We start from the raw sequence: 56456 nt of genomic DNA, 5'->3' as shown, positions 1-56456 counted from the left end.
CTGCGACGGTGGTCGCGAACACGGCGACCGCCCAGGTCAGCAGCCGCCTCGTGTCCAGAGGCGCCGGCCCGTGCGAGGGCGCGACGGTCAGCATGGCGGCGCACACGCCTGCCCGGAGCGCGCCCATTCCGACGTCGGCCACCGCCCAGGACGCGCCGTACTCGGGGAACGCGCCCGCGTGCTGCTGGAGCGTGATCAACGTGGTGAGCACGGTCCAGGCCCACGCGCAGGCCACGGCGGCGCGCCTCCGCCTGAGGCAGACCAGCAACACGATCAGGCCGTACGGCAGAGCGAACGGAAGCGTTTGCAGTGCGGCGTCGAAACTGAGCCGCCAGGCGTAGCCCGCCGGCCGGATCAGGCCGGCGAGGAAGAGCGCGACCGGTGCGATGAGCGCCGCCATGCCGACGGCGTCATGCCAGTGCCCGCGCGAACCGGGCGCGACGGCGCGGCGCAGCCGGATCGACAGGCCTCCTCGCAGCAGGTCGAAGGTCTCGCGGAAGGTCGGCCGGTCCTGCCCGGGAGCCGCCCCCGCCAGGAGGACCGTGATCATCTCCGCCTCGTGCCGGGCGCGGTGTTCCTTCGGGTACCACGCCATCAGCTTCCGGTAACCCTGCTCCAACGCGGTCACGTGAGCTCCTGCATCGATTGAATCATGCGATCGATATATACCGATAGATTGACTAACGTGCAAGCCGTACCTTGCGAAGATTTCGGGTCCCGGGCGGAACCGTGCGGTGTGAAGGGTCTAGCGGTTGGCGTCGCGGTTGAAGGTGGACCGCGCCCACGCATAGCCGGCCAGGCTGAGCCCGACGCACCAGGCCAGAGCGATGATCGCGCTGTTGCCGATCGGCGTGCCGAGCAGCAGGCCCCGCAGCGTCTCGATGATCGGCGTGAACGGCTGGTACTCCGCGAACCAGCGCATCCCGGCGGGCATGGACTCCGTGGGGACGATGGCGCTGCCGACGAAGGGGAGGAACTGCAGCGGAAGGGGGATGTTGCTGGCGGACTCGGGGCTCTTGGCCACCAGCCCGATTCCCGCCGCCAGCCAGGTGAGCGCCAGGGTGAGCAGGGTGAGGACGCCGATGGCGGCGACCCACTCGAGGGGTGTGGCGGTGGGCCTGAATCCCATGAGCAGGGCGACGCCGATGACGAGCACGATGCTGGCCATCGTCTGGATCACACTCCCCACCACATACCCGGTCAGGAAGGACGCGCGGGAGATCGCCATCGTGCGGAACCGGTTGACGATGCCTTCCGTCACGTCGACGCAGACGCTGACCGCGGTGACCAGGGCGCCGGCGGTGGCGGTCAGGAGGATCATCCCGGGGGCGATGTAGTCGATGTACTCTCCGCCGCCGGAGGACATGCCGCCGATCCCGGTGGCCAGGGCTCCGCCGAAGACGTAGTTGAACAGAAGAAGGATCACGACGGGCGTCCCGGCCACCGACAGTGTCAGCCCCGGGTAGCGCCGGGCGTGCTTCAGGTTGCGCCGCAACATCGTCATCGAGTCGCTGACGGCGTAGGACATGCTGGTCATCGGGCGTTCTCCTTCGAGGAGCCGGCGTCGTCGCCGGAACGGGGCCGGCCGGTGAGGGTGAGGAACACGTCGTCGAGGTCGGGGGTGTGCACCGTGAGCGCCTCGGCCTCGATCGACGCGCGGTCGAGGGCGCCGAGGACGGCGCGCAGGGCGGGGATGTCACCGTCGCCGGGGATGTTCAGAGCGAGAGCCTCGTCGTCACGGGTCACGGAGCCGAACAGGGCGGCGGCCGACTCGAGGGAGCCGACGTCGGCGAACTGGAGGCGGATGTGGCCGCCGGGGATGCGGCGCTTCAGCTCCTCGGGCGTGCCTTCGGCGACCAGCTTCCCGTGGTCGAGGACGGCGATGCGGTCGGCCAGATGGTCGGCCTCGTCGAGGTACTGCGTCGTCAGGAAGATCGTGACGCCGTCGGCGGCGAGCGCCCGGATGATCTGCCACATGGTACGGCGGCTGCGCGGGTCGAGCCCGGTGGTCGGCTCGTCGAGGAAGATGATGCGCGGATCGCCCATCAGCGTCATCGCGAGGTCGAGCTTGCGCCGCATCCCGCCGGAGAGGGTGACGACGGGCTTGGCGGCCGCATCGGTCAGCTCGAAGCGGCGCAGCAGGTCGGCGGCGCGCCGGCGGCCTTCGGCACGGGGCAGATGGTTGAGGTCCGCCATGAGGCTCAGGTTCTCCTCGGCGGTGAGCAGGTTGTCCACCGCCGAGAACTGTCCGGTCACGCCGATCGCGGCGCGCACGGCGCCGGGCTCGCGGGTCACGTCGTGGCCCGCGACGTACGCCGTGCCGGCGTTGGCGGAGATGAGGGTGGAGAGGATCTGCACGGTGGTCGTCTTGCCCGCGCCGTTAGGCCCGAGCAGAGCGAAGATCATGCCTTCGGGGATGCGCAGGTCGATGCCGTCGAGCACCACCTTGTCGCCGAAGGACTTCGACAACCCGGAGGTGGTGATCGCCTCTGCGACGACGGTCGCCGTGGATGCGGTCATGGGGATCGTGTCCCTTTCTGCGTGCGAGCGGGTCAGGCGCGGCGGATCACGATGTCGCCGAGCTCGGTGCGGGCGCGGATCTCGACGGTCTCGTCGGAGACCTCGGGCCCTTCCGCGGGGCCGAGGGAGTTGCGCACCCGGCCGAGGCGGGTGTTCACGTCGAGCCAGGCGGCGGTGGACTCGCGGATGCCGACCTCGACGTCGCCGAGGGCGGTCTGCAACATGACCTGGCCGCGCGCCACCTCGCCGACCCGGATACCGCCGTTCGCGGCTCTGGCCTCGACTCCGGCGCGTGCGACGCCGACATTGATCCGGCCGTTGGACGAGGTCGCCTTCAGGTCGCCGGCGACTTCTCCGACCGTGGTCTCGCCGTTGGAGTTCTTGATCGTCGCTCTGCCGCCGACGCCGCCGACGTCGATCCGGCCCACCCCGGCGATCTCGGCGTCGCCCGCCACGCGGTCCACGCGGATCTCGCCGTGGTCGGTCTTCAGGTGTACGGTCTCCGCCTGGCCGACCTGGATGTCGCCGACCGAGCTCTTGATCCTGCAGTCCCCGAGACGGCCGTCGCAGACGAAGTCCGCCAGCGGGGAGGTGCCCTGCACGTCCGAGCCCGCGGGCACCTCGACGCTGATGTCGAGCGACCCGCTCATGCCGAACAGTGAGCGCTTCCTCGGCCCCTTGACCAGCAGGGTGCCGCCCGAGCAGGTGACCTTGGTCTGCTGCGCGGCCCGCACGTCGGCGTCGTCGGCGCCGTCGGTCGGCAGCACCTCGACGACCGTGTCGGTGCGGTCGCCGGCCACGATCCGGGCGGACCCGATGTCGAACTCGAGGATGACGGAGATCGGTTCGGGGGTGTCGAAAATAGGCATGGCTGTGCCGTCCTCATGACGATGGTGTGCGTTCCCGCTGGTGGAGCGGGTGGATGACTAGTGGTGCCGAGCACTGGTCCCGGGCTAGCGGACCCAGCCCGTGTAGCCCTGTTGTCCTCTGCGGCTCCGCCCGGACACGCGCCCGCCCTCACCGGGCTCCAGCGCGGTGGCGACGGCCCGCACCAGCCAGGCGTTGACCGAGAGCCCTTCCCGCCCTGCGGCGTCCTCGACCCGGGTCTTGAGATGAGTGGGAAGGCGGAAGTTGATCCGGGCGGCCGTGCCGTCATCGCCGTCCGAAGGAGCGGGAGGCATGGCCGTCCGCGCGCTGCTCGGCGGGTTGTCGTACTCCTGGGATTCCTTGTACGGCTCCTGCGACGGCGGCTGTGTCACCACGAACTCGGGGTCGAGACCACGGAGCCGTACGTCGACCGAGCCCGGCGCCAGATCGCGGGTCACCTCGTCCATGGCGGCGGTCAGGGCGCCCAGCAAGGTGAGCCGGGCGGCGGACTCCAGGGGTGCGGTGAGCCGCTCGGCCAGGGCGCGGGCTTCGTCGCCGCCCGCGGCCGCAGCGACCGCGAGCTCATGCTGGAGATTGTCGACGTAGGGCGTGAGGTCCATGACATCACAATGACACACCGGTGGCACCATAGCTAGACCTATTGGCATCATTCTGACGCCACCATGGCGCCGGAGTGGGGGTGGGGTGGGTGGGAGTGGGGATAGGGGGTGATCACGCACAGGCTCGTGATCAAGCTGTACATGATCACCAACTAGTTGCTGAGGTGGCAACAATTTTTGTCAGTTGCCTTCGCTTGGGCTGAGTATTCGGCCAACGAACGGAGGTACAACCCATGACTGCAGAAGAAGGACAGACGGCGGGTGCCGTCCGAACCGGTACGCGGCGCCGTCATGACGTCGTGGTCGTCGGCGGGGGAGCGGCCGGCCTCAGCGGGGCCCTGATCCTGGCGCGGGCACGTCGCTCGGTGCTGGTGATCGACGACGGACGGCCGCGCAACGCCCCCGCCGCCGAGGTGCACGGCTACCTGTCGAGCGACGGGATGCCGCCCTCGCAGTTGCTGGCCACGGGCCGCGCCGAGGTGATCGGCTACGGCGGCGAGATCGTGACGGGCCGCGTGGTGACGGCCGGACGCCGGGACGCCGGAGGCTTTCTGATCACGCTCGGCGACGGATCCACGGTGACGGCGGACCGGCTGCTGGTGACGACCGGCCTGGTCGACGAACTGCCCGACGTGCCCGGGCTCGCGGAGCGGTGGGGGCGCGAGGTGCTGCACTGTCCGTACTGCCACGGCTGGGAGGTGCGCGACCAGCCGATCGGCGTCCTCGGCACCGGTCCGATGGCGGTCCACCAGGCGCTGCTGTGGCGGCAGTGGAGCAGGGACGTGACCCTCTTCCTGCACACGGCGCCCGCCCCCACCGGCGACCAGCGGGAGCAACTTGCCGCCCGCGACATCGTCGTGGTGGACGGAAAGGTGACCGGACTCGAGGTCGCTGACGACAGGCTCGTCGGCGTACGACTGGCGGACGGCAGGGTGGTTGCCCGCAGCGCCTTGACGACGACCCCGTGCTTCACCGCCAGGGCGGAGATCCTCAGCGGGCTGGGCCTCAAGCCGACCGACCAGGAGGTGGGCGGTCATGTGATCGGCAGCTACATCGCGGCCGATCCGTCAGGGGCGACCGACGTGCCGGGCGTGTGGGTGGCGGGCAACGTGGCCAACCTGATGGATCAGGTCATCGGCGCCGCCGCCGCGGGTGTGCGCGCCGGTGCGGCGATCAACGCCGACCTGGTCGCCGAGGACACGCGCCGGGCCGTCGAGGCTCGCAGGTCCCCCTTCTCCGCGGCGATGGAACGGGAGGTCTGCGAGACCGTGCTCGGCGACCGCCGGCACGGCCTCTGACGAGACCGGGGCACGCGTAGATTTCCCGGCCGCCCGCCCACACACCGACCGCGACGCCGGGAACGCCGAACTCGGTGGCCGTCGCCTACGAACTCGGACATTGCGCTATCTGACATGTCAGTTCCCCTTCCGCTTCACTTCGCGTGCTACGCCGGACTCTCGGACTCGATGTGCCTTGCGTCCGGCCTGCACACGACGATGTCCGCATCCGCTGACAGCGGTCTGACATCGCGCAGACGAGGACCCGCGACGCCTGTCAGACGGATCGGCGGCACCGCTCCGGAGACGCGCCCTGGGTTCAGGAGGCTGCGGAAAGCAAGGTGAGTGCGGCTTGGCGGGCATACTCGCCCGCGCCGGCGCCGTCGTGATGCGCGGCGACGGCGGTCGCACCCTCGACCAGCATGAGCAGCTGCCGCCCCAGGACCTGGGGAGCGGCGGCTCCGGCGCGCTCGGCGATGCCGGTCAGCAACTCGAGGTAGTGGTCGAGATGACGCGCGGTGATGGCGCGTACGGTCTCGACGTGATGCTGGGCGGCCGCGTTCAGCATCGCGCAGCCGCGGAAGACCGGATCGTCGTACCACTGCTGGAGCGCGTCGAACACGGCGGCGAGCTGGTCGCGGGGGTCGTCGCCGGCGGCGTCCGCGGCCGCGGCCAGCCATCGCGTGACCCGCTCACTGCGCTGCCAGAGCATGGACTGCACCTCGTACGGAGTGACGGTGTCGAGGCCGGTGCCGATCAGGAGCACGGGACATCACGAACCGGTCGTCACCGCATACGAGGCGGAGCCCGTGGAGCACCTCGAACACCACCTCTTCCCGACCGACCACGCGTTGTCGGACCCTCCCGGTGGCAAAAGGAAGTAGGAAGCCGAGCAGCGACGAGGCGGTCAAGGGAGAAGAGAAAGATGCCTGATCAGACCGCGAATGCGGCCCGGAGGGATGCCCGCAGGGCAGTCTGGTCAAGGATCTTGGCGGCCCTTGACCGGTGAGGAGTGCCGGATACCGTACGACGCCACCGGGAGGGGAGAGAGGGCTGCTCGCGGGCCCGGCGTGCCGGGCTCCGCTTGGTAGTGTCCCTGCGGCCGCGAGTGTCCCGAACCGGTCCGCGAGCCGCAGGGGTCACGCTGGCAGGCCCGGGGTGCCGCTCGGGTCGAGCGGCGGGTGTGGGTGGACCTGCCAGGGCTGCGGGGCGCGTCGGCTTCCAGCTCGGCCGCGAGCTCGTCGCGCGGGACGCGGCGCAGGGCGGCGTAGTCGGCGGAACAGGCTTTACACCCGGACGATCGCGCATGTATCGCGGACGGTCGTGAGTGGTTATCGGCGTGCGCTGGTACCTAGGATTCGAACTCCTGGGCGCGCCGGGGCCGTTCCGAATATCACATGAAACCTTGGAGCACTGTTCATGACTACCGTCATGCTCGTCCACGGCGCCTGGCACCGGCCGAACGCCTGGGCGAAGCTCGAGACCGAGTTGCACGCACTCGGCTATGGCACGCATGCGCCGGCCCTACCGAGCGCAGGCGAACATCCCACCGCAGGCATGCATGACGACGCCGCCGTGCTGGCTGGCGAGCTGGCGTCGATCGCAGGACCGGTCGTGCTGCTCGGCCACTCCTACGGGGGCATCCCGATCACCGAGGCCGCCGCCGGGGCGGGCAATGTCGAGCGGCTGATCTACCTTGCCGCATACATGCCGGAGAAGGGACAGTCGATGTACGCCATCCACGGCCTCCCCGATCCCGAAGACATGAGCGGCCTGTTCCCGCTCATCAACGAACCGCGTACCTCGCTGTATGGCGATCTGCCCGAAGACGAGGCCGAGCAGGCGGTGAGCACGTTGGTCAATCAGACCGTCCGATCGTTCGCGGAGAAGGTCGACGCGGCCGCCTGGCTGGAGATCCCGTCCACCTACATCGTCGCCGAGCAGGACAAGGCCATCCCTCCGGCGCTGCAGGAGAAGATGGCAGCCCAGGCCGCCGAGATCCGCCGGCTGACCAGCAGTCATTCTCCGTTCTTGTCCCAGCCGGCCCAGCTGGCCGCCCTCATCGACGAAATCGTGCGGTCGGCTTAAGGACCTGGTTGGTGTACCGGACGCATACGCCGGGGAAGGCGTCCCCGGCGTATGCGTCCGGCCGTCGACGCGGCACCGCACGGCGGGCGATGGACGTGCTCCGGGCGCGGCGGCCTGGCGGGGCTTCCTCGGCGGGGTGGCCACGCGCTCCTCAAAGGGGCGGGTCGTCGTGCTCGGCGATGGCGTGTCTCACCGAGTTCCCATGCGACCTACCTACCCTCAGGGGGTGGGGACGTGCGCGGGGACGTGCTGGTCGATAAGGATGCGCGCGGCGCCATGCTCGGACTGCACTGACCCGAAGGAAAGTGTCAGCCCACGTAGCTAATCTGCGGCTGGTCGGCCACAGCTACGGCGGAATGGTGATCACGGGCGTCGCCGACCGCGTGCCCGGCCGTGTGGCCGCTCTGGTGTACCTGGACGCCATGGTGCCGGGCGACGGCGACTCGTGCTGGAACCTGGTCTCCGAGCGGGAGCGGCAGTGGTACACGGACGTGGTGGAGACGGGGTACGCGGTGCGTCCTCTGCCGTTCTTCGACCCCCGGGCCACACCCCACCCGATCGCCTCGCTGCTCGAGCCGCTGCGCCTCACCCGCGATCCGGCGCGGGTCCGGCGCCGTGTCTACGCGTACGCGGCGGGCTGGGACGGTGAGTCCCCCTTCACGAATGTCTACGAGCGGCTGCGCGAGGACCCCGCGTGGGCGACGTACGCGCTGGACGGCGGGCACAACCTCATGCGGGAGCCCCGGAGGACCTGCTGAAGATCCTTCTCGAGGCCGCGGAACCCCGGCTCGGCTCACCGTGAGGTCGGTGTGCCCCTTCTTCCCAATTGCAAAGCGCTCGCAGTATCCCTAATATCCGGAATGTCCTAAGGGGGGCTCGGATGGGAAGTCCGGCGGCCGCGGTACGGCGCCGAATGTCGGGGATGTCGCGCGAGGAGTGGCTCCGGGTGGCGGGGATGGCGGCATTCGTGATCGCCCTGCACATCGCCGGTTGGTTCTCCCTGCTCGCCCTGGTCGCTCCGCGGCATTATCAGCTCGGGACGTCCGGCGCCTTCACCGTGGGCCTGGGCGTCACCGCGTACACACTGGGCATGCGGCACGCCTTCGACGCCGACCACATCGCCGCGATCGACAACACGACGCGGAAGCTGATGGCCGACGGACAGCGCCCCCTCTCTGTGGGGTTCTGGTTCTCCCTGGGCCACTCTTCGATAGTTTTCGGCCTGTGTCTGCTCCTCAGCCTGGGCGTGCGGACCCTGGCGGGACAGGTCGAGAGCGAGTCGTCCACCCTGCAGAACGTGACCGGGCTCATCGGAACGCTCGTGTCGGGCATCTTCCTCGTGATCATCGCGTTGATCAACATGGTCGTGCTGTGGGGGATCCTCAAGGTGTTCCGTGAGATGCGCCGGGGCTCCTTCGACGAGGCCGCGCTGGAGGAACAGCTCAACAACCGCGGCTTCATGAACCGGATCCTGTCGGGCGCCACCAAGGCCGTCCGCAGGCCCTGGCACATGTATCCGATCGGCCTGCTGTTCGGCCTGGGATTCGACACGGCCACCGAGGTGTCCCTGCTGGTCCTGGCGGGCGGTGCGGCCGTGTTCAACCTGCCCTGGTACGCCGTGCTCACCCTGCCCGTGCTGTTCGCCGCCGGGATGAGCCTGCTCGACTCCATCGACGGCTGCTTCATGAACTTCGCGTACGGCTGGGCCTTCTCCAAGCCGGTCCGCAAGGTCTACTACAACATCACGATCACGGCGCTGTCGGTCGCCGTGGCGGTCATCGTCGGAGCCGTCGAACTGCTGGGACTGCTGGCGAACAGGCTCGGGATCGAGACCGGCCCGCTGGCGGCGATCGCCGGTCTCGACCTGAACTACGTGGGCTACGCAATCGTCGCGCTGTTCGTGCTCACCTGGGTCGTGGCGCTGGCCGTCTGGCGCTTCGGCCGGATCGAGCAGCGCTGGTCGGCGTCGGTGCGGCCGGCCGACGCCGACGCCTGACCCCCGACGTACGGCGACGCCTGACCCGACTCGCGCTGACCCCACTGGAGGCCGGCGCCCGGCCGCGGCGCCGGCCCGGTCACACGGGGGAGACGTCGCCTCACGCGGGGGAGAAGTCGCGGGCGTGCTCGCGGGCCCATTCGCCGAACGTGCGGGCCGGGACGCCCGTGACCTGTTCCACCGTGTGCGTCACCGGTTCCGGCCGGTCGGCGAGCGTGGCCCAGTAACCCAGCGCGCCGTCGACGAAGGCGGCATCGCCCCAGGAGGCCAGCAACTGCTCCCGCGCCCGCTCCGGAGGCAACTCCTCCCAGCGCACGGGCCGGCCGATCGCCTCGCCGATGAGGCGCACCTGATCCGCCTGGGTGACCGCCTCAGGTCCGGTGAGGACGTACTTCGCGCCGGCATGGCCGTCGTCGAGAAGGGCCCGCGCCGCCACGGCCGCGACGTCCCGTTCGTGGATCAGCGACCGGGCCGCCGCGCCGTACGGCCATCGCACGACGCCTTCAGTACGGATCTGGTCGGCCCATCCGAGCGTGTTGGCCGCGAGGCCGCCGACCCGAAGGAAGGTCCAGTCGAGCGCCGACCGCTCGATGAGGTGCTCGATCTCGCCCCAGAATCCGTTCTCCTCCGGCTTCAGATCGTCGCGGACCGACATCGCGGACAGGTAGACGACGTGGCGGGCGTTCCTGGCGAGCGCGTCCACGACCGCGGGTGCCGCCTCGGCGGACAGGAAGGGCCAGAGCAGGAAGACCTTCGTCACACCGTCCAGGGCGGCGTCGAGCGTGCGCGGGTCGGCGAGGTCGCCCTGGACGGCGTGGACACCATCGGGCAGAGCGCCGGCCGCCGGCCTCCGGGCCAGGGCCCGGACGTCGCCCCCGCCGTCCCGCAGACGGGCGACGACGTGCCGCCCGACGTTGCCGGTCGCACCGATCACCAGAAAACCAGACATGAGCATCCCCTCAAGGTCGCGGACCGCCGGCCCCGCGTGGCCGGCGCGAGGAACCCGGGCGGGAACCTCAGAGAAGAGGCTCGGACTTAAACAATGGTGTAAGTCAAGCTAGGGTGATCGCGTGTCACCGAGAGAGGTCGACGAGCTCACGATCGGCGAGCTGTCCCTGCACAGCGGCGTACCGGCGACGGCGCTGCGGTTCTACGAGCGGCAGGGACTGCTCCGCAGCCGCCGCACTCCCGGGAACCAGCGCAGGTACGGCCGCGCGGCGGTGGGAAAGATCGCGTTCATCCGGGCCTCGCGGAACGCGGGTGTGCCCCTCGCGATGATCGGGGAGGTCCTCGGGATCCTTCCCGAGGACGCCGCTCCGACCAGGGAGTTCTGGATCAGGGCCGCCCGGTGCTGGAGCACGCATCTCGACGACCGGATCTCCAGGCTGGAGCGCGCCCGCGAGGTGTTCGGAGGTTGCGCGAGCTGCGGCTGCCTGGCGTTCGACCGGTGCGCCCTGATGAATCCGGGCACGAGCGAACCGGCCGGCGAGGCCGTCGACGACGAGATGTGACGGGGCCCCGGATCAGCCCGCCGCCGACTTGCTCACCGCGGACATGATGCGGACGAACGCGTCGAGGTCGGCCGGGTCGATGTGGTCCATGACGTGCCGGCGAGCGCTCGCGAGATGAGTCGGGTAGGCGTTCTCGAGGCGACGGAGACCGGCATCGGTGAGCACCGCGAACGACCCTCTGCCGTCCGCTGCGCACTTGCGGCGCTCGACGAATCCCTGGGCGACGAGCCGGTCGACGATGCGCGTCATGCCGGCGGGGGTGAAACTGCTCATCATCGCCAGTTCGCTCATCCTGAGCTGCCGGTCGGGCGCCTCGGAGAGCTGGACCAGTACGCCGTACTCGCTGAGGCTCATGCCGTGACCGGCGATGAGGTCGGCGTCCAGGGCGCGCGGAAGAAGGACGAGCGCGTGAGCCAGAGCTCGCCAGGCGGTCTCTTCGCCGGCTGACAGGGGTTGGACGTCTGTGGCTGCCACACCGAGCAGTCTACTTCCTTGCTATTTACTTGACGAAGCAACAACCGTGCTACTGTTTATTTAGCTCAGCAACTAGTTTGGGAGTGCCGCCCTGAGCTGCCCTTTTGTTTCCCCGGGCGGGCGAGCGCAAGTCCCGATCTCAAAGAAAGTGCATGTTTCCCGTGACCAAAATCGCGATCATTCTCGGAAGCACCCGGCCCGGCCGCAACGGCGAGGCCGTTGCCAAGTGGGTCCTCGAGCAGGCGAGCAAGCGCACCGACGCCCAGTTCGAGCTTGTCGATCTGAAGGACTACAACCTGCCCCACCTGGACGAGGCCATCCCCCCGTCGCTGGGCCAGTACTCCCAGCCGCACACCCACGAATGGGCCGCGAAGATCGCCCAGTTCGACGGCTACATCTTCGTGACGCCGGAGTACAACCACTCCACGTCCGGTGCGCTGAAGAACGCCATCGACTTCCTGTACGGCGAGTGGAACAACAAGGCGGCGGGCTTCGTCAGCTACGGCTCCGTCGGCGGCGCCCGGGCGGTGGAGCACCTTCGCCTGATCATGGGCGAGTTGCAGATCGCGGACGTGCGTGCGCAGGTGGCGTTGTCGCTGGCGACGGACTTTGAGAACTACCACATCTTCACCCCCGCGGCCTACCACGAGGACAACCTCACGACCCTGTTCGACCAGCTCGTCGCCTGGAGCCGTGCCCTCGCGCCGCTCCGCGCGTCGGCCGCCTGAGAGATGTCCGGAGCCGGCACGCCGCGTCGCGGTGACGCCGGTGAAGCCGTCCCCCGCGGTCGACCCGCCACAGTCGACCGGCCACGGGGGACGGCTTCGCGGTCTCCGTCCAGGCCCGCGGGTCCGTCAGCCTCCTGCGCCGTCGGCGGAAGCGGTCCGCGCCAGCCGGTCGGCGAGGCTCTCGGCGTCGAGGACGAACCACGTCTGCGCGCCCCTGTTGCTCTCGTACACGAAGTCGCGGAGGGCGGAGCTCCCGGCCGTGTGCCGTGACACGTCACCGAGGACGGCGAGGCCCAGCCGGTAGTTGACGAACTTCTGGATGATGTCGCCGGCGACGCGCGTGCGCAGCTGGAAGAACTCCTCGCCGAGCCGGCTCGCCGGGACCGCGACCCATTCGGCGCCCGCGCCGAACGCCTCCCCGATGAGGTCGAGCGCCTCACGCTCGCCGCGCAGGACCGGCCCCTCCGGCTCGCACACGAGGACGGGGACGCCGCCGAGGTGCCGAAGTGAGTCAGCCATGGTCGCGGTTCCTCTCCGTCGCCCGCAGGAACCCGAGGATCCGCGAGGTCTGCCCTTGCAGGAGGTGCCCGGCGTCCTCAAGGAGGTCGACCGTCGCGTGCGGCACGTTCCGCGCGATCCGCCGGCGGGTGCCGTACGAGTCGAGCAGGGCGTCCCTGCCGCCGGCGATCACCAGGACGGGCATCGTCAGCCGCCGGAGCGTGTCGTCGGCGAAGACGGGGAGCCGATCCCTCCTCGGCCTGAAATGCCTGTCGATGAGCATCACGAAGTCCGCGAACGACCGGTCCCGCTCCGGATCCGCGCTCTGTTCCGCGGACGGGCGGACACCGAGGACGAGCCGCATGAGGGTCCGCCGCCCACGCCGCCCGAACAGCGCCAGCGGTACGGCGGCGAGCAGCACGCCGTACTTCTGCCGGCCGATGCCGCCGGGGCACAGCAGCGCCATACGGTCGATCCGCTCCGGGCGCCGGGTCGCGTAGTCGACGGCCAGCCATCCGCCGAGCGAGACTCCCACCAGTGACGCGCGCTCGACGTGCAGCTCCTCCAGCACGTCGTCGAGCCACAACGCGTAGGCGTCCGACCTGAGCGCGGGCCGTGAAGGCGCGCTGAGACCCGGTTCGCCGATCATGTCGACGGCGTGGACGCGGAAGTGGGCGGACCAGACGGCGGCGTCCGCCGCCCACATCGCCGCGTTCGCCCTCGACCCGTGCAGCAGCACGAGAGGCGGGGCGTCCCGCGGCCCGCAGGACATGACGAACGTCTCGCCCTCCCGGGTCGGGACGCGCGACTGCTCGCCGGGCACCGGCCAGTCGTCCAGGTATTCGCGGTATCGCCGCTCCACGGCTCGTGCGCCGTCGGCCGAGGTGTAGAGGGAGCTCATGGCCGCTCGTCCGCGATCACATTGATGATTTTGAGCAGGTCGGCGGTGGTGTCCAGGCCGCCTACGATGATGATCTTCATGCCGGCCCTCTCCTCGTCGTAGACGATCTCGATGTGCAGGCGTTCGCCGTCGTGGGGATGGGCGACGGCAGCCGTGATCATGGTGCTCAGGCGGTTCATCGTGGTCGGATCGACGGCGTCGATCTGCACGATTCCGGTCACCTCGGTGCGCCGGTGGCGCGGCGCGTCCTCCCGCGCCGGCGTGGCCACCGGATGTCCGGTGAACGCCTCGAGGTCGTCGCGGGCGATCCGGTACTGCCGGCCGCCGATGCGGACCGCCTTCAACCGGCCGTCGCGCACGTAGCCGCGAACGGTCTTCACGTGGAGGCCCAGGAGGTCGGCCACCTGGTCCACCGAATAGAGCTGATCGGACACCGCAACACCCTCTTGTCGCTTAACTTCCCTAAGATGATGACATGAATGGGAGTGTTAGGGAAGTTAAGGGGATCACCTCACCGTGCGGGCCGATTTCATGGACGGATCTGGCCGTAAATCGGTTGACTCTTCCCGTGCCGGAGGATCCAGACTTGGCAGGGCCGGCCGGCCCTCGCCCACACCAGGCGCCGGCCATCGCCCATCCACCCCCTCCGCGTCAGTGACGGCTGACGGCGCGAGGGCTCTGAGAACGGAGAGGAAGACGTGATCATCGAAGCGCACGGGTTGCGCAAGACGTTCACCGCCAAACGGGGACGCGGCAAGACCGAGCAGGTCGAGGCGGTCAGGGGTGTCGATCTGGAGGTCGAGGAGGGCCAGATCTTCGCCGTGCTCGGCCCGAACGGTGCGGGCAAGACCACCACGATCAGGATGCTCGCCACCCTCATCCCGCCCACGTCGGGGACCGCCGTCGTCGCGGGCCACGATGTGACCAGGGAGCCCGGCAAGGTGCGGGAGAACATCGGCTACGTCGGCCAGGCCGGCGGAGTGGACGAGAACTCTCCGGGACGCGACGGCATCGTCCTCGCCGCGCGGCTCGGCGGCATGTCACGCAAGCAGGCGGAGGCCCGCAGCGAGGAGCTGCTCACCGCGTTCAGCCTGACCGAGTTCGCCGATCGGCCGATCAAGACGCTCTCCGGGGGCCAGAAGCGGCGGTTCGCGCTCGCCATCGGGCTCGTGAACCGGCCGCCGCTGTTCTTCCTCGACGAGCCGACCACCGGTCTCGACCCGCAGAACCGGGCCAACCTCTGGGACGAGGTCCGCGCGCTGCGCAAGCAGGGGACCAGCGTGTTGCTGACGACGCACTACCTGGAGGAGGCCGACGCGCTCTGCGACCGGCTGGTCATCATCGACCACGGCCTGGTGGTCGCCGAGGGCACGCCCGACGACCTGAAGAAGGAGATCGCGGGCGACGTCGTCACCCTGAGGCTGGGGGAGGCCGCGAACGAGCCCGCACAGGCGCTCCTCACCGCGGAGCCGTACGTTAAGGACGTGCGCACCGAGGACGAGACGCTGCGCGTCTACGTCGACGACGGCGAGCACAACCTTCCCCACCTGCTGCGCGCCCTGGAGGCCGGCGGGCTCGGCATCCAGTCCATCTCACTCGACCGGGCGACGCTCGACGACGTCTTCCTGCGTCACACCGGTCGATCGCTCCGCGACGCCGACTGAGACTCCAGGACCCCGACGAGAACCGATTGGACCCCCGATGTTCCGACACACGATGTTGTTCCTCGGCTACGAGCTCAGGCTCACCCTGCGCAATCCGGTGTGGCCGTTGTTCGGCATCCTCCAGCCCGTGCTCTACCTGTTGTTGTTCGCGCCGCTCGTGGCCAACACCACCGTCGGCGGCACGATGGGCGACACGCTCCGGCTGTTCACGCCCGGCGTGCTGATGATGATCGCCCTCTTCGGATCGTTGTTCGTGGGCTTCGGCATGATCAACGAGATCCGCAACGGCTACCTCGAGCGGCTGGCGGTCAGCCCGGCGTGGCGGCCGGCGATCGTGCTCGGCCGCACCATGCGCGACATGATCGTGCTGGTCCTGCAGGCGCTCCTCGTGATCGGCCTGGCCTGGCTGATGGGCATGCGGGCCAGCGCTCCCGGCGTGCTCGTGATGCTCGTGCTCATGGCGGCGACCGGCCTGCTCGCGTCCGGGCTCTCGTACGGCCTGGCGCTCGCGCTGCGGGACGAGAACGGGATGAGCCAGATCATGCAGTTCTTCGCGCTGCCGCTGATCCTGCTCACCGGCATCATGTTGCCGATGTCGTTGGCGCCGCAGTGGATGCAGACGGTCGCACACTTCAACCCGCTCTACCACGCGGTCGAGGCGGGCCGTTCGCTGTTCGACGGCGACTTCACCGACGGCTCGATCCCGCTCGCCTTCGGTCTCACCCTGGCGCTCGGCGCTCTGACGCTGACCTGGTCGGTCTCGTCGATGAAGAAGCTCGCGGGCTAGCCAGGCGAGACCGTCGCCGCCGCGTGGCCCGCGCCGAACCCTTCGGCGCGGGCGACGACGCGGCCCGACTCGACGCGGACGGCGGTCTCGGTCGCGTCGCTGACCGCCGGTACGCCCGCCGCCTCGGCGAGGGCGCCCGTCTCGTCGCACACCACCTGCAGGCGCGGCCACGCCGCCATCGGGAACGCCTGGTGGAGGCACACGCACAGGTCGGCGACGACCAGCCGTGCCAGGGGCGCCAACTCGCCCGGCGAACTCGTGACGAGGACGGCGGTGACGTCGGCGCCCGCCGCCGCGGCGCGGACCGCGTCCTCGGCGGCGGCGGCGCGGTGCAGCCCCAGGATCGTCACCACGCCGTCTCTCGTGAGCCGTGCGGCTTCACCGCGTACCAGGTCGACCGCGGGCGGCGGCGCCCAGGGCTCGTCCGCGGCCCGGGTCGGAGGGATCATCGGCGGGGGCGGCCACCGGTCGCCCAGGTCGAGGTCCGCGAGTCGCTCACACGCGCTGACGATGTTGAAGGGCTCGACGAAACCGGGTGCGGCGGCGGCCATCTGGCCTGCGCCGTGCAGGGTCGTGAGCGCGACCTCCGCGGTGCGCACCAGGCGGGCATCGGGCGTCCTTCGCGGGCCGAGCTGTTCGAGGGCGAGGCCGAGCAGGATCGCGTCGAGCTTCATGAGCTGCGCGAACGGACGCCGGACACGTTCGTCGGCGAGGACCTCGGGCATCAGGTCCCTGCCCAGCGCGGCCATGCCGTGCCGGTCGTCCGTGGCGAGGGGGAACCGGGTCACCCAGGCGCGGGCGAACGCCCCGAGCGCGTCCCGGGGCGTGCGGCCGGGCTCGGGATGCGACGGCTCGGGCGTCCGTTCGGCCAGGTCGGCCAGCACGGCGAAGTAGAGGGCCCGCTTGCCGGGGAAGTTGGAGTACACCGCGCCGCGGGTGAGCTCGGCCCGTTCGGCGATGCCGTCGATCTTGGCGTCCCGGAAGCCCCGTTCGGTGAACTCGGCTCTCGCGGCGGCCAGCACCTTGGCGCGGTTGCGCTCCTGGGTCTCCGCTCTGGTGAGCCGGCTCATGGTCCCCCTCTTCCGGCGTTGCCGTCCGTTCTCCCGGCATTGCCGTACGTCCCGGAGCAAGATACCGTTGCCATTCACATGATGAGATCATCTGATCACACCATTCGGAAACTGGAGCGTCCATGGCCGGTGTCAGCCGGGAAGTGAGCGGGGTCCCGGAGATCGATCTGTCGGACGCCGAGGTGATGCGCGACCCCTTCGCCGTGTACGACGAGGCCAGGGAGCACTCGCCCGTCGCGCGGCTGACCGCCCCGGGATTCGGCGGGATGTGGGCCGTCACGCGGCACGAGGACGCCCGGACGCTGCTGGCCGACCCGCGGTTCGAGCTGAACGCGAGCAGTTTCATCCGCCCCGACGTGCCCGAGGACTGCCTGCCGTACATGCGGTCGATGGCCGAGATGAACGGGCACGAACATCTGCGTCTGCGCAGGCTGGTCGCGCCGGCGTTCACCGCGCGCCGGGCCGCGGACTTCCGGCCCCGGATCGAGCCGGTCGTCGGCGCCCTGCTCGACGGCCTGCCCGGCGACGCCGATGACGGCGAGGTGGACCTGCTGCGGCATTTCGCGCGGCCGTTGCCGATGGAGGTCATCTGCGAACTGGTCGGCATACCCGAGCCCGACCGGCCCCGCTGGCGCGAGTACGGCGCCACGATCATGGCGGGCTCCGGCCAGGGGTTCGCGTCGGCCGTCCCCGGCATCGTGGAGGACGCCAAGGCGGCGATCGCACGCCGCTGCGAAGAGCCCGCCGACGACCTGTTGTCGGACCTCATCCGCGCGCACGCCGAGGACGGCGACCGGCTCAGCGAGACCGAGATGGTGACGCTCGTCTGGAACCTGGTCCTGGCCGGTCAGACCCCGGCCAACCTCATCGCCAACGCCGTGCACGCCCTGCTCGGGCACCCCGGGCAGCTCGCCGCGCTGCGCGAGGACCCCGCGCTCATGCCGCGCGCCGTCGAGGAGCTCATGCGCTGGTGCGGCCCGACGTTGCTGGCCATCCCGCGCTTCGCGACGCAGGACGTCGAACTGCACGGCACGCTGATACACAAGGGCGACGCCGTGACCGCCGCGGTCGCCTCCGCCAACCGCGATCCGCGCGCGTACGCCCACCCGGACCGACTCGACGTCAGGCGGCCGGCGGGGACAGCCGGCCACCTGGGCTTCTCCCACGGCCCGCACTTCTGTCTCGGGGCGTCCATCGCCCGGGTGCAGACGGAGGTCGCGCTGACCTCACTGCTGAGCCGGTTCCCCGGCCTGGCGCCGGGGAGCGCCTTCGGCGACGTCCGCGCCCTCGACCCGGGGACGTGGCGGCTGACGTCGCTTCCCGTCACCCTCTGAACCCGTCCGCACGATCCCTGAGGAGACCTCCTCCCGTGGCACGCACCGATCACGACCCGCTGAAGTGCGCCTTCTGCGGAAAAGGCCATTCACAGGTCAGGAAGCTCATCGCGGGCCCCGGCCGGATCTGCATCTGCGACGAATGCGTCGGCCTGTGCACCGAGCTCATCGAGGAGGAACTCGGGGAACGCGCCGCCGACGAGCCACGGGACCTGCCGAAGCCGCGGGAGATCCACGCGTTCCTCGACCAGTACGTCATCGGCCAGGACGACGCCAAGAAGGCCCTTTCCGTGGCGGTCTACAACCACTACAAACGGATCCGTCCCGGGGCCGGGGGGAGTGAGCAGGTCGAGCTGGGCAAGTCCAACATCCTGCTGATCGGCCCGACCGGATGCGGCAAGACCCTGCTGGCCCAGACCCTCGCCCGGATGCTCGACGTCCCGTTCGCCGTCGCCGACGCCACGGCCCTGACCGAGGCCGGCTACGTGGGGGAGGACGTCGAGAACATCCTGCTCAGGCTCGTTCAGGCCGCCGACCACGACATCGCCAGGGCCGAGGCCGGCATCGTCTACATCGACGAGATCGACAAGATCGCCAGGAAGGGTGAGAACCCGTCGATCACCCGTGACGTCTCCGGCGAGGGGGTGCAGCAGGCGCTGCTGAAGATCCTGGAGGGCACGACGGCGAACGTCGCCCCGCAGGGCGGTCGCAAGCACCCGCACCAGGAGTTCCTCCAGATCGACACGGCCAACGTGCTGTTCATCGTCGGCGGCGCGTTCGCGGGCCTTGAGCCGATCGTCGAGCGGCGGACGGCCCGTGACGGCGCGGGGTTCGGCGCGGTGCTTCGCGGCCCCGAGGAGCGGGACGTCCTCGCCGAGGTCATGCCCCAGGACCTGCTGGCGTTCGGGCTGATCCCCGAGCTCGTCGGGCGCCTTCCCGTGGTCTCCACGTTCCGTCCGCTGGACCGGACGGCGCTGGCGCGGATCCTCACCGAGCCGCGCAACGCGCTGATCAAGCAGTATCAGAGGCTCTTCGAACTCGACGGCGTCGAACTCGAGTTCACCGAAGACGCCGTCGCCGCGATCGCCGACCAGGCGCTGCTCCGCCGTACGGGCGCGCGGGCGGCCCGCGCGATCCTCGAGGAGATCCTGCTGAACGTGATGTACGAGGTGCCGAGCAGGGACGACGTGGCCCGGGTCGTCATCGACCGCGACACCGTGCTCGACAACGTCAATCCGACCCTGGTGCCGCGGCGACGGCCGGACGGCCGGCGGGGGCGCGGGCAGAAGTCCGCCTGACGCCCACTCGTCGGCACCGGGTGAAGCAGTCGTTCACGACCGGACCAGCCGCGGACCATTTCAGCTCGGGACGGCGTCGCGCGCGACGGGGGTGAGGACTCCGGCGTGGTGGAGCCGGTCCCGGGCGGCGGAGATCGCCTCTGGAGTGGTGGCGAAGACCTGGCCGGCCTGGTCGAGGCGGGCGATGACGCCAAGGGCGTGCAGCGGCTGGTGGTGGCCGTCGCGGATGCCGGAGACGTAGACCGTGATGTTGCGCCGTTCCAGCCGTTGGATGGCGTCGCCCAGGACCAGGGCACCGCTGGCGTCGATCGTGGTCACGCGGGACATGCGCAGGATCACGACGGAGACGGTGGCCACCTCTGACAGTTCCAGCAGGAACCGGTGGGCCGCGGCGAAGAACAGCGGGCCGTCCAGGCGGTAGGCCACGATGTGCTCGGCGAGCAGGGCGTGTTCCTGCTCGGTGTGGTCGCCGGGCAGGTCGGGGTGGATCGGCGTCGTGTCGAGGCGGACATCACGTGCGATGCTGCGCAGGGCGAGTGCGCCGGCCACGATCAGGCCGAGGATGACGGCCTGGACCAGGTCGAGCGCCAAGGTGGCGACCGCGGTCAGCACCAGGACCATCGCATCGCCGCGAGTGGAGCGGACCATGGCCTTGACCGAGCCGACCTCCACCATCCGGACGGAGGTGGCCAGCAGGACACCGGCCAGCGCTGCGAGCGGGATGTGGGCGACCAGGCCGGAGGCGGTGAAAACGATCACGGCCAGGATGCCGGCATGGGCCAGAGCCGCCAGGCGGGAATGGGCACCCGAGCGGACGTTGACCGCGGTGCGCGCGATGGCTCCGGTGGCCGGGACGCCCCCGAACAACGGGGCGGCCAGGTTGGCCAGGCCCTGACCGAACAGCTCCCGGTCAGGGTCGTGCTTGTGATTGACGCTCATGCCGTCGGCGACGGCGGCGGACAACAACGATTCCAGCGCGGCCAGTGCGGCGACCGCCACCGCGGGAGCCACCAGTGAAGGCAGCGCGCCCATGTCCAGGAATGCCAAGGAGGGGACGGGCAACCCGGCGGGCAGCTCGCCGATCCGTGTCACCGGCAGATCAGCCAGCGCGGCGATGACGGTGGTGAGGGCGACGGCGACCAGCGAGAAGGGAAAGGTGGGCCGCCAGCGGCCGCCCGCCAGCATCAGCGAGGCGACTGCGGCGGTGATGGCCAGAGCCCACCAGTGTGGCTGCGCGAGGAAGTCTCGGACGGCGTGCCAGGCCACGACGGTGACCTTGTCGCCTTCCGGTGTCGGTACGCCGAGGGCAGCGGGGATCTGCTGCAGACCGATCACGCAGGCGATGCCGATCGTGAAGCCCTCAACGACGGGAGCCGGGACCAGAGCCATGTACTTGCCCGCGTGACCCAGCGCGAGCGCGATGAGCAGCAGTCCGGCGAGCACGCCGACTGTCAGCACGCCGGAGGCGCCGTGCTGGTGCATGATCGGAACCAGTACCACCGTCATCGCGCCGGTGGGGCCTGAGACCTGCAGGCGGGAACCGCCGAACACGGCCGCGAGCGCCCCGGCGACCACCGCGGTGGCCAGGCCGGCTGCGGCGCCCATGCCAGAGGAGATGCCGAATCCGAGCGCCAGCGGCAATGCGACGATCGCCACGGTGAGCCCGGCCAGCAGGTCGCGGCGGGGACGGCGGCCCATCGCGGCGAACTCGGCGCGCTCAGGCAGCACCGAGCGAACTCGGGCCAAGCCCGAGCCGAACGCAGTGGTCATCGGACGCGGGTCTCCGTGCCGAGCAGCTCGCTCAATAGCTCGTTCTGCCCGGTGAGCTTCTGCGTCAGGAGCTTGCGGGCCGCCTTCAGCAGGTCGGCGACGTCGCCGCCGGCGAGGGCATAGAACACGGTGGAGCCCTCGCGGTGAGCGGTGACCATCCCTGAACGGCGCAGCACGGCCAGGTGTTGCGACAGCCCGGTCGGCTCGACCTCGATGGCGGCCAGCAGTTCTCGCACGGGCATCGGCCCGTCCTGCAGCAACTCCAGCACACGGATCCGTACCGGGTGCCCGAGCAGCCGGAACAGCTCAGCCTTGGCCTCGTACAGCGGAACCGACATCACAGTGCCGTCTCCTCGCCCGATTCGGCGTCCTCGTCGCCGAGCTCGACGCCATGCGCCCGAGCAAGCCGTACCACGTCGTCCCACTCTCCTTCAGCGACGAGCATCTCGTCGACATCATGCTCACGGCGCGCCCGTTCCAGCGCCGTACGCGCTGAACGTGCCCGCTCTCTGATCGCAGCAGCGAATGGCCCGCTCACGTCACGTCCTCGATCTCGGTCACGACTGATCTCACCTCATGATGAAGTGAATTACGCATATTCGCAATTCGTGGAGCCTGGGACGGCAGGATCGGGCCGCTGACGATCAGTGCGACGCCGCCGTGGAAGGGGATGTCGTCCGGCTGCCGCGAGGGGTTCGGCGTGGCGCTCCGCGGCCCGGAGGGAGCGGGACGTCCTGTCCGCGGTCACGCCCCAGGACCTGCTGGCGTTCGGGTTGATCCCCGAGCTTGTCGGACACGCGCGCCCGCGGTGATCGCGCGTCCGTCGCGCGGCCTGCGGAGATGACCTGCCTTGCTGAAACAGCATGAGGATTTGCAGGACTGCGGCGTCTTGGGACACCTTCGGCTGTGCCCTCGCCCGGAGCATCCGGCCCGGCCGCGCGCCCCCCCGCACATCCCTCGCGCATCTCGTATGCGCGTCCGCTGTCATCTGTAAGGAATCACCGATGAGTACCGAAAGCAGTCCCGCCGACACGGAGCGGGCGGGCGCGGGTCCCGACCCCCGCCGATGGCTCGCACTGGCGGTCATCTGTGTGTCGATGCTGATGGTGGTGCTCGACGTGTCCATCGTCAACATCGCACTTCCGCGCGCCCAGATCGACCTGGGCATCTCCGACGCGGACCGGCAGTGGGTCGTGACGGCCTACGCGCTCGCCTTCGGCGGGCTCCTGTTGCTGGGCGGCCGCGTCGTCGACTTCGCCGGTCGCAAACGCGTGTTCGTGATCGGGTTGCTCGGTTTCGCCGCCGCCTCCATGCTCGGGGGCCTCGCGCCGAGTGCGGGGCTTCTGTTCGCCGCCCGTGCCCTGCAGGGAGGGTTCTCCGCGCTGCTCGCTCCGGCCTCGCTGTCGCTGATCACTGTGTCCTTCACCGAGCCGCGGGAACGCGCGAAGGCGTTCGGGATCTACGGCGCGATCCAGGGCGGCGGGGGAGCGGTGGGGCTGATCCTGGGCGGTGTGCTGACGGAGTACGCCGACTGGCGCTGGTGCCTGTTCGTCAACGTCCCCATCGCGATCGCGGCGGCGTCGTCCGCGCTGCCGGTCGTGCGGGAAAGCCGCGCCGACGGCGAACGCCACTACGACGTGCCCGGCGCCCTTCTGGTCACAGGCGGCCTGGTCGCCCTCGTCTACGGTTTCACCCGGGCCGCCGAAGGAACGGGCTGGCTCGCGCCCTCGACACTGGGACTGCTCGCGGCCGCGGCCGCCCTGCTGGTCGCCTTCGTCGTCGTCGAGAAGCGCGCCACGCATCCGCTGCTGCCGCTGAGGGTGGTGCTCGACCGCAACCGCGGCGGATCGTTCCTGGCCTCCGTGCTGATCGGCGCGGGCATGTTCGGCATGCTGCTCTTCCTGACCTTCTACTTCCAGGTCAATCTCGGCTACACGCCGATCCAGGCGGGGCTGGCGTACCTCCCGTTCAGCGCCGGCGTCATCGCCGCCTCGACGCTGGGGTCGGGCCTGGTGACGCGCCTGGGCGCCAGGGCGTTGATGTCCGGCGGGATCGCCGTGGCCGCCGTGGGGATGTTCTGGCTGACCGGCATCGACGCGTCCTCGTCGTACGTCAGCGGTGCGCTGCCCGCCGAGATCGTGACAAGTCTGGGCCTCGGCCTATTCTTCCTGGCCGTGCCCAACGTCGCCCTGGCCGGAGTCGCTCCGCATGACATCGGGGTGACCAGTGCGATGCTGAGCACGTCTCAGCAGATCGGCGGCGCACTCGGCCCGGCGCTGCTCAACACCCTGTACGTCTCGGCCCTGGCCGCCTACTTCGCCCCGGACGACCCCGCGTCCGGCGGCGTGCCTCGAACGAGGCTGCTGGAGGGCTACCTGTACGGCTACCGCGTCGCGTACCTGGCCGGTGGTGTGCTGTTCGTGCTCGCGCTCGCAGCCGTGGTGTCGATGCTCCGGACGTCGAAGGCTCGCACCCGATCGGACGAGACGTCCCCGGCTCACACGCACTAGGGAGCCGGCGCGTCGCGCACCAGTTGCGCGGCGCGTTCGGCGATCGCGTAGACGGTGGCGTGGGGAAAGCCGACCAGGGCGCCCGGCATGACGGAGGCGTCGGCGACGCGTAGCCCGTCGACGCCGCGTACGCGCAGCGCGGTGTCGACGACGGACTGCTCGTCCGTTCCCAAGCGGCAGGTGCCGGCAGGATGGTTGATGCTTCCCAGGTTGTCCCGGACGAACGTGGCGAGTTCCTCGTCCGTGTCCACCTCATGGCCGGGGGCGACCTCCGAGTGGCACCAGGAGGCGAGGGCGGGCGCGGAGCCGATGCGGCGTGCAGCCCGCACGCCCGCGGTCATGATCTTGAGGTCGTCGCCGTCCTGCAGGTACCGCGGGTCGATCAGGGGCCGGGTGAGCGGATCGGCGCTCGCGAGCCGTACGGTCCCGCGACTGGCGGGCCGCGCGAGGATGACGGATATGGAATATGTCCGGCCCAGACCGTGCGAGCGGTGGCCGGGCGCGTCGACCAGGAGGATCTGGTGGTCGGGACCGTCCGTCGCGTAGGGCGAGCGGCAGAACCCCCATACCTCGCCGCGCTGGTCGCCCGGGGCCAGGGGCTTGGCCGCGCGGTACACGAGATTGCTGATCGGGTGGTCCCGGAGGTTCGCGCCGACCTCCGGCGCGTCGTGCACGACGGGAATGCCGAGGCTGCGCAGATGTTCTCGCGGTCCCACTCCCGAAAGGAGGAGGAGTTGCGCGGAGCCGAAGGCGCCGGCTGTCAGGACCACGTCACGGCGTGAGCGCACGGTCACCAGGGTGCCCGGGGCGTCGGGCGGCGCGTAGACGACGCCGGTGCATCGGCCCTGCTCGATGAGCAGCCGGTGCACCAGGGCTCCATCGATGATGTGCAGGTTCGCCCGTGCGCGCACGGCGGAGGTGAGGTAGGCGTCCGTGGCGCTCTGCCGCCTGCCGGCGACGATGTTCCAGTCGGGGCGTCCGAAGCCCTCTTCCAACCCCGAGCTCAGGTCCCGCGCAGTGGGATGGCCGCACTGCGCCGCAGCCTCCAGGCCGGCGAGGATCAGCGGGCTGAGCGGGTCCGCGGGTCTCGGCGTGAGCGGTCCGTCCGTACCGCGCACCGCGGGATCACGATGAGGCGCCGTCTCCGAGCGCCTGAAGTAGGGGAGCAGGTCGGCGTAGGCCCAGCCGGCCGTTTCCCAGGCGTCGTAACCCGAACGGTGGCCTCGCGCGAACATCATGGCGTTGATGGCGGACGAGCCACCCAGTCCGCGGCCACGAGCGATGAGCGTGGAGGTACCGGTCGCCCGTTGGGTGACCGTGGTGTCGCCCCAGCAGGCAGCACTGTCCAGCAACTCGGGCCACGCGAGCGGTGACGCGATCTTCTCCGCGGTCTCGGCGGAGTGCGGGCCGCCCGCCTCCACCAGCAGCACCCGCCTACCGATGTCCTGCGACAGCCGGGCTGCCAGTACACAGCCTGCGCTCCCGGCGCCCACCACTATGTGGTCGTACACATCCGTATCCATCACGCAGGTCCGATCCTGGTCTCACACCGCGTTGCCGCCCACACCAAACGACACAAGAAGCAAAAACAGTCGCAAACCGATCATGCGACGCATGTCACCTCGTGGCCATCCGCCCAAAGTCATGCCGGTGCAATGTTTCGCCAAGTCGCCCACTGCGGGTGCCAGGGAGGGGCAGCGCTTCCATGGCGGCGGTGAGGGCTCACCGTCTCGGCGGCCGCAGTGGCGACTAGTGTCTCGGCTGTCCCTGAAACGCGGGCCCGATCGTGTCCCCCGCGCCGCCGCTCGTTCGTCGTACATGTGAGAGCCCACTTGCCTCCGGAGGTCGAGATGCAGTACGCCTTGCTGATCTACAACGCGCCCGGCTTCTACGAGGCGCTGTCGGATGCGGACATTGAGACGGCGTACGCCGAGTACGACGCCTTGGCCGACGACCCGCGGTGCGTCGGCGCCACGCAGTTGCATCCCGCCGAGACGGCGACCAGCGTACGCGTCGTCGGAGGGCGGACGCTGATCACCGACGGTCCGTTCGCGGACACCAAGGAGGTGCTCGGCGGAATCTGCCTGATCGAGGCGGCCGACCTGGATGAGGCGCTCGAACTGGCGGCAGGCGTCCCGGCTGTCCGGCTCGGCGGAGTGGTGGAGGTCAGGCCGGTGGTGCGACGCTGAGCGCGCTGGAGGCCGTCTTCCGGGACGAGTGGGGGCGGGTGCTGGCCTCGCTGGTCGGGTTCCTCGGCGACTTCGACAAGGCCGAGGAGGCCGCGCAGGAGGCGTTCGCGATCGCGGCGCAGCGTTGGCCGGAATCGGGGGTGCCGGCCAACCCGGGTGCGTGGCTGGTGACTACGGCCCGGAACCGGGCGATCGACCGGATCCGCCGGGAGCGCACCCTGGCCGAGAAGATCCACCTGCTGCCCGCGCCCGACGCCGTCATGGAGGAGTTCGACGACACCGTGATCAAGGACGAACGGCTTGAGCTGATCTTCACGTGCTGTCACCCGGCGCTGGCGCTGGAGGGGCAGGTGGCGCTCACGCTGCGCGCCCTCGGGGGCCTGGAGACCGCCGAGATCGCCCGTGCCTTCCTGGTCTCCGAGGAGACCATGAAGCGGCGCCTCTCCCGCGCCAAGGCCAAGATCAAGGCGACCGGGATCCCGTTCGCGGTTCCCGGCGCCCACCGGCTGCCCGAACGCCTCGACGCGGTGCTCGCCGTCATCTACCTGATCTACAACGAGGGCTATCGCGGCCGGGTCGACCTCGGCGTGGAAGCCATCCACCTGGGGCGGGTGCTCGCCGCGCTCATGCCGGACCAACCGGAGGCGCACGGGCTGCTGGCGCTGATGACGATCCACCACGCCCGGCGGCGGGCCCGGTTCTCGGGCGAGGACCTCGTGCTGCTCGAGGATCAGGACCGATCGTTGTGGGACGAGGACCAGATCGCGGAGGGGCGGGCGGTGCTCGATCGGGCGCTCGCGCTGGGCGGGCGCGGCGCCTATGTCGTTCAGGCCGCGATCGCGTCGCTGCAGACGCGGGAGCGGATCGACTGGCCGCAGGTCGCCGAGATGTACCGGCGGCTGGTCGAGCTCACCGGCTCCCCGGTGGTCGAGCTCAACCGCGCCGTGGCGGTCGCCCAGGCCGGCGACCCCGCCACGGCGTTGCGCGCCGTCGACCGCCTCGACCTGGACGGCTACCTCTACTTCCACTCGACCCGCGGAGAGTTGTTGCGCCGTCTCAGCCGGGACGCCGAGGCCCGGGCGGCGTACCTCCGGGCGCTGGAGCTGGCCGCCTCGACCCCCGAGCGGCGGTTCCTGACCCGGAGGCTCGAAGATCTCTGATCCGGGCCGTCCCCCGGGCGGGCGCTCGTTCGTCGCCTGGGTATGAGCGACAATCTTTCGTCCCATTCGCCTGAGCCGCACGGCCGCACCGGCGCCGGCATCCAGGCCGGTCCGCAGTGGCTTGCCGTCGCGATCCCGGGATACCTGGCCGGCACCTGGAAGGCCGACCCGGTGCACTCCGAGGTCGGCTTCTCCGTCCGGCACCTCATGGTCGGCAAGGTGCGCGGCCGGTTCACCGGCTACGACGTCACGATCGTCACGGGCGAGGACCCGCTGAGCTCGTCGGTCACCGCGACGATCGACCTCGCGTCCATCGACACCGGCTACGAACGGAGGGACGCCTACCTCCGCTCCATCGACTACTTCGAGGTCGACAAGCACCCGACGATGAGCTACCGCTCGACCGGCGTCCGCCGGGCCGTCGACGAGTGGCTCGTCGACGGCGAGCTGACGTTGCACGGCGTCACCCGGCAGGTGCCGCTGGCCGTCGAGGTGGGCGGGTTCGGCCCTGACCCGTTCGGCGGGCAGCGGGCCGGCTTCTCCGCGACCGCGCAGATCAACCGGCGCGACTTCGGCGTCGACCACATCATCCCGATGGACGGCGGCGGCGTCGTGGTCGGCGACGTGATCTTGATCAGCCTGGAGATCCAGGCCGTCCTCGAGAAGTGACCGGACCCCGACGGGCGGGGAGCAGCGCCGCCCACCCGGACCTTCGTACCGACCAGAGGAGAAACCACATGTCCACGGACCAGGCGACCGGCAACAAGGCGACGTTCGGCCGCTTCCACGACGCCGTCAACAGCCGCGACGCGGATCTCATCGCGAAGACGATCGACGAGGTCGTCCATCCGGACCTGGTGTTCCACGCGCCGGTGCCGATGGGCGCGACGGGGGCGCAGGCGCTCAAGCACGTGTGGGAGGTGCTCCTCCGCGCGTTCCCCGACATCCACGTCGCGGTCGAGGACGTGGTGGCGGAGGGGGACAAGGTCGTCTACCGCAACACGGTCACCGGAACCCACCAGGGCGAGTACAGGGGCCTCGCGCCCACCGGCAGATCCGTCACCTACAACGAGATCTTCATCATCCGCTTCGCCGGCGGCCGCATCGCCGAGATCTGGGGAGTCGTCGACGGCCTGTCGCAGCTCCGGCAACTCGGCGCCATTCCGGCCTAGGCGTACCGACCATGGACGTCGACGGCTCGCCGACGCCTCCGCCGTTCGGGTGTCGGTCGAGCCTCGGCGTCACGTGGAATGGATGTCAGCCGTAGCGGCGGCGTTCCTCACCCCACCGGGACGTTCCCACCGCCGCCAGCGGGCGGCGAGTTCGACGCGACTGGCACAGCCGGTCGCCTCCAGGGCCCGGCTGAGGTGCTTCTTGACGGTGTCGACCCCGATGAACAGGCGGTCGGCGATCCGCTGGTTGGTCAGGCCCTGAGCAGCGAGCCGGGCGACCTCCCACTCCCGGGGCGTCAACCGCCACTCGGAGCGGGAGGCCGTCTGCTCGCGGTGACGAGCGAGCTGCTCGACGGCGAGCGGGGCGAGATGGCGCCGCAGTGTCCGCAGCACCGCCAGGTCGCGGACGGACACCTGTGGTGTGTCGCGCACCGCCATGCCGACGTACAGCACACCGGCCGGTCCGCCGTCGATCACCATGCCGGCCTTACCCGTGATCCCGTATGGCCGGAGGAACCGCTCGGCGTACTCCCGATCCTGTGCCACCTCGTCCAATGTGACCACACCGGCGGCCGTCAGCAGCCGACAGGCCCGCTCGGTGCGGAACGGGTCGGACTCTGCCCAATGGGCGGCGTAGTCGGCCAGAAACCGCGGAGAATAGCCGCCCTGGACACCGCAGCCGCTTCCGACGGCCTCGTACAGGGTGCCGCCGTGCAGCACCGCGATCCCGGCGTAGCCGAACCAGCGCTGCAGAGCCCGTACCAGCCGTTCCTGGAACTCCCGCAGGTCGGTGGCCCGGTCGACCGCCTCCAGCACGCCGACGAGACGCCGGTAGTCGGCGACCGCCATCGGTTCGCCGGCCGGCAACGGGCGGGGAACGGGGACCGGTCCGTCGAGAGCGTCTGCCATAGGCCAATCTTCCACCTTTGGGCCATACCTCGAGATGAGGCGGCGGGGCATCGTGATCACATCGCCTTGGGCACCCGGCCGGAGGCGAGCTGAGAAGGGATCCACAGTGAACACCGTCCCGAGCCCACGCCGATGGTTGATCACCGGTGCCAACAGCGGCCTCGGAGCCGCCTTCACCCGGGCCGCCCTCGCGGCCGGTGACGTGGTGATCGCCGCGGTCCGCCGTCCCGGGGCCATGGCCGAGGCGGCCGCCGAGCACCCGGGCCGGGTGACGGTCGTCGAGTTGGACGTCCGCGACGCCGCGGCCTGCCGGCGCGCGATCGAGACCGCCGGCCGCATCGACGTCCTGGTCAACAACGCCGGCTACGGGATCGTCGGCGCGATCGAGGAGACCACGGAAGAGGAGGTCCGCGACGCGTTCGAGGTGATGTTCCACGCCCCGCTGCGGTTGACCAGGCTGGTGCTGCGGCAGATGCGTGAGCGGGGGAGCGGGGCGATCATCCAGGTCAGCAGCATGGGCGGCCTGCTGTCCTTTGCCGGCGCCGGCGCCTACTGCGCGGCCAAGGGGGCGCTCGAGCAGGCCAGCGAGGCGCTCGCGGCCGAGGTCGGGCCGCTGGGGATCGACGTCGTCATCGTCGAACCAGGAGCCTTCCGGACCGGGTTCGCCGGATCGGCGCTCCGCCAGAGCGTGCCGATCCCCGGCTACGAGGACACGGTGGGCCCGACACGGGCCTCGTTGACGGCGTCGCACGGCAACCAGCCCGGCGATCCCGACAAGGCCGCGCGCGCGGTCCTGAACGCGCTCGACCTGCCGGAGCCTCCGCTACGGCTGGCGCTGGGTGAGGATGCGATCTCCGCCATCCGGGCGAAACTCACCGCGGTGGCCGCGGATCTGGACGCCACCGCCCACCTCGCCGGTCACACCGCCGTGGCGAGCACGGCGGACTGAACAGAGCGGAAGTCCGGTGCACCGCAGCGGACGGCTTGCGCCTGTTGAACGCCACAGGTGAAGCCGCACTTCGAAGCCGGGTGGGGAGACGGAAGAGGCCGCGGGCCGGGACGTGATCACGTCCCGGCCCGCGGCCTCTTTTCCGTCGTACGCCCGGGGTCAGCGGCTGGCGCTCGCCGCCCGGCGCTTGGTCCACACGTCGAAGGCGACCGCGGCCAGCAGGACGATGCCCTTCACGAGCATGACCCGCTCACTCGGCGAGCCGATGAGGGACATGCCGTTGTTGATGACGCCCATGATGAGACCGCCGGTGACCGCGCCGACCACCTTGCCGACGCCGCCCTGGACGGCCGCGCCGCCGATGAACGCCGCCGCGATCGCGTCCAGCTCGAAGGAGTTGCCCGCGGTGGGGCCCGCCTGGTTGAGCCGGCCGGCGAAGATGATGCCGGCGATCGCGGACAGGACGCCCATGTTGACGAAGATCCAGAAGATGACCGACTTGACCTTGATGCCGGACAGGAGCGCGGCCTGCAGGTTGCCGCCGATGGCGTAGATCCGCCGGCCGAACACGGCGCGGTTGGTCACCAGCGAGTAGCCCAGCACCAGCGCCGCCAGCAGCACGAGCACCCAGGGCAGGTTCTTGAACCGGGCGAGCTGCACGACCACGAAGAGGATGACCGCGGCGGCCACGACCACCTTGAGCAGGAAGACCGGGATCGAGTCGACGCTCTGGCGGTAGCCCAGCCGCGCGGCGCGGGAGCGCCACTGGGCGATCGCCATGCCCGCGACCGCCACGATGCCGATCAGCAGGCTGAACAGGTCGGCGCCGCCCAGCGGGCCGAGGCCGATGTTGCCCAGATAGCCGTCGGTGAAGCCGTTCGACAGGGTGCGAACCGCGTCGGGGAACGGGCCGATGCCCTGGTTGCCCAGGACGGTGAGGGTGAGCGCGCGGAACAGCAACATGCCGGCGAGCGTGACGATGAAGGCGGGGATGCCGAAGTAGGCGATCCAGTACCCCTGCCAGGCGCCGATGAGGGCGCCGGCGATCAGCGTGATGAGCAGCGCCAGCGGCCAGGGGACTCCGTAGTTGACCATCAACACGGCGGCGATGGCGCCGGTGACCGCGACGACCGAGCCGACCGACAGGTCGATGTGCCCGGCGATGATGATCAGGATCATCCCGATCGACAGGATCAGGATGTAGGAGTTCTGAACGATGATGTTCGAGATGTTCTGCGGCTGGAGCAGCGCCCCATCGGTGAGAATCGTGAACAGCAACACGATCAGCGCGAAGGCGATGTAGATGCCGCTCTGCCGTACGTTGATCGACAGGCCCGATGACCTGCCGGGCGTGCCCGGTGCGGGCGCGTCCTTCGCGCCCGACGCGAGGGCCGCGTCAGAGGGGGAGGTGCTGCTGCTCATCGGATCTAGTCCAGTCCCTTCGTCATGTACTGCATGATCCGTTCCTGCGTCGCGTCGCCGCGCTGGACTTCACCGGTGATCCGGCCGGCCGACAGCGCGTAGATCCGGTCGCACAGACCCAGCAGCTCCGGCAGTTCCGACGAGATGACGAGGATGGCCTTGCCGGAGTCGGCGAGGCGGTTGATGATCGTGTAGATCTCGTACTTGGCACCGACGTCGATGCCGCGGGTCGGCTCGTCCAGGATGAGGACGTCCGCGTCCGTGAAGATCCACTTGGCCAGGACGACCTTCTGCTGATTGCCGCCGCTGAGCTTGCCGGTGACGCTCGAGACGCTGGGCGCCTTGATGTTCATGCTGCCGCGGTACTCGTCCGCGACGCGGTATTCCTCGTTGTCGTTGACCCATCCCCGGCGGGCGAGCTTCGACAGCGCGGCCGCCGAGACGTTGCGCTTGATGTCCTCGATCAGGTTGAGGCCGTACCGCTTGCGGTCCTCGGTGGCGTACGCGATGCCGTTCCGGATCGCCTCGCGCACCGTCCGCGCCTCGATCGGCTGTCCTTCTTTGAACAGGCGGCCCGAGATGTTGGTGCCGTAGGTGCGGCCGAAGACGCTCATCGCGAGCTCGGTGCGGCCGGCGCCCATGAGGCCGGCGAGGCCGACGATCTCGCCCTTCCGCAGCGTCATGTTGACGCCGGAGACGACCGCCCGGCCGCGCTGCGTCGGGCTGTAGACCGTCCAGTCCTCGATCCGCAGGGCCTCCTCGCCGATCTGCGGCTCGTGCGGCGGGAAGCGGTTCTCCAGGGCCCGGCCGACCATGCCGGCGATGATGCGGTCCTCGGTGACCTCGCCGGTCGCCATGTCGAGCGTCTGGATCGTGTGGCCGTCACGAAGGATGGTGATCGAGTCGGCGATCGCCATGACCTCGTTGAGCTTGTGCGAGATGATCACGCAGGTGATGCCCTCGTCCCGCAGGCCGCGCAGCAGGTCGAGCAGGTGCTCGGAGTCCTCGTCGTTCAGCGCGGCGGTGGGCTCGTCCAGGATGAGCAGCCGCACCTTCTTGGACAGCGCCTTGGCGATCTCCACGAGCTGCTGCTTGCCTACGCCGATGTCGGAGATCGTGGTGACCGGGTTCTCCCGCAGGCCGACACGGTCGAGGAGAGCCGCGGCCTCCGCGTTGGTGCGGTTCCAGTCGATCAGACCGCGCGAGGCCTGCTCGTTGCCGAGGAAGATGTTCTCCGCGATCGACAGCTGCGGGGCAAGCGCCAGTTCCTGGTGGATGATGACGATCCCGCGGTGCTCACTGTCGCGGATGTCGGAGAAGTGGCAGGGCTCCCCGTCGAAGGAGATCTCGCCCTCGTACGACCCGTGGGGGTAGACCCCGGACAGGACCTTCATGAGGGTCGACTTGCCGGCGCCGTTCTCTCCGCAGATCGCGTGGATCTCGCCCCGCCGCACGGAGAGGTTCACGTCCTGGAGCGCCTTGACTCCGGGGAACGTCTTGGTGATCCCGCGCATCCGCAGGATGTCATCGGTCATTTGTCGCTCATGGCCTCTCGGTGAGCTGTGAAGGAGGTGCGGCCCCCGTCAAGGGCCGCACCTCGTTACGGGTCAGCCGCCGAGCTGGGCCTGGGTGTAGTAACCGGTGTCGACGACTTCCTTCTGGTAGTTCGTCTTGTTCACGATCACCGGCTCCAGCAGGTACGACGGGACGACCTTGTTGCCGTTGTCGTAGTCCTTGGTGTTGTTGACTTCAGGCGTGGCGCCCTTGAGTACGCTATCCGCCATTTTGACCGTGACGTCCGCCAGCTGGCGGGTGTCCTTGTAAATGGTGGAGTACTGCTCGCCCGCGATGATCGACTTGACCGAGGCGAGCTCGGCGTCCTGGCCGGTCACGATCGGGTACGGCTGGTCGGCCGTGCCGTAGCCGTTGCTCTTCAGCGCGGACAGGATGCCGATCGACAGGCCGTCGTAGGGCGACAGGACGCCGTCGACCTTCGTGCCGCCGCTGTAGGTCTTGGTGAGCAGGTCCTCCATGCGCTTCTGCGCCGTGGCGGGGTCCCACCGGAGGATGGCGACGGTCTTGAAGTCCGTCTGGCCGCTCTTCACGACGAGCGTCTTGTTGTCGATGAGCGGCTGGAGCACCGACATGGCGCCGTTGAAGAAGAACGTCGCGTTGTTGTCGTCGGGGGAGCCGCCGAACAGCTCGATGTTGAAGGGGCCCTTCGCGGAGCCGTCCGAGCCGTCCTCGTTCTTCAGCTTCAGTCCGACCAGCAGCGAGGTGGCCTGCTGGACGCCGACCTTGAAGTTGTCGAAGGTCGCGTAGTAGTCGACGTTCGGGCTGTTGCGGATCAGCCGGTCGTAGGCGATGACCGGGATCTTCTTGTCCGCGGCCTCCTGCAGCTGCGTGGTGATCGCGGTGCCGTCGATCGAGGCGATGATCAGAAGCTTGGCGCCCTTGGTGATCTGGTTCTCGATCTGGTTGACCTGAGTCGGGATGTCGTTCTCCGCGTACTGCAGGTCGACCTTGTAACCGAGCTTCTCCAGACCCGCCTTGACGTTGTCGCCGTCGTGGATCCAGCGCTCCGAAGACTTGGTCGGCATCGTGACGCCCACGAGGGCGCCGGTGTTGTCGCCGGACGTGGCCTGTGTGTCGACCGTCTTCTCGCTGGAACCGCACGCCGACGCGAGCACAGCGAGGGCCACGGCGGGGACCACCGCCGCCAATCGTCGAAATCTCATTTTCTCTCCTTGCGCATGGGGGTGGCCGGATGCGGCACGAGGAGACGCGGACCCGGAGGGAGTTCGCAAAGGCAGAGCTCAGCCCGGGCAGTCGTCTGACCCTGAGTTCGGTAGTGTTATCGCTAACATTCTCACTGTCAATAGAAGCCGATAACGTCGCCGTAACAAGGGGCATTCGCCAGTGTAAGGTGGCCGTTACCGGAACGTAACAAAAACCCTTCTTGACGCTGGCGGTTGTTAACGCTCACAGTCGTTCTCTGAGAAGAAGGAGAGGAGTGCGCGTGGGATCAAGCACGGGGGGACGCCCACCGGTGATGGCCGATGTGGCCAAGGCCGCGGGCGTGTCGCACCAGACCGTCTCCCGGGTGCTCAACGACCACCCGAACGTGCGGGCCGAGACGCGTTCCCGCGTCCTGGAGGCGATCGACCTGCTCGGCTACCGCCGCAACATGGTCGCGCGCGCCCTGGTGACCCGGCACTCGCGCACGCTGGGCGTCGTGAGTTTCGACACCACCCTGTACGGCCCGGCGAGCACCGTCTACGGCATCGAGCAGGCTGCCAGGGACGCGGGATATTTCGTCAGCATCGTGAGCCTCCGCACGATCGACCGGGCCGGTGTGCGCGACGCCATCAACTACCTGATCGAGCAGGGCGTCGACGGCATCGTCGTGGTCGCCCCGCAGAGGTCGGCGGCCGGCGCGCTCGAAGACCTGTCGCCCGGGATCCCGATCGTGGCGGTGGAGGGCGGGCACTCCGTCCAGGTCCCGGTCGTCTGCGTCGACCAGGCCGAAGGCGCCAGGCTGGCCACGGACCACCTGCTGAAGCTCGGCCACGAGACGGTGTGGCACATAAGGGGACCGCAGGACTGGCTGGAGGCCGAGGGACGGGTCGAGGGCTGGCGCGGCGCCCTGTCCGCCGCGGGGCGGGACATACCCGAGGTCCTGTCCGGCGACTGGAGCCCGCGCTCGGGCTACGAGGCCGGCAAGCTCCTGGCCGGCATGGCCGGAGAGGTCACCGCCGTCTTCGTGGCCAACGACCAGATGTCCCTCGGCGTGCTGCGGGCCTTCACAGAAGAAGGCGTGCGGGTGCCGGAACAGATCAGCATCGTGGGATTCGACGACATCCCGGAGTCGGAGTTCTTCTCCCCGCCGCTCACCACCGTCAGGCAGGACTTCGGAGCAGTGGGCCGGCACAGCATCGACGTGCTTCTCGGGCAGCTCGAGGAGGGCGCGGCGAAGGTGCTGGAGCGTTTCGTCGTGCCGCCCGACCTCGTCGTCCGGGGGAGCAGCGCTCCGCCGGGCGCATAGACCCCCGTCCGGCTTCCCCGCGCCGCCACCCGGAGCACCCGGAACGCGGCGCCGGCCGTACCCCCGTCCCCCCGTTGGAGTTGAAGTGAGCGATAACAACGACCGCTACGTGATCGGTGTCGACTTCGGCACCTTGTCCGGACGCGCCGTCGTCGTTCGGGTGAGCGACGGCGCCGAACTGGGCAGTGCCGTCCACGAATACACGCACGCCGTGATCGAGGAGAGGCTGCCGGGCACCGCGATCCGGCTCGGGCCCGACTGGGCCCTCCAGTCGCCCGAGGACTGGCGCGACGTCCTGCGCGTCGCGGTGCCGAAGGCGCTGGCCGTCGCGGGCGTCTCCGCCTCCGACGTGATCGGCATCGGCACCGACTTCACCGCGTGCACGATGTTGCCGACCACCGCCGACGGCGTTCCCCTCAGCGAGCTGCACCCCGACCGTCCCCACGCGTGGCCGAAGCTCTGGAAGCACCACGCCGCCCAGCCCCAGGCCGACCGGATCAACGCCGTCGCCGCCGAACGGGGCGAGACGTGGCTGCCGCGCTATGGCGGCAAGATCTCCTCGGAATGGGAGTTCGCGAAGGCGCTGCAGGTCCTCGAGGAGGACCCGGAGACCTACCACGCCGCGGCCCGCTGGATCGAGGCGGCCGACTGGATCGTCTGGCAGCTCACCGGTGTGGAGTCCCGCAACGTCTGCACCGCGGGATACAAGGGCATCCACCAGGACGGCCGCTACCCCGCCGAAGGCTTCCTGACCGCGCTGCACCCCGACTTCGGCGGCTTCCCCGCCACGCTCGGTCAGGAGCTCGCCCCGCTCGGAGGCCTCGCGGGCCGCCTGAGCGAGGAGGCGGCCCGCTGGACCAAGCTGCCCGAGGGCATCGCCGTCTCCGTCGGCAACGTCGACGCGCACGTCACCGCCGCCGCGGCCGATGCCGTACGGCCGGGCCAGATGGTCGCCATCATGGGGACCTCGACCTGCCACATCATGCCGTCCGACGAACTCGCCGAGGTTCCCGGCATGTGCGGCGTGGTGCGCGACGGCATCGTGCCGGGCCTGTGGGGGTACGAGGCCGGGCAGTCGGCCGTGGGCGACATCTTCGCCTGGTTCGTCGAGACGTCGGTGCCCGCCTCCTACGCCGAGAGCGCCGCCGAGGCGGGCATCAGCGTCCACGAATACCTGACCTCGCTCGCCGAGCGGCAGGCGGTGGGCGCGCACGGGCTCGTCGCGCTCGACTGGCAGGGCGGGAACCGTTCGGTGCTGGTCGACCACAACCTGTCCGGCGTGATCGTCGGCCAGACCCTCGCCACCAGGCCGGAGGACGTCTACCGCGCGCTGATCGAGGCGACCGCCTTCGGCGCCCGCGTCATCGTGGAGACCTTCGAGGCGGCGGGAGTGCCGGTCGGCGAGTTCGTCGTCGCGGGCGGGCTGCTGAAGAACTCCTTCCTCATGCAGGTCTACAGCGACGTCCTGCGCCGTCCCCTGTCGGCGATCGGATCCGAGCAGGGGCCCGCTCTGGGCTCGGCCATCCACGCCGCGGTGGCGGCCGGGGCGTACGCCGACATCACCGAGGCCGCGGCGGCGATGGGCAAGCGCACCCCGAACGCCTACGTCCCCGACGCCGGACGGGCGGACGCATACGACCGGCTGTACGCCGAGTACCGCCGGCTGCACGACCACTTCGCGGACGGCGGGCTGCTGCACCGTCTCCGCGCGATCAGAAACGAGGCCACGGCATGATCGAGCAGCTCCGGGAGGCCGTCTGCGGCCTGCACGCCGAGCTGGTGCGCTACAACCTGGTCGCCTGGACGGCAGGTAACGTCTCCGGCCGCGTGCCGGGCGAGGACCTGTTCGTCATCAAGCCGAGCGGCGTCTCCTACGACGACCTCACCCCGGCGTCGATGGTCGTCTGCGACCTCGACGGCAACGTCGTCGAGGGCGAGCACGCCCCGTCCAGCGACACCGCCGCGCACGCGTACGTGTACCGCCACATGCCGGAGGTCGGCGGAGTGGTGCACACCCATTCGACGTACGCCTCGGCCTGGGCCGCACGGGGAGAGCCGATCCCGTGCGTGCTCACCGCGATGGCCGACGAGTTCGGCGGCGAGATCCCCATCGGGCCGTTCGCGCTCATCGGCGGAGACGACATCGGCCGCGGGATCGTCGCAGTCCTCTCCGGCCACCGCTCGCCCGCCGTCCTCATGCAGAACCACGGGGTCTTCACCATCGGCGCCTCGGCGAAGGCGGCGGTCAAGGCCGCCGTGATGTGCGAGGACGTGGCCAGGACCGTGCACGTGTCCCGGCAGCTCGGCGAGCCCCTGCCGATCAAACAGGACGACGTCGATCGTCTGTACGACCGCTACCAGAACGTCTATGGGCAGAGGAGCTCGCGTTGAAGATCTGGTTTCTGACCGGCAGCCAGGGCCTGTACGGTGAGGACACCCTCCGCCAGGTCGCCGAGCAGTCCCGGCGGATCGCCGAGGAGCTGAACGACGCGCTGCCCGTCGAAGTGGTGTGGATGCCCGTCCTCACCGGCGCGGGCGCGATCCGCAGGCTCTGCCTCGAGGCCAACGCCGACGACGAGTGCGTCGGGCTGATCGCCTGGATGCACACGTTCTCGCCCGCCAAGATGTGGATCGCCGGGCTCGACGCCCTCACCAAGCCCCTGGTGCACCTCCACACCCAGGCCAACCGTGAGCTCCCGTGGAGCTCCATCGACATGGACTTCATGAACCTGAACCAGGCCGCCCACGGCGACCGGGAGTTCGGTTACATGCAGACCAGGCTGGGCGTGGCACGCAAGACCGTCGCCGGGCACGTCAGCGACCCGACGGTGGCGGCGCGGATCGGCGCCTGGGCGCGAGCGGCGGCGGGCCGGGCCGAGGTGGCCTCCCTGAAGCTCGCCAGGTTCGGCGACAACATGCGCGACGTGGCCGTCACCGAAGGCGACAAGGTCGAGGCCCAGATCACGTTCGGCGTCTCGGTCAACACCTACGGCGTCAACGAGCTGGTCGAGGCCGTCGACGCCGCGGCGGACGCGGACGTGACGGCGCTGGTGAAGGAGTACGAGGAGCTCTACCAGGTCGCGCCAGAGCTGCGCGCCGGGGGAGAGCGGCACGACTCCCTGCGCTACGCCGCCCGCATCGAGCTGGGCCTTCGCGGGTTCCTCGACGCCGGCGGATTCAAGGCCTTCACCACCAACTTCGAGGACCTGGGCGGCCTGCGGCAGCTGCCGGGCCTGGCCGTACAGCGCCTGATGGCCGACGGCTACGGCTTCGGCGGCGAGGGCGACTGGAAGACCTCGGTGCTGCTGCGCACGCTCAAGAAGACGGCCGAGGGGGTGCCCGGCGGCACGTCCTTCATGGAGGACTACACCTACCACCTGACGCCGGGCGAGGAGCTCATCCTCGGGGCCCACATGCTGGAGGTCTGTCCGTCCATCGCCACCGGCACCCCGTCCTGCGAGATCCACCCGCTGGGCATCGGCGGCAGGGAGGACCCGGTCCGGCTCGTCTTCGACGCCGCGCCCGGCCCGGCGGTGGTCGTCGGCCTGGCCGACATGGGTGAGCGGTTCCGGCTGGTGGCCAACGAGATCGACGTCGTGGCGCCGCTGGAGCCGCTGCCGCGGCTTCCCGTCGCCCGTGCGGTCTGGCGTCCCCGTCCCGACCTGCGCACCTCGACGGAGTCCTGGCTGACCGCCGGCGGCCCGCATCACACGGTGCTGTCCGCAGCGATCGGCGCTGAGGAGCTCACCGACCTGTCCGAGATGCTCGGCGTGGAGCTGGTCATGATCGACGCCGACACGACCTCCCGCGCGCTGGCCAAGGAACTGCGCTGGAACCAGGCCTACTACCGCCTCGCCCGAGGCTTCTGACCGGCGGGTATCCGCCACCTCCAGGGGCGCCGGCCAAGCCGGCGACGGCGCCCCAGCCGGGCAGGGGACGCCGTTGTGGACACGGCGCCCCTGCCCGTCCCCGTTCGTGGGACTGGGACAATGGTGTTCCATCTTCAGCGCCGCGTTCGGAACGGGGAGCATCACACGGTGTCAGACAAGTCCGGGACACAGGTCCGCCGTGAGCTGCAGGCGGACTGCGGAAACTGCTTCGCCCTCTGCTGCGTCGCGCTGCCGTTCGCGGCGTCGTCGGACTTCGCGATCACCAAGAAGGCGGGAGACCCCTGCCCCAACCTGAAGGCCGACTTCCGCTGCGGCGTCCACTCCGAACTGCGGCAGCGGGGGTTCTCCGGCTGCACCGTCTTCGACTGCTTCGGCGCCGGGCAGAAGGTCTCCCAGGTCACCTTCGAGGGACGGGACTGGCGGGGGACACCCGGTACGGCCCGCCAGATGTTCGCCGTCTTCCCCGTCATGCGGCAGCTCCATGAGCTCCTCTGGTACCTCGCCGAGGCGCTGACCCTGCCCCCGGCCCGGGCCGTCCACGACGACCTGCGTGAGGCGTTCGAAGAGACCGAGCGCCTCACCCTCGGCGGTCCGGAGGAGCTCACGGGACTGGACGTCGCCGCGCATCGGGACCGTGTCAACGCCCTGCTACTGCGCACGAGCGAGCTCGTCCGGGCCGGGGTCCCCGGGCGGAAGAAGAACCGCAGAGGAGCGGATCTCATCGGGGCGAACCTGAAGGGCGCCGACCTGCGCGGCGCCAACCTCCGCGGCGCCTACCTCATCGCGGCCGACCTCAGGAACGCGGACCTGAGATCGGCCGACCTGATCGGCGCCGACCTCCGCGACGCCGACCTGAGCGGGGCCGACCTGACGGGCGGCATCTTCCTCACCCAGTCGCAGCTCAACGCCGCGAGAGGCGACGCGGCGACCAGGCTGCCGGGTGGCCTGGTCCGCCCCGCCCACTGGTAGCCCCGTCGTGGAGCCGGCCGGTCAGATCTCCTTGAGGAATCCGCCGTCGACGGCGAAGTCCGCGCCGGTCGTGCTCCCCGAACGCGGCGAGACGAGCAGGGCGATCACGTCGGCCACCTCCTGGGGTTCGACGAGCCGCCCGGTCGACAGCTTCATCATCTCCGGCGCGACGACGTCCATCACGGTGTCGCGGTCGGTGCCCGCCTGGGCGGCGATGATGTCGGCCGCGCCGCCCTCCTCGGTCCACCACGCCGTCCGCACGGGACCCGGAGAGACGGTGTTCACCCGGACGCCCTGCGGGGCGAACTCCTCCGACAGCACCTTGGTCAGGTTGTTCAGTGCCGCCTTGGCCGCGTTGTAGTCGACGTTCATCGGGGCGGGCTGCCGGGCGCTCCCCGACGAGACGTTGACGATCGAACCCCCGCCACGGCTGAGCATCGCCGGGATCGCGGCACGGACGGCGCGGACGGCCGAGAACAGGTTGAACTCGAACATCACCCGCCAGTCCTCGTCCGTGGGGGCGAGGAACGACATGCGCGGCAGGGCCACGCCGGGAGGCGGACCGCCGGCGTTGTTCACCAGGATGTCGAGCCCGCCCCACTCCTCCACCGCCCGTGCCACGACCTGGCCGGGCGCCTCGGCGTCCATCAGGTCGACCGGCACGTGAACCAGCGAGTCGCCGCCGAGCGCCTCCAGTTCCGGAGTGATCTTGCGCGAGGCGGCCACGACGCGCACACCCTCGGCGAGCAACGTGCGGGTGACGGCCAGGCCGATGCCCTTGGAGGCGCCGGTGACGACCGCGACACGGCCGGAAAGCTGCAGATCCATTGAGGTCCCTTTCCTCATCGGCCCCCTCCGGACCCGGAAGGGGATCTTCATGAGGGAAACCTAGGACGGACGTACGCTCCGGGCCCGGCGGGCATCGGACCGGTAATCGCGGCGGGATTCGGACCGGCAATCCCTCGTGAGCAGGCGTCATGCCGGGAATGGGGCCGCGGGATCCGGCGCCTTCGACGGGCTCTGGTAGCGTTGCGGCGATCGCAGGACCGTCCGAGGAGGTGAGACCCATTACCGCTGTAGCAGGTCGGGTGCTCTCTCACGCGGACGCACGGTCACCCGAGGGCAGGTGACCGAGGGAGCCCCATCGGCATCCCGAAAGGCTCCCCAATGTCGGCTTCTCCCTCTTCGCTTTCTCTTTCCGCCATCGTCACCAGGCTTCGCGCCGCCGGTTGCGTCTTCGCCGAGGACGAGGCGGAGCTGATCGTCTCCACGGCCCGGGCACCCGGCGACGTCGCCGCCATGGTCGACCGGAGGGTCGCTGGACTTCCCCTCGAGCACGTCCTCGGCTGGGCGGAGTTCTACGGGCTGCGCGTGGCCGTGCAGCCCGGGGTGTTCGTGCCTCGTCCCCGCACCGAGTTCCTCATCCGCCAGGCCGCCGCCCTGGCCCCTCCTGAGGCCGTCATCGTCGACCTGTGTTGTGGATCAGGGGCGATGGCCGCCGCGCTGGCGGCGACCCTGGACCGGCCCGAGGTGCACGCCGCGGACATCGACCCGGTCGCGGTGCGGTGCGCCCGGCGCAATCTCGCGCCCTACGGCGGCCGGGTGCACGAAGGCGACCTCTACGAGCCGCTGCCGGCCGCCCTGCGAGGTCGCGTCGACGTGCTGGTCGCCAGCCCGCCCTACGTGCCCACCGGCGCGATCGGGCTGCTGCCTCCCGAGGCGCGCGTCCACGAGCCGCACAGGGCGCTCGACGGCGGCGCGGACGGGCTCGACGTCGTCCGGAGGGTGGTCGCCGGGGCCGCGTCGTGGCTGGCGCCGGGCGGACATCTGCTCGTCGAGACGAGCGAGCAGCAGGCGCGGACGACCGCCGAGGCCGTCGCACGCGGCGGCCTGGTGCCGCGGGTGGCGGCGTCGGGCGACCTGGACGCCACCGCCGTCATCGGCACCAGGCCCGCGCTCCACGACGGGTCCGGCGGCTGAGCCGCCGGAATGGGCGGCGTCGCGCCGCCCCCGCCAGGCGGGAGCCGGCCGCGGGAGTCACCGGCCGGCGCGGGCGTCAGGAACCCGACCAGATCTCGGCCGAGGCGGCCAGGGGATAGGGGACGTCGGACGGCGGGACATCCCAGATCCGGGTGCGGCGGTCTTGGAGGTCGAAGCGCGGCCAGCCCGGGTCGCCGGTGGCGGCGAAGGCCGTCCAGGCCCTCCTGATGTGCTCCGACAGCACGGCGAAGTCGGCGGGCGGCGGCGAGCCGAGAAGCCAGGCGGCCATGGGGCTGTCGCCGTCCCCGAAGGCGAACGGCACGTCGAGGGCGTGGCAGGCGCCGAAGGCGGGGCTGCGCCAGGCGAAGTCGTAGAGCCAGGTGCGCCCGCCCGCCCGTGCGTGCGCCTCGGCCACCCAGGTCGACGGCATGCGGAACAGCGCGTCGGACATCATCACCGAGAACAGGGCGGCATCGTCATGGCCGGGATGAGCGGCGCGATAGGCGTCGACCGCGCCGGGCCCGAGATCGAACGACGCGGCGACGGCCGCGAGATCGATGGCGGTCGTGTCGGCGGCCGAAGCGAACAGCTGGAACTCCTCGTGGGTGAACCCGCAGATGAGATCCACGTCGCGGCCGTCGCCGATCGCCTCCCAGGGCTGGCCCGCGACCAACTCGCCGTCGATGACCGGGCCGAAGGGCGTGATGCCCGCGTCGTGTCCCGGCAGGCGCACATCCTGGACCCGCAGGATCGCCTCGGGGGCTAGCCCCGCGAAGCCCTCCCACGTGGGCTCGGCCCCGGCCTCCGCCGCGATGAGCGCGGTGACCTGCTCGGCCTCCTCCTCCGCGAGCGAGCCGGCCGGCACACTCTGCGCGATCGCCCTCCGGAACAGGCCGCGAGCGGCGGGCGCGGCGGCGAGCACGGCCACCGAGCCCGCACCCGCGGACTCGCCGAAGACGGTGACGTTGCCGGGGTCGCCGCCGAACGCCGCGATCTCGGCCTGCACCCATTCCAGAGCGGCGATCTGGTCGAGCAGGCCGCGGTTGGCCGGGGTCCCCGGCAGGCGGCCGAAGCCCTCGAACCCGACGCGGTAGTTGAACGTGACCACCACGACCCCGGCGCGGGCGAGCCTGGCGCCGTCGTATCCGGGCTGGGAGGCGGAGCCCGACTGCCACGCGCCGCCGTAGATCCAGACCATTACGGGCAGATCCGCGGCGCCCGGACCGGGTGTCCAGACGTTCACCGTCAGGCAGTCGAGCCCGTCGCGGGGCCGCCAGATCTCGGGCATCCCCGCCAGGGGCGGAGACTGGGGCGGCGCGGACCCGAACTCGAGGGCGTCCCTGACGTCGTCCCAGGATTTCGCGCGGACCGGCGCGCGGAAACGCAGCGGCCCTTCCGGCGCGGCCGCGAAGGGGACTCCCCGGAAGACGACGACGCCGTCCCGGGAGGCGCCACGCACCCTCCCGGCGGAGGTCCTCACCACCGCGTCCATCCGCTCCTCGCTTCCACATGCCGACCTGGGCGGACGGCCGTCCGAAATGGGGGAGCCCTTCTACCGCGAGGCTACGGCATGGCCGGGGCTCGGCTACGTGGCGCACCCGCGTGCGCACCCTCCGTGTGATCAGATGCGGGGTTCCGGTGCGCCGAGCCAGGTGCGGAGCGCCCCCTCGGCGGACGCGGGGTCAGGGACGCCGTCGGCGGCCCAGGCGATGTGACCATCGGGACGTACCAGCATCGAAGGGCCCGGCTTCGCCGTGATCACGGTCATGCGATTCGCCCATGAGCCCGCCAGCGCCGGCAGGTCGCGGTCGTCCTCTCCCGTCACCAGCAGCGCCCGGCCGGTGCGGCAGTGCTCGGCCAGGCGTGTACCGTCCGGGAGGGACAGGTCCGGCGCCGGAAGCCCGATCAGGGGGTGATCGCCGGGGAGGTCGTAGCCCCGTCCGATGCCCGAGATCTGCTTGAGCACGTAGGTCGCCCCGCAGGTGGTGTCCAGCAGTTCCCCCATCACCTTCCGCAGCGCCGCGGTGCGGGCGTCGACCCGGCCCAGGGCGCTCTGGGCGTCGCTCCACCCCTGCACCCAGGCCCCGACGGGGTGCCGCTCGGCCGTGTAGGTGTCGAGCAGGTCGTCGGGCGCCCATCCCCGCACCGTGGCCGCCAGCTTCCACCCGAGGTTCATCGCGTCGCCGATGCCGAGGTTGAGCCCCTGCCCGCCGGCCGGGGAGTGGATGTGCGCGGCGTCGCCGGCCAGCAGCACCCTGCCCCGGCGGTACGTCGCGGCCTGCCGGGTGGCGTCGGTGTAACGGGTGCCCACGAGCACCTCGGCGATCTCGACGTCGACGCCCGACACGCGCAGCAGGCTCGCCCGCATCTCCTCGGCGGTCACCGGGGTGTCCCTGTCGTGGACCTGCCCGTACTCCACGGTGTGGACCCGCCCGGGGACGGGCCCGTGGACGTACGCGCCCGCCGCCGTACGGACCCAGTCGCCGACAGGCAGCCGGGCCGGGCCGGCGAGCTCCACCATGGCCTGGCGGCCGACGAACTCTCCGTCGGTGCCCGGGAAGGCGAACCCCGCCAGCGCGCGCACCGTGCTGCGGCCCCCGTCGCATCCGGCCAGCCAGCCGGCGCGGACGACCTCGCCCCCGGCCAACACGTTCACTCCGTCCGCGTCCGCTTCCAGGCCGGTCAGCGGCGTGCCCCGCCGGATCTCGACGCCCAGCGAGGCCGCCCGGCGGGACAGGATCTCCTCCAGGGCGAGCTGGCTGATCGCCCCGCCGCCCAGAGTGTGGCCCGCGAGGACCCGGTCGGCGGGGTCGAGCCGGTCGGCGCGGATCGGGATGCCGGCGAAGTGTCCCGCGAACGTCGGGGTGTCCGGCGTCGTGAGGAGCGCGGCCCGGTCCTGTTCGGCGTCCGCTCGCCGGTCACGCGGAGCACCGGTCCGCGACTCGGCGGCGGACCGGGCGGCTCGGAGGGCCTCGGGGTCCGGCTCGTACCACCACAACGCGGCCTCGCGCACCGCCTCCAGCAGGCCGCGCCTGTGGAACGCGTCCGCCGAGGGCGCGTTGATCGACCTGGCTCCCATCGCGCCGGCTCTGAGCGCGTGGTCCGGTTCCGCCTTGCGCTCGAGCACCAGCACCGACACCCCGGCCAGCCGCAGCTCGCACGCGAGCATCAGGCCCACCGGTCCCGCACCCGCCACCACGACATCGACATCCATCCCGACCCCCAAAACCAGGAACAGTGTTCGCAGTTATTGGGATGACCATAGACCACTGCGTACACTGCTCGCAATGGAATCGATCTGGGCCCGGCCGGAACAGGCCGCACGCGGTCCCCGTCCCGCGCACAGCCGCGCCGCCGTCGCGGCCGCCGCCGTACGCCTCGCCGACGCCGAGGGCATCGACGCCGTGTCCATGCGCAGGGTCGCCGCCGAGCTGGGCGCCGGCACCACGTCCCTCTACCGCTACCTGTCCAGCAAGGACGACCTGCTCGACCTCATGGTCGACGCCGTCCTGCGGGAGCAGCCGCCCCCCGAGCCCACCGGCGACCGGCGGTCCGACCTGAGAACCCTCGCCGACGCCACGCGTGCGGTCATGCTCCGCCACCCCTGGCTCGCGGCCGTTCAGGCATCGAGGCCCAACATCGGGCCCGGCAGTCTGCACTGGATGGAGACCTGGCTGACCGCCGTCGACGGTCTGGGGCTCGACGCCGACGAGATGCTCACCGCCGTCGGCACCCTGCAGCTCTTCATCACGGGGGCCGTGCTGGGCGAGCTGGCCGTGCGGGCCTCGGGCTTCGACATGAACCGCTGGATGGCCGAGCAGGGGTCCTACGGGGACGCCATCGTGGCGGGCGACCGCTATCCGCGGGTCGCCCACGTGATGCGCGAGGCCAGGGGGCCGCATGCCGGCGACCGCGCCGAACGGACGTTCGCGCAGGGAGTCGAGCGCATCCTGGACGGCATCGTCACCGGCTGACCGCCCCCGACCGGGGATGATCGCCCCGAAAGCCCCGAAAGCCCCGAAAGCCTCGAAAGCCTCGATCGCCACGGAGGGCTCCGTGGTCGCAAGCGAGTACGTCCGCGGACTTCTGCATGGTCACCATTGCCTGCGTCGCAGGTCAGCGGGCATTCCTCCGAATCCCTGCATGATCACGCCGGAAGAGTCCGCAGGTAGACAGGTGTGGGCCCGAACTTGTGCATGATCACGCTGAAGGTGAGGGAAGAAATGTCACCTTGTGATCAGAGTCGGACTCTATTTAAGTTAACCCGGGTCTGCTCAACAGAGTGGTCATCACCAGCGTAGGGGGAACAACCCATGGACACCCGGCTCCTGCCTGTGACAACCGAACTCGCGCGGCGTCTCGGTCACCATCGTGTCCTCGTCGAGGGTGCTCCGTTCGACGACGCGATCCGCATCTGGAACCACGGGGTCGGTCACCGGCCCGCGGGCGTCGCGCGCTGCGCGACGCCCGACGACGTCAGCGCGGCCGTCACCGTGGCCGGAGCCCACGGACTGCCGTTATCCGTCCGCGGAGGCGGGCACGACTGGGCCGGTCGCTCGATCCGTGACGGGGGCCTGGTCGTCTCCCTGTCGGACATGCGCTCCGTACACGTCGACCCGGAACGGCGGGTCGCCGTCGTCGGCGGCGGAGCCACGTCGGCCGACGTAATCGCCGCGACGAGCCCGTACGGCCTGGTGGCCGCGACCGGGACGGCGGGAGGCGTCGGCATGGCCGGGCTGACGCTCGGGGGCGGATACGGTCCGCTCTCGGGTGTCCACGGCCTCGCGCTGGACAACCTCCTCGCCGCCGACGTGGTTCTCGCCGACGGCACCCAGGTGCGGGCGGACCCCGAGCACGACGCCGACCTGCTCTGGGCGCTCCGCGGAGGCGGCGGGAACTTCGGCGTCGTCACCTCGCTCCACGTCCGGCTGCACCCGCTGGAGTCGATCCTGACCGGATTCGTGCTCTTCTCGTGGCGGCAGGCCGGATCGGTGTGGGCGGGGCTCCGCGAACTGCTGGCCGAGGCGCCGGACGAGCTCACCGTGCAGAGCGGGGTCTTCTCCGGACCCGACGGTTCACCGGTGATGCTGCTCTCGCCGGCCTGGGCCGGTGAGCCGGAGACCGGACGGCAGTGGACGGCCCGCCTCGAAGGCCTCGGGGACGTGCTCATGTCCCAGGTGGACGTGATGCCATACGCGACGGCGCTCACGCTGGTCGAGGCGCAGATGGTGGACGGGAGCCACTACACGATCCGGACGCGGACGGTCGCCGATTTCACCCCCGAGGTCGTGGCGGCGCTCGTCGAGGCCGGGGACACCAGGACCTCGCCGTTCTCGGGCACCCCGATCCACCACTTCCACGGCGCCGCCACCCGGGTCGCGCCGGACGCGACCGCCTTCGCCAACCGGGACGCGCACTTCGTCGTGGAGATCGTCGCAGGCTGGCGGCCCGACGACGCCGACCCCGAGCGGCACGTGGCGTGGACCGACTCCGTCTCGGCGGCCCTCGCTCCGGTCGCGTCGCCGGGGGGTTACGTCAATCTGCTGGGTCCCGACGCCGGCGCCCAGATCGACGAGGCGTACGGCGCCAACGCCTCGCGTCTCATGGAACTGAAGCGCCGCTACGACCCGTCCGGCGTCTTCTCCGCGACCCCGCTGCCGGAGGCCGTTCATCGGTGAGACGCCGTGCGTCCGATGATGATCAAGTCGGCCGCGCCACAGGGGGCAGGGGGTTTACGGCAGGGTTCCGTTCACTGATGACAGGCGCACGAATTCGCTTTACGATCACCAACCGTGACGGAGGCTGATCTTGCGGGTCGCCGGTCGGCCGGCGATCCCGCTTCTCCTCAGGCATGGCGACATGACGGGGCGGGCGAGACGGAACCCGTGGCCGATCGGCCGCGGGCCGGCTCGCCCATCTCCATCGTCGTCATCCCGGCGCCGCTTCAGGAGCTGATCGCTCAGACAGCATGAACCCACCCCCCACCCCTCCGGGAGTTCCCTGATGTCCCAAACAGAGCAAAGGCCGGTCGCCGCATCGTCGGCGCTGGCCGAAGACCGCCTCGGCATTCCCTCCGTCGTCTTCTTCGTCATCTCCGCGGCCGCGCCGCTGACCGTCGTCGCCGGTGTGGTGACCACCGCGTACGCCGCCACGGGCGTGAAGGGCGTGCCCCTGGCCTTCGTCCTGCTCGGGGCCATCCTGGCGGTCTTCGCCATCGGCTACGTGACGATGGCCCGCCACGTCGTCAACGCCGGGGCGTTCTACGCCTACACCGCCAAGGGGCTCGGCCGCCCGGTGGGCGTGGCCACCGCCTGGGTCGCGCTCCTGGCCTACAACGCCCTGCAGGTGGGCCTCTACGGCGTGATCGGCTCGGCGACCCAGCCGCTGCTGACCGACTGGTTCGGCATCACTCCCGACTGGTGGCTGATCGCACTGGTCCTCTGGGCGCTGACCGGATTCCTCGGCCTCCTGCGGGTCGACGTGAACGGCAAGGTGCTGTCGGTCCTGCTGGTGACCGAGATCGCCGTCATCGTCGTCTTCGACATCGCCGACCTGCTGCACCCGGCCGCCTCCGGCTACAGCCTCGACGTCTTCAGCCCCTCGAGCCTGTTCGTGCCCGGCATCGGCGGGGTGGTCGCGATCTGCGTGGCCGCCTTCTCGGGCTTCGAGTCCTCCGTCGTGTTCTCGGAGGAGACCAAGGACCCCAGGCGAACGGTGCCGATCGCGACCTACGTCGCGCTGGCCATCATCGCCGGGCTGTACGCGCTGTCCTCATGGGCGATGACCGTTCCCGTCGGCTCGGACAAGGTCGCCGACGCCTCACGTGAGCAGGGACCGGGGCTGCTGTTCGGCCTGGCGGGCGAACACCTGGGGTCGACCGTCGCGACGATCGGCTCCGTCCTGTTCGTCACGAGCGTCATCGCGGCGCTGATCGCCTTCCACAACACGATCGCCCGCTACATCTTCGCCCTCGGCCGGGAGAGGGTGCTGCCGCCCGCCTTCGGCCGCACCTCCCAGCCGACCGGCGCCCCGGCCATCGGCTCGATCACGCAGAGCGTGGTCGGCGTTGCCGTCATCGCGGTCTACGCCGCCACCGGCGCGGACCCGCTCGTCCAGCTCTTCTTCACCGTCGGGTCCTTCGGCGGCCTGGGGATCCTGCTGCTGCTCGCGGCCACCTCCGTCGCCGTGTTCGCCTACTTCGCCAAGAACCCCGGCACCGAGAGCGCCTGGCGGACCCGGATCGCCCCGGCGATCTCCGCCGTCCTGCTGCTCGTCGTCCTCGCGCTCGCCCTGGTCAACTTCGACACCGTGCTGGGTGTGGCTCCGGACTCCCTGCTCCGATGGGTCCTTCCCGGCGTATATCTCGTCGCCATCGTGGTGGGCGTCGTGTGGGGGCTGGCGCTGCGGGGTAGCCGTCCCGACGTTTACGCCAACATCGGCCTGGGCGCCGAGGTGACCACCGAGGAGACGCGATGACGACAGGCATCGTCCGCATCGACAACACCGCCGGAGCCGCCGAGGAGGTCGGCGCGGTCATCGGCGAGTCCTTCCACGACCTGGAGGTGTCCGCCTGGATCGTCCCGCCGGAGGACGACCGCCGGCAGGTGCTGCCCGCCTTCTTCTCCCTGCTCACCGAGCACGCTCTGGCCGGCGGAGACGTGTACGCGATGGACGACATGTCGGCCGTCGCGGTCTGGTTCCGCAGCGAGGTGCCGACCCCGCCCGGCATCCCCGAGCGCATCGCGACCTTCGCGGGCGGGCACGCCGAGCGGCTGGGTCAGTTGGACGAGGAGATGGCCAAGCACCACCCGCACGACCCGCATCACTATCTGTCGTTCCTGGCGGTGCTCCCCGACCGGCAGAACGAGGGGCTGGGCAGCCGGCTGCTCGCCGACCACCATGCCAGGCTCGACGAGGCCGGAATCGCGGCCTACCTGGAGGCCAGCAACGCCCGCAGCCGGGAGCTCTACCTCCGGCACGGATATCACGACCTCGGCTCACCGATGATCCTGCCCGACGGGCCGCCGATGTTCCCGATGTGGCGGCCGCCGAACCCCTGATGAGGAGCCGCACCGCCGCCGCGGGCCCGCCCTGGGGGAGGGCCCGCGGCGGCGCATCCTGTCCCTGCCGGTACCAGTGCCGGCAGGGGCTTAATGACGGTGACGAAACACGGCATCGTCGCCCCCATGACTGAAATCCCGCAGACCCCATTCGGATTCACCTCGACCACGGACGACGTCCTGGCCGGCGTGGACCTTTCCGGCACCCGCGCCCTGGTCACCGGCGCCTCATCGGGCGTCGGCGTGGAGACCGCTCGCGCCCTGGCCGGCGCCGGAGCCTCCGTCGTCCTCGGCGTGCGGGACGTCGACGCGGGCAGGCGGACCGCCACCCGGATCTCCGAGTCGACGGGCAACCCGGCCGTCGGCGTCGGCCGCCTCGACCTCGCCGACCTCGGTTCCGTCCGCGCGTTCGCCGCCGCCTGGGACGGGCCGCTGCACATCCTCGTCAACAACGCGGGGATCATGGCGCTGCCGGAGCTGACCCGCACTCCGCAGGGCCGGGAGATGCAGTTCGCCGTCAACTTCCTCGGGCACTTCGCCCTCACCCTGGGGTTGCACGACGCGCTCGCCCGGGCCGAGGGCGCCCGCGTCGTCTCGGTCAGCTCGAACGCCCACCTGTACGCGCCGGTGGTCTTCGACGATCTCGACTACCGCTTCCGGCTCTACCACCCGATCGGGGCGTACGGAGAGTCGAAGACGGCCGCCGTGCTGCTGGCGGTCGAAGCGACCCGGCGGTGGTCCGGCAACGGCGTCCTGGCCAACGCCGTGCACCCCGGCGCCATCGCCACCAACCTCCAGAAGCACACCGGCGGACTCCAGACCCCGCCTGAGCGCCGCAAGAGCGTGGGGCAGGGCGCGGCGACGTCGGTGCTGGTGGCGGCCTCGCCGCTCCTCGCCGGTGTGGGTGGCCGCTACTTCGAGGACTGCGCCGAGTCGCCGGTGGTGCACGAGCGTCCGCCGCTGTTCGGCGGCGGCGTTGCTCCGTTCGCCCTGGATCCCGCCAACGCCGAGCGGCTGTGGGAGACCGCCCTGACCCTTCTGGCGTGACCAGGGCCATCGATGAGCCGGCATCGAAGATCACAGTTGTGCTCGTCCGCTGGACGCACGGCAGGGCGCAGGGGCACCGTGTACAGGTGATCCCTTCCACCGGTGTGCGGCGCGGCCTCCCGTGGTTCGCGCGGCCGGAGGCCCGTCTGTGGACCTGCGCCGCGGCCCCGGCCGAGGTGCGGGACTTCCACACGTCGCTCCCGGAATACGCGCCCACCCCGCTGACTGAGCTTCCGTCCCTCGCCGGCGAGCTCGGTGTTGGAAGGGTGTTCGTCAAGGACGAGTCGCTGCGGCTGGGTCTGCCCGCGTTCAAGGCGCTGGGGGCGTCCTGGGCGATCCACCGGGTGTCGTCGGATCGGCCGCCTGGCGCCCGGATCAGGCTGGTCACCGCCACCGACGGCAACCACGGCCGGGCGGTGGCCCGGATGGCCCGGGTGTGGGGGCACTCCGCGCATGTCTTCGTCCCCGACGGCGTGCACGAGTCGGCCATGTCCGCCATCCACGCGGAGGGCGCACTGATCGAGCGGGTCCGGGGGAGCTACGACGAGGCCGTACGGCAGGCGGCCCGATCCGCCGACGAGCCGGACGCCGTGCTGGTCCAGGACATGGCATGGCCCGGCTACGAGAAGATCCCCGGGTGGATCGTCGAGGGCTACTCCACCCTCTTCGCCGAGATCGACGCGCAGATGGGCGGTGTGGGGTCGCCGGACCTGGTGGTCGTCCCGGCCGGAGTGGGGTCGCTGGCCCAGGCCGCCGTCACCCACTACCGCAGCCGCCCGGTGTCCCGCCCCGCTCCCGCCGTGCTGACGGTGGAACCCGACACCGCCGCCTGCGTCCTCGCGAGCCTGACCGCGGGCGAGCCCGTGGAAGTGGAGACGGGGACGACGACCATGGCGGGCCTGAACTGCGGGACGGTCTCCAGCCTCGCCTGGCCGTACCTCCGTGACGGTCTGGACGCCGCGGTCGCGGTCACCGACGCCGCCTGCGCGGCCGCGGCCCGCACCCTGAGGTCGCTCGGCGTGCCCTGCGGTCCGTGCGGCGCCGCGTCCCTGGCCGGTGTGCGCGCCGCGCTCACCGGCACCGGGGACGCGGAGCGCCGTGCCGCCCTGGCCGCGGGACCGGACACGGTCGTGGTGCTGCTCAGCACCGAGGGCGCCACCGCCAATCCGCACGTCATCTGATCCGAAGGAGCCCAGGCGATGCCGCCGATCAGCCCGGACCCGGTGCCGCTCCTCGCGCGGCTCATCGGCATCGATTCCGTCAACCCCGATCTGGTGCCCGGAGGCGCGGGCGAAGGCCGAATCGCCGACTTCTGCGCCGGCTGGCTCGCGCCACGCGGCTTCGAGGTGCACCGGCTGGAAAGGCGGCCGGGACGACCCTCGCTGGTCGCGGTCGCCCGGGGCACCGGCGGAGGTCGTTCACTCATGCTGAACGGCCATCTCGACACCGTCGGCCTCGGCGGCTACGACGGCGATCCGCTCGAGCCGGAGACCCGCGACGGCGGCATGTTCGGGCGGGGCGCCTTCGACATGAAGGGCGGGATCGCGGCCATGATGACGGCCGCCGCCCGCGCCGTCGAGCGGGGCCCGCTGCGCGGAGACGTCATCCTCGCGTGCGTCGCCGACGAGGAACACGGCAGCTCCGGCACCGAGGAGGTGCTGGAGGCCTTCACCGCCGACGCGGCCGTCGTCACCGAGCCGAGCCACCTCGAGGTGACCCTCGCGCACAAGGGCTTCGCCTGGTTCGAGGTCGAGATCCAGGGCCGCGCCGCCCACGGCTCCCGGCCCGACCTCGGCGTCGACGCCATCGCCAAGGCGGGCCACTTCCTCATCGCCCTCGAGGAGTGGGGCCGCCTCCTCGAACGGGCGCCGCATCCTCGCCTCGGACCGGGCACCGTGCACGCCTCCCTGATCCGCGGAGGCGAGGAGGCCTCCACGTATCCGGCGTCATGCCGGATCACCGTCGAGCGCCGCACGTTGCCGGGGGAGAGCGCCGACAGCGTGCACGCCGAACTCACCGCCATCCTCGACGGCCTGGCCTCCGGCGTCCCCGACTTCCGCTACCGGCTGCACCGTGATCTGCACCGCGAGCCGTTCGAAGCCGACCCCGAGGCGACCATCGTGCGCACGCTGACACGACATGCCGAAGCGGTCCTCGGGCGGCCGCCCGTGATCCGTGCCGAACCCTTCTGGACCGACTGCGCCCTGCTGGACCGCGCCGGAATCCCCTGCCTGCTCTTCGGCGTCGACGGCGGGGGAGCGCACTCCGCGACCGAATGGGTCGACGTCGTCTCGCTGCACCAGGTCACCGACGTTCTCACCCGCACCGTCTCGGACTTCTGCTCCTGATGTTCACGCGTCGCGCCGCCGCAGGAGCAGCCCGCCTCCCAGGAGCGCCGCGGCGGCCCACGCGGCCAGTACGCCGAGGCCCGCCCACGGGCTGAGAGGCAGGCCGGACAGACGGGTGGTGGCCTGGATGGTGAGCCCGGCGTTCATCGGCGAGATCTGCCACAGGAGCCGCTGCCAGTCCTGGTCGGAGACCACGAGGATGACGATCGGGAAGAGATAGAGCAGGCCGAGCACGACCCCGACGGCCGCCGCGGAGTCCCGTACGGCGGTGGCCACGCCGAGGCTGAGCAGGGCGACCAGCACGAGATAGAGGACCGAGCCGGCGGCCGCGCGGAGCATCGGCCCGTCGGCCAGGGACGGGAGCGGGTGGCCGTGGGCGGAGGTGAAGCCGTTGCCGGGCAGGATGAGCCGTCCGGCCAGCACGGACGCGAGCACGGCGAGGGTTCCCGCGGCGAGCGTGAGCGCGGTGAGGACGGCCGCCTTGGCGGTGAGGACGGCGGCCCGGCGCGGCATCGCGGACAGAGTCGTGCGGATCATGCCGGTGCCGTACTCGCCGGTGATCGCCAGCACGCCCAGGACGGCGACGGCCCCCTGGCCGGCTTGGACTCCGAAGAGGCTGATCTTGGCGGTGTCGTAGCCGCAGCCCGCCGCCGGGCAGGACACCATGGCGGCCGCCGCGGCGCTCATGGCGACGGTCAGCGCGACGATCCCGAGCAGCAGGGGGCCGGTGCCGGCCATGGTCCACAGCTTGGTCCATTCCGCGTGCGTCTCCCGTCTCATGCGTCCGCCCTTCGCAACCGGAGGAGCGCCAGGCCGAGGGCCACCGCGGTGTATCCGCACAGCACGGCGAGACCGGCCCACGGGGCGAGCGGGTAGTAGCCCGCCTGCGGCGCGTAGTGGCCGAGGACGTGGGCGTACTCGGGAACGCTCTGCTGGATGGCGAAACCCGCCGCCGGCGTCAGCCGCAGCAGCCACTGCGCCGCGCTGTCGGGCAGGACGGAGGTGGTCGCGAGGACGTGGGGCACGACGATCACCGCGGCAGTGGTGACGACCGCCGCGACGCCGCGCCGGAACACGACGCCGAGGGCGAGGGCGAGCACGGCGGCGACGGCGAGGAGCGCCGCGACGCCGACGAGGACGCGCGCTTCGGTGAGCGGGGTGACCGGGAGGATGTAGTTCCCGTTGGACCGCAGGATCGGCGCGCCGAGCATGACCGTCAGCACGACCGCGGGCAGCGCGGCGCAGAAGGTGACCGCGCCGATCACCAGTGCCTTGGCCGCCAGAACGCGGCCGCGCCGTGGTTCGGCGAGCAGGGTGGTGCGGATCAGGCCGCGGCGATACTCGGCGGTGACGAACATCACCGCAACGACGATCACCAGGATGATCCCGGTGAGCGCGCCGGTGAGCGTGCGCTCGATGGTCTGACCGTCCATCCGCGGCGCGATGTCGCCGCTTCCGGACACCGTGAACGTGCCGCCGGACTCCTGCACGCCGTTCGGGCGGTGGAAGCGTTCCCAGTCGGTCATGCCGCCGGCTCCCACGACGTCGCGGCTCCATGCGCCGGGGGGCGCGTCGCCCCGCAGGTCGACGTGGTCGAAGACGGCGCTGGCCTGGGTGAAGCGAACCTGCTCGATGCTTCCGCCGAGATCGGCCTGCTTCACCGTCAGGTCACCGGGGGAGGTGACGAAGAGCCCCACCTGGACCGTGGACGGCAGGCCGGTCAGCTGAGCCGTGCCGATCTCGGTCCACCGCGTGCCGTCGGCCGACTCGTAGCCGGTGAGCGTGTCGCCGGAGCGGATCAGGCGCAGCCAGCGCGGGGACCGCGCCGAGACGCCGCCCGGATGGCCGGCCGTGTCCTGGGTGAAGTTGTGCTGCATCCGCACCCCGTGGGCGCCGGTGACCATCACCGCCGCGTAGGCCGATCCCTGCCGGGTGGACTCCTTGATGATGATTCCGGCCTTCGCCCACGGCACGACGCCGGGGACGATCTCGTCGTGGTCGGGCGGGGGATAGGTGATGATGCCGGTCAGTGAGGTCACGCGGACGGTGATGCCGCCGTCGCCGGCCAGCGGCCGGTGCATGAAGGTGAACGCGTCCGCCACCGCCTCGCCGTCCGGCCCGACCGGGATGGCGGGACAGGCCGTCTCGCCCGGGCCGCTGCACGAAGCGTGGTTGCCCGATGCGGACAGCAGCCCGAGCAGCACGATGACCAGCGCCGCGGCCACCATGCCGATCACCCAGCCGCGTACGGTGCGGAACTTGGTCCACTCGGCGCGCAGCAGGTGCGCGAAGTCGCGGCGCCCGGCCCGCTGATCGGAGCGCTCCGGGGCGGCGATGCCGGCGCTCATCGTGCCGCCCTCTTTCCCGTGCCGGTTCCCGCCCCGGTCTGCGCGGCGGGTTCCG

54 protein-coding genes (1 of these 54 running past the window's edge) are annotated in these 56456 nt (G+C 70.7%); 29 read left to right on the top strand and 25 right to left on the bottom strand.

Annotation, left to right across the window (positions count from 1 at the left end):
- The 5 genes from Pph01_RS08615 to Pph01_RS08595 all read right to left on the bottom strand — a co-directional run.
- On the bottom strand, window positions 1-628 hold the 5' portion of the coding sequence (locus Pph01_RS08615) for a hypothetical protein (RefSeq protein ID WP_204072467.1). Its footprint begins 275 nt before the window's first position; only the first 628 of its 903 coding nucleotides appear in the window; the start codon lies at window positions 626-628; its stop codon lies beyond the left edge, outside the window.
- A gap of 117 nt (window positions 629-745) precedes the next feature.
- Window positions 746-1537 carry an ABC transporter permease gene (locus tag Pph01_RS08610; protein ID WP_204072466.1) on the bottom strand — a complete coding sequence of 264 codons (792 nt, stop codon included), beginning with the start codon at window positions 1535-1537 and terminating at the stop codon, window positions 746-748.
- On the bottom strand, window positions 1534-2520 hold the full coding sequence (locus Pph01_RS08605; RefSeq protein WP_204072465.1) for an ATP-binding cassette domain-containing protein: 987 nt from the start codon (window positions 2518-2520) through the stop codon (window positions 1534-1536). The genes Pph01_RS08610 and Pph01_RS08605 overlap by 4 nt, the downstream gene beginning before the upstream one ends.
- A gap of 32 nt (window positions 2521-2552) precedes the next feature.
- Entirely contained in the window at window positions 2553-3389 is an 837-nt protein-coding gene (locus Pph01_RS08600; protein WP_204072464.1) for a DUF4097 family beta strand repeat-containing protein, read from the bottom strand.
- An 84-nt stretch (window positions 3390-3473) separates the two neighbouring features.
- A complete protein-coding gene (locus tag Pph01_RS08595) occupies window positions 3474-4007 on the bottom strand; it encodes a hypothetical protein (RefSeq protein ID WP_204072463.1) in 534 nt (177 codons plus the stop codon).
- A gap of 233 nt (window positions 4008-4240) precedes the next feature.
- Here Pph01_RS08595 and Pph01_RS08590 point away from each other — a divergent pair, with 233 nt between their 5' ends.
- A complete protein-coding gene (locus Pph01_RS08590; RefSeq protein ID WP_204072462.1) occupies window positions 4241-5305 on the top strand; it encodes an NAD(P)/FAD-dependent oxidoreductase in 1065 nt (354 codons plus the stop codon).
- Window positions 5306-5603: 298 nt separating this feature from the next.
- Here Pph01_RS08590 and Pph01_RS08585 read toward each other — a convergent pair whose 3' ends face one another.
- The gene (locus Pph01_RS08585; protein WP_204072461.1) at window positions 5604-6050 is read right to left on the bottom strand and encodes a hypothetical protein; all 447 of its coding nucleotides are present in this window, start codon (window positions 6048-6050) and stop codon (window positions 5604-5606) included.
- 665 nt (window positions 6051-6715) lie between these two features.
- Here Pph01_RS08585 and Pph01_RS08580 point away from each other — a divergent pair.
- The 3 genes from Pph01_RS08580 to nicT all read left to right on the top strand — a co-directional run bounded on the left by Pph01_RS08580 (window position 6716) and on the right by nicT (window position 9368).
- The gene (locus Pph01_RS08580) at window positions 6716-7372 is read left to right on the top strand and encodes an alpha/beta hydrolase (RefSeq protein ID WP_204072460.1); all 657 of its coding nucleotides are present in this window, start codon (window positions 6716-6718) and stop codon (window positions 7370-7372) included.
- Window positions 7373-7677: 305 nt separating this feature from the next.
- On the top strand, window positions 7678-8130 hold the full coding sequence (locus tag Pph01_RS08575; RefSeq protein ID WP_239116529.1) for an alpha/beta hydrolase: 453 nt from the start codon (window positions 7678-7680) through the stop codon (window positions 8128-8130).
- Between the two features lie 122 nt (window positions 8131-8252).
- Window positions 8253-9368 (top strand): Nickel transporter NicT, encoded by a 1116-nt coding sequence (gene nicT, locus Pph01_RS08570; RefSeq protein ID WP_239116528.1) that lies wholly within the window; start codon window positions 8253-8255, stop codon window positions 9366-9368.
- A gap of 100 nt (window positions 9369-9468) precedes the next feature.
- On the opposite strand, the gene Pph01_RS08565 is transcribed toward nicT, so the two are convergent.
- Window positions 9469-10317, bottom strand: coding sequence for an NAD(P)H-binding protein (locus tag Pph01_RS08565; protein WP_204072459.1), 849 nt, complete (start codon window positions 10315-10317; stop codon window positions 9469-9471).
- A 121-nt stretch (window positions 10318-10438) separates the two neighbouring features.
- On the opposite strand from Pph01_RS08565, the gene soxR reads away from it, so the two are divergent.
- A complete protein-coding gene (gene soxR / locus Pph01_RS08560; RefSeq protein ID WP_204072458.1) occupies window positions 10439-10879 on the top strand; it encodes a redox-sensitive transcriptional activator SoxR in 441 nt (146 codons plus the stop codon).
- 12 nt (window positions 10880-10891) lie between these two features.
- Here soxR and Pph01_RS08555 read toward each other — a convergent pair whose 3' ends face one another.
- Window positions 10892-11353, bottom strand: a complete 462-nt coding sequence (locus Pph01_RS08555) for a MarR family winged helix-turn-helix transcriptional regulator (protein WP_204072457.1) — start codon at window positions 11351-11353, stop codon at window positions 10892-10894.
- A gap of 161 nt (window positions 11354-11514) precedes the next feature.
- Between Pph01_RS08555 and Pph01_RS08550 the strand changes: the two genes are divergently transcribed.
- A complete protein-coding gene (locus Pph01_RS08550) occupies window positions 11515-12081 on the top strand; it encodes an NADPH-dependent FMN reductase (RefSeq protein ID WP_204072456.1) in 567 nt (188 codons plus the stop codon).
- A gap of 126 nt (window positions 12082-12207) precedes the next feature.
- Here the strand turns inward: Pph01_RS08550 and Pph01_RS08545 are convergent, their stop codons facing one another.
- The 3 genes from Pph01_RS08545 to Pph01_RS08535 are packed head-to-tail and all read right to left on the bottom strand — an operon-like array spanning window position 12208 to window position 13914.
- The gene (locus Pph01_RS08545; RefSeq protein WP_204072455.1) at window positions 12208-12600 is read right to left on the bottom strand and encodes a DUF4180 domain-containing protein; all 393 of its coding nucleotides are present in this window, start codon (window positions 12598-12600) and stop codon (window positions 12208-12210) included.
- Window positions 12593-13480 carry an alpha/beta fold hydrolase gene (locus Pph01_RS08540; RefSeq protein WP_204072454.1) on the bottom strand — a complete coding sequence of 296 codons (888 nt, stop codon included), beginning with the start codon at window positions 13478-13480 and terminating at the stop codon, window positions 12593-12595. Before Pph01_RS08540 ends, Pph01_RS08545 begins: the two co-directional genes overlap by 8 nt.
- Window positions 13477-13914: a helix-turn-helix domain-containing protein gene (locus Pph01_RS08535; protein WP_204072453.1), complete on the bottom strand. Its 438-nt coding sequence runs from the start codon at window positions 13912-13914 to the stop codon at window positions 13477-13479. The genes Pph01_RS08540 and Pph01_RS08535 overlap by 4 nt, the downstream gene beginning before the upstream one ends.
- A 264-nt stretch (window positions 13915-14178) precedes the next feature.
- On the opposite strand from Pph01_RS08535, the gene Pph01_RS08530 reads away from it, so the two are divergent.
- Window positions 14179-15144 carry an ATP-binding cassette domain-containing protein gene (locus tag Pph01_RS08530; RefSeq protein WP_204072452.1) on the top strand — a complete coding sequence of 322 codons (966 nt, stop codon included), beginning with the start codon at window positions 14179-14181 and terminating at the stop codon, window positions 15142-15144.
- A gap of 37 nt (window positions 15145-15181) precedes the next feature.
- Complete coding sequence (locus Pph01_RS08525) at window positions 15182-15931, top strand: ABC transporter permease (protein WP_204072451.1); 750 nt, start codon at window positions 15182-15184, stop codon at window positions 15929-15931.
- Here Pph01_RS08525 and Pph01_RS08520 read toward each other — a convergent pair.
- Window positions 15928-17001, bottom strand: a complete 1074-nt coding sequence (locus Pph01_RS08520) for a TetR/AcrR family transcriptional regulator (protein WP_204072450.1) — start codon at window positions 16999-17001, stop codon at window positions 15928-15930. The two genes, Pph01_RS08525 and Pph01_RS08520, sit on opposite strands and share 4 nt — an antisense overlap.
- 122 nt (window positions 17002-17123) lie before the next feature.
- On the opposite strand from Pph01_RS08520, the gene Pph01_RS08515 reads away from it, so the two are divergent.
- On the top strand, window positions 17124-18335 hold the full coding sequence (locus Pph01_RS08515; protein ID WP_239116527.1) for a cytochrome P450 family protein: 1212 nt from the start codon (window positions 17124-17126) through the stop codon (window positions 18333-18335).
- A gap of 35 nt (window positions 18336-18370) precedes the next feature.
- Window positions 18371-19633 carry an ATP-dependent Clp protease ATP-binding subunit ClpX gene (gene clpX / locus Pph01_RS08510; protein ID WP_204072449.1) on the top strand — a complete coding sequence of 421 codons (1263 nt, stop codon included), beginning with the start codon at window positions 18371-18373 and terminating at the stop codon, window positions 19631-19633.
- A gap of 60 nt (window positions 19634-19693) precedes the next feature.
- On the opposite strand, the gene Pph01_RS08505 is transcribed toward clpX, so the two are convergent.
- The 3 genes from Pph01_RS08505 to Pph01_RS08495 are packed head-to-tail and all read right to left on the bottom strand — an operon-like array spanning window position 19694 to window position 21941.
- Window positions 19694-21403 (bottom strand): SulP family inorganic anion transporter, encoded by a 1710-nt coding sequence (locus Pph01_RS08505; protein ID WP_204072448.1) that lies wholly within the window; start codon window positions 21401-21403, stop codon window positions 19694-19696.
- Window positions 21400-21741, bottom strand: a complete 342-nt coding sequence (locus Pph01_RS08500) for an ArsR/SmtB family transcription factor (RefSeq protein ID WP_204072447.1) — start codon at window positions 21739-21741, stop codon at window positions 21400-21402. Before Pph01_RS08500 ends, Pph01_RS08505 begins: the two co-directional genes overlap by 4 nt.
- Complete coding sequence (locus Pph01_RS08495) at window positions 21741-21941, bottom strand: hypothetical protein (RefSeq protein ID WP_204072446.1); 201 nt, start codon at window positions 21939-21941, stop codon at window positions 21741-21743. Before Pph01_RS08495 ends, Pph01_RS08500 begins: the two co-directional genes overlap by 1 nt.
- Window positions 21942-22407: 466 nt before the next feature.
- Between Pph01_RS08495 and Pph01_RS08490 the strand changes: the two genes are divergently transcribed.
- The gene (locus tag Pph01_RS08490; RefSeq protein ID WP_204072445.1) at window positions 22408-23913 is read left to right on the top strand and encodes an MFS transporter; all 1506 of its coding nucleotides are present in this window, start codon (window positions 22408-22410) and stop codon (window positions 23911-23913) included.
- On the opposite strand, the gene Pph01_RS08485 is transcribed toward Pph01_RS08490, so the two are convergent.
- A complete protein-coding gene (locus Pph01_RS08485) occupies window positions 23910-25424 on the bottom strand; it encodes a GMC family oxidoreductase (protein ID WP_204072444.1) in 1515 nt (504 codons plus the stop codon). The genes Pph01_RS08490 and Pph01_RS08485 overlap by 4 nt on opposite strands.
- Window positions 25425-25763: 339 nt before the next feature.
- Between Pph01_RS08485 and Pph01_RS08480 the strand changes: the two genes are divergently transcribed.
- The 4 genes from Pph01_RS08480 to Pph01_RS08465 all read left to right on the top strand — a co-directional run bounded on the left by Pph01_RS08480 (window position 25764) and on the right by Pph01_RS08465 (window position 28434).
- A complete protein-coding gene (locus Pph01_RS08480) occupies window positions 25764-26102 on the top strand; it encodes a YciI family protein (protein WP_204072443.1) in 339 nt (112 codons plus the stop codon).
- A 38-nt stretch (window positions 26103-26140) separates the two neighbouring features.
- Window positions 26141-27262 carry an RNA polymerase sigma factor gene (locus Pph01_RS08475; protein ID WP_239116526.1) on the top strand — a complete coding sequence of 374 codons (1122 nt, stop codon included), beginning with the start codon at window positions 26141-26143 and terminating at the stop codon, window positions 27260-27262.
- A 42-nt stretch (window positions 27263-27304) separates the two neighbouring features.
- Window positions 27305-27931, top strand: a complete 627-nt coding sequence (locus Pph01_RS08470; protein WP_204072442.1) for a YceI family protein — start codon at window positions 27305-27307, stop codon at window positions 27929-27931.
- Window positions 27932-27999: 68 nt separating this feature from the next.
- Window positions 28000-28434, top strand: a complete 435-nt coding sequence (locus Pph01_RS08465; RefSeq protein WP_204072441.1) for an ester cyclase — start codon at window positions 28000-28002, stop codon at window positions 28432-28434.
- A 69-nt stretch (window positions 28435-28503) separates the two neighbouring features.
- Here the strand turns inward: Pph01_RS08465 and Pph01_RS08460 are convergent, their stop codons facing one another.
- A complete protein-coding gene (locus tag Pph01_RS08460; protein WP_239116525.1) occupies window positions 28504-29343 on the bottom strand; it encodes a helix-turn-helix transcriptional regulator in 840 nt (279 codons plus the stop codon).
- A gap of 106 nt (window positions 29344-29449) precedes the next feature.
- On the opposite strand from Pph01_RS08460, the gene Pph01_RS08455 reads away from it, so the two are divergent.
- The gene (locus Pph01_RS08455; protein WP_239116524.1) at window positions 29450-30292 is read left to right on the top strand and encodes an SDR family NAD(P)-dependent oxidoreductase; all 843 of its coding nucleotides are present in this window, start codon (window positions 29450-29452) and stop codon (window positions 30290-30292) included.
- A 159-nt stretch (window positions 30293-30451) separates the two neighbouring features.
- Here Pph01_RS08455 and mmsB read toward each other — a convergent pair whose 3' ends face one another.
- The 3 genes from mmsB to chvE form a co-directional block, all read right to left on the bottom strand.
- Entirely contained in the window at window positions 30452-31714 is a 1263-nt protein-coding gene (gene mmsB / locus Pph01_RS08450) for a multiple monosaccharide ABC transporter permease (RefSeq protein WP_204072438.1), read from the bottom strand.
- Window positions 31715-31719: 5 nt separating this feature from the next.
- A complete protein-coding gene (mmsA, locus tag Pph01_RS08445; RefSeq protein WP_204072437.1) occupies window positions 31720-33249 on the bottom strand; it encodes a multiple monosaccharide ABC transporter ATP-binding protein in 1530 nt (509 codons plus the stop codon).
- 72 nt (window positions 33250-33321) lie between these two features.
- On the bottom strand, window positions 33322-34452 hold the full coding sequence (chvE, locus tag Pph01_RS08440) for a multiple monosaccharide ABC transporter substrate-binding protein (RefSeq protein ID WP_204072436.1): 1131 nt from the start codon (window positions 34450-34452) through the stop codon (window positions 33322-33324).
- Between the two features lie 314 nt (window positions 34453-34766).
- Between chvE and Pph01_RS08435 the strand changes: the two genes are divergently transcribed.
- The 5 genes from Pph01_RS08435 to Pph01_RS08415 all read left to right on the top strand — a co-directional run bounded on the left by Pph01_RS08435 (window position 34767) and on the right by Pph01_RS08415 (window position 40618).
- Window positions 34767-35759, top strand: a complete 993-nt coding sequence (locus Pph01_RS08435; RefSeq protein ID WP_204072547.1) for a LacI family DNA-binding transcriptional regulator — start codon at window positions 34767-34769, stop codon at window positions 35757-35759.
- Between the two features lie 85 nt (window positions 35760-35844).
- Window positions 35845-37494 (top strand): ribulokinase, encoded by a 1650-nt coding sequence (gene araB, locus Pph01_RS08430; RefSeq protein WP_239116523.1) that lies wholly within the window; start codon window positions 35845-35847, stop codon window positions 37492-37494.
- Window positions 37491-38150 carry an L-ribulose-5-phosphate 4-epimerase gene (locus tag Pph01_RS08425; RefSeq protein ID WP_204072435.1) on the top strand — a complete coding sequence of 220 codons (660 nt, stop codon included), beginning with the start codon at window positions 37491-37493 and terminating at the stop codon, window positions 38148-38150. Before araB ends, Pph01_RS08425 begins: the two co-directional genes overlap by 4 nt.
- Complete coding sequence (gene araA / locus Pph01_RS08420; protein WP_204072434.1) at window positions 38147-39628, top strand: L-arabinose isomerase; 1482 nt, start codon at window positions 38147-38149, stop codon at window positions 39626-39628. The genes Pph01_RS08425 and araA overlap by 4 nt, the downstream gene beginning before the upstream one ends.
- Window positions 39629-39796: 168 nt before the next feature.
- Window positions 39797-40618: a pentapeptide repeat-containing protein gene (locus Pph01_RS08415; RefSeq protein WP_239116522.1), complete on the top strand. Its 822-nt coding sequence runs from the start codon at window positions 39797-39799 to the stop codon at window positions 40616-40618.
- Window positions 40619-40639: 21 nt separating this feature from the next.
- Here the strand turns inward: Pph01_RS08415 and Pph01_RS08410 are convergent, their stop codons facing one another.
- Entirely contained in the window at window positions 40640-41446 is an 807-nt protein-coding gene (locus Pph01_RS08410) for an SDR family NAD(P)-dependent oxidoreductase (RefSeq protein WP_204072432.1), read from the bottom strand.
- 339 nt (window positions 41447-41785) lie between these two features.
- Here Pph01_RS08410 and Pph01_RS08405 point away from each other — a divergent pair, with 339 nt between their 5' ends.
- On the top strand, window positions 41786-42598 hold the full coding sequence (locus Pph01_RS08405) for a putative protein N(5)-glutamine methyltransferase (protein ID WP_204072431.1): 813 nt from the start codon (window positions 41786-41788) through the stop codon (window positions 42596-42598).
- A gap of 76 nt (window positions 42599-42674) precedes the next feature.
- On the opposite strand, the gene Pph01_RS08400 is transcribed toward Pph01_RS08405, so the two are convergent.
- Together Pph01_RS08400 and Pph01_RS08395 are read right to left on the bottom strand one after the other, a co-directional pair.
- Entirely contained in the window at window positions 42675-44090 is a 1416-nt protein-coding gene (locus Pph01_RS08400) for a carboxylesterase/lipase family protein (protein WP_204072430.1), read from the bottom strand.
- A 129-nt stretch (window positions 44091-44219) separates the two neighbouring features.
- Window positions 44220-45812: an FAD-dependent oxidoreductase gene (locus tag Pph01_RS08395; RefSeq protein ID WP_204072429.1), complete on the bottom strand. Its 1593-nt coding sequence runs from the start codon at window positions 45810-45812 to the stop codon at window positions 44220-44222.
- 73 nt (window positions 45813-45885) lie between these two features.
- Between Pph01_RS08395 and Pph01_RS08390 the strand changes: the two genes are divergently transcribed.
- The 7 genes from Pph01_RS08390 to Pph01_RS08360 all read left to right on the top strand — a co-directional run bounded on the left by Pph01_RS08390 (window position 45886) and on the right by Pph01_RS08360 (window position 54053).
- Window positions 45886-46572, top strand: a complete 687-nt coding sequence (locus Pph01_RS08390; RefSeq protein WP_204072428.1) for a TetR/AcrR family transcriptional regulator — start codon at window positions 45886-45888, stop codon at window positions 46570-46572.
- 339 nt (window positions 46573-46911) lie between these two features.
- Window positions 46912-48276 (top strand): FAD-binding oxidoreductase, encoded by a 1365-nt coding sequence (locus tag Pph01_RS08385; RefSeq protein WP_204072427.1) that lies wholly within the window; start codon window positions 46912-46914, stop codon window positions 48274-48276.
- A 325-nt stretch (window positions 48277-48601) separates the two neighbouring features.
- The gene (locus Pph01_RS08380) at window positions 48602-50074 is read left to right on the top strand and encodes an APC family permease (protein ID WP_204072426.1); all 1473 of its coding nucleotides are present in this window, start codon (window positions 48602-48604) and stop codon (window positions 50072-50074) included.
- Entirely contained in the window at window positions 50071-50658 is a 588-nt protein-coding gene (locus tag Pph01_RS08375) for a GNAT family N-acetyltransferase (RefSeq protein ID WP_204072425.1), read from the top strand. Before Pph01_RS08380 ends, Pph01_RS08375 begins: the two co-directional genes overlap by 4 nt.
- 126 nt (window positions 50659-50784) lie before the next feature.
- Window positions 50785-51705: an SDR family NAD(P)-dependent oxidoreductase gene (locus Pph01_RS08370; protein WP_204072424.1), complete on the top strand. Its 921-nt coding sequence runs from the start codon at window positions 50785-50787 to the stop codon at window positions 51703-51705.
- Window positions 51702-52886: a diaminopropionate ammonia-lyase gene (locus Pph01_RS08365; protein WP_239116521.1), complete on the top strand. Its 1185-nt coding sequence runs from the start codon at window positions 51702-51704 to the stop codon at window positions 52884-52886. The genes Pph01_RS08370 and Pph01_RS08365 overlap by 4 nt, the downstream gene beginning before the upstream one ends.
- 18 nt (window positions 52887-52904) lie before the next feature.
- A complete protein-coding gene (locus Pph01_RS08360; protein ID WP_204072423.1) occupies window positions 52905-54053 on the top strand; it encodes an ArgE/DapE family deacylase in 1149 nt (382 codons plus the stop codon).
- Between the two features lie 3 nt (window positions 54054-54056).
- On the opposite strand, the gene Pph01_RS08355 is transcribed toward Pph01_RS08360, so the two are convergent.
- On the bottom strand, window positions 54057-54833 hold the full coding sequence (locus Pph01_RS08355) for an ABC transporter permease subunit (RefSeq protein WP_204072422.1): 777 nt from the start codon (window positions 54831-54833) through the stop codon (window positions 54057-54059).
- The coding region (locus tag Pph01_RS08350) for an ABC transporter permease subunit (protein WP_308441885.1) at window positions 54830-56456 on the bottom strand (1627 nt) is incomplete at its 5' end. The genes Pph01_RS08350 and Pph01_RS08355, both read right to left, overlap by 4 nt.

This window comes from Planotetraspora phitsanulokensis, assembly GCF_016863295.1.
GTDB lineage: Bacteria > Actinomycetota > Actinomycetes > Streptosporangiales > Streptosporangiaceae > Planotetraspora > Planotetraspora phitsanulokensis.
The sequence above is the reverse complement of the archived record's forward strand: the minus strand, read 5'-3'. Positions and strand labels throughout refer to the sequence as shown.

Bases quoted from the DNA above. Each gene is read 5' to 3' on its own strand.
- Pph01_RS08610 (WP_204072466.1), bottom strand. From the start codon at position 1,537: ATGACCAGCATGTCCTACGCCGTCAGCGACTCGATGACGATGTTGCGG.
- Pph01_RS08605 (WP_204072465.1), bottom strand. From the start codon at position 2,520: ATGACCGCATCCACGGCGACCGTCGTCGCAGAGGCGATCACCACCTCC.
- Pph01_RS08600 (WP_204072464.1), bottom strand. From the start codon at position 3,389: ATGCCTATTTTCGACACCCCCGAACCGATCTCCGTCATCCTCGAGTTC.
- Pph01_RS08595 (WP_204072463.1), bottom strand. From the start codon at position 4,007: ATGGACCTCACGCCCTACGTCGACAATCTCCAGCATGAGCTCGCGGTC.
- Pph01_RS08590 (WP_204072462.1), top strand. From the start codon at position 4,241: ATGACTGCAGAAGAAGGACAGACGGCGGGTGCCGTCCGAACCGGTACG.
- Pph01_RS08580 (WP_204072460.1), top strand. From the start codon at position 6,716: ATGCTCGTCCACGGCGCCTGGCACCGGCCGAACGCCTGGGCGAAGCTC.
- nicT (WP_239116528.1), top strand. From the start codon at position 8,253: ATGGGAAGTCCGGCGGCCGCGGTACGGCGCCGAATGTCGGGGATGTCG.
- Pph01_RS08565 (WP_204072459.1), bottom strand. From the start codon at position 10,317: ATGTCTGGTTTTCTGGTGATCGGTGCGACCGGCAACGTCGGGCGGCAC.
- Pph01_RS08545 (WP_204072455.1), bottom strand. From the start codon at position 12,600: ATGGCTGACTCACTTCGGCACCTCGGCGGCGTCCCCGTCCTCGTGTGC.
- Pph01_RS08540 (WP_204072454.1), bottom strand. From the start codon at position 13,480: ATGAGCTCCCTCTACACCTCGGCCGACGGCGCACGAGCCGTGGAGCGG.
- Pph01_RS08525 (WP_204072451.1), top strand. From the start codon at position 15,182: ATGTTCCGACACACGATGTTGTTCCTCGGCTACGAGCTCAGGCTCACC.
- Pph01_RS08520 (WP_204072450.1), bottom strand. From the start codon at position 17,001: ATGAGCCGGCTCACCAGAGCGGAGACCCAGGAGCGCAACCGCGCCAAG.
- Pph01_RS08515 (WP_239116527.1), top strand. From the start codon at position 17,124: ATGGCCGGTGTCAGCCGGGAAGTGAGCGGGGTCCCGGAGATCGATCTG.
- Pph01_RS08505 (WP_204072448.1), bottom strand. From the start codon at position 21,403: ATGACCACTGCGTTCGGCTCGGGCTTGGCCCGAGTTCGCTCGGTGCTG.
- Pph01_RS08500 (WP_204072447.1), bottom strand. From the start codon at position 21,741: ATGTCGGTTCCGCTGTACGAGGCCAAGGCTGAGCTGTTCCGGCTGCTC.
- Pph01_RS08490 (WP_204072445.1), top strand. From the start codon at position 22,408: ATGAGTACCGAAAGCAGTCCCGCCGACACGGAGCGGGCGGGCGCGGGT.
- Pph01_RS08480 (WP_204072443.1), top strand. From the start codon at position 25,764: ATGCAGTACGCCTTGCTGATCTACAACGCGCCCGGCTTCTACGAGGCG.
- Pph01_RS08470 (WP_204072442.1), top strand. From the start codon at position 27,305: ATGAGCGACAATCTTTCGTCCCATTCGCCTGAGCCGCACGGCCGCACC.
- Pph01_RS08465 (WP_204072441.1), top strand. From the start codon at position 28,000: ATGTCCACGGACCAGGCGACCGGCAACAAGGCGACGTTCGGCCGCTTC.
- Pph01_RS08460 (WP_239116525.1), bottom strand. From the start codon at position 29,343: ATGGCAGACGCTCTCGACGGACCGGTCCCCGTTCCCCGCCCGTTGCCG.
- mmsB (WP_204072438.1), bottom strand. From the start codon at position 31,714: ATGAGCAGCAGCACCTCCCCCTCTGACGCGGCCCTCGCGTCGGGCGCG.
- mmsA (WP_204072437.1), bottom strand. From the start codon at position 33,249: ATGACCGATGACATCCTGCGGATGCGCGGGATCACCAAGACGTTCCCC.
- chvE (WP_204072436.1), bottom strand. From the start codon at position 34,452: ATGAGATTTCGACGATTGGCGGCGGTGGTCCCCGCCGTGGCCCTCGCT.
- Pph01_RS08435 (WP_204072547.1), top strand. From the start codon at position 34,767: ATGGCCGATGTGGCCAAGGCCGCGGGCGTGTCGCACCAGACCGTCTCC.
- Pph01_RS08425 (WP_204072435.1), top strand. From the start codon at position 37,491: ATGATCGAGCAGCTCCGGGAGGCCGTCTGCGGCCTGCACGCCGAGCTG.
- Pph01_RS08410 (WP_204072432.1), bottom strand. From the start codon at position 41,446: ATGGATCTGCAGCTTTCCGGCCGTGTCGCGGTCGTCACCGGCGCCTCC.
- Pph01_RS08405 (WP_204072431.1), top strand. From the start codon at position 41,786: ATGTCGGCTTCTCCCTCTTCGCTTTCTCTTTCCGCCATCGTCACCAGG.
- Pph01_RS08400 (WP_204072430.1), bottom strand. From the start codon at position 44,090: ATGGACGCGGTGGTGAGGACCTCCGCCGGGAGGGTGCGTGGCGCCTCC.
- Pph01_RS08395 (WP_204072429.1), bottom strand. From the start codon at position 45,812: ATGGATGTCGATGTCGTGGTGGCGGGTGCGGGACCGGTGGGCCTGATG.
- Pph01_RS08390 (WP_204072428.1), top strand. From the start codon at position 45,886: ATGGAATCGATCTGGGCCCGGCCGGAACAGGCCGCACGCGGTCCCCGT.
- Pph01_RS08385 (WP_204072427.1), top strand. From the start codon at position 46,912: ATGGACACCCGGCTCCTGCCTGTGACAACCGAACTCGCGCGGCGTCTC.
- Pph01_RS08380 (WP_204072426.1), top strand. From the start codon at position 48,602: ATGTCCCAAACAGAGCAAAGGCCGGTCGCCGCATCGTCGGCGCTGGCC.
- Pph01_RS08375 (WP_204072425.1), top strand. From the start codon at position 50,071: ATGACGACAGGCATCGTCCGCATCGACAACACCGCCGGAGCCGCCGAG.
- Pph01_RS08370 (WP_204072424.1), top strand. From the start codon at position 50,785: ATGACTGAAATCCCGCAGACCCCATTCGGATTCACCTCGACCACGGAC.
- Pph01_RS08360 (WP_204072423.1), top strand. From the start codon at position 52,905: ATGCCGCCGATCAGCCCGGACCCGGTGCCGCTCCTCGCGCGGCTCATC.
- Pph01_RS08355 (WP_204072422.1), bottom strand. From the start codon at position 54,833: ATGAGACGGGAGACGCACGCGGAATGGACCAAGCTGTGGACCATGGCC.